The sequence below is a fragment of the Halopseudomonas formosensis genome (assembly GCF_900115905.1).
GTDB classification, from domain to species: Bacteria; Pseudomonadota; Gammaproteobacteria; order Pseudomonadales; family Pseudomonadaceae; genus Halopseudomonas; species Halopseudomonas formosensis.
Map to the genome: position 1 here is coordinate 183,021 of NZ_FOYD01000005.1, position 57,671 is coordinate 240,691.

47 protein-coding genes, 1 pseudogene and 1 CRISPR repeat array (1 of these 49 only partly in view) are annotated in these 57,671 nt (G+C 65.2%); of the genes and pseudogenes, 30 read left to right on the top strand and 18 right to left on the bottom strand.

The annotated features are described in order from the left end of the window. Window positions 1–4: 4 nt before the first annotated feature. Window positions 5–461: a CRISPR direct-repeat array (repeat unit 30 nt; unit sequence AGTGTTCCCCGCACCTGCGGGGATGAACCG). A 45-nt stretch (window positions 462–506) separates the two neighbouring features. From BM046_RS16605 to BM046_RS09460, 3 genes and pseudogenes are all read right to left on the bottom strand, one after another. Beyond that, window positions 507–1,259 (bottom strand): annotated as a pseudogene (locus BM046_RS16605) (M90 family metallopeptidase); the annotation flags it as partial. A 33-nt stretch (window positions 1,260–1,292) separates the two neighbouring features. Then, a complete protein-coding gene (locus tag BM046_RS09455; protein ID WP_090538855.1) occupies window positions 1,293–2,558 on the bottom strand; it encodes an NAD(P)/FAD-dependent oxidoreductase in 1,266 nt (421 codons plus the stop codon). Window positions 2,559–2,650: 92 nt separating this feature from the next. Beyond that, a complete protein-coding gene (locus BM046_RS09460; protein WP_090538856.1) occupies window positions 2,651–4,090 on the bottom strand; it encodes a glutamine synthetase family protein in 1,440 nt (479 codons plus the stop codon). 247 nt (window positions 4,091–4,337) lie between these two features. On the opposite strand from BM046_RS09460, the gene BM046_RS09465 reads away from it, so the two are divergent. The 10 genes from BM046_RS09465 (at window position 4,338) to BM046_RS09510 (ending at window position 14,635) form a co-directional block, all read left to right on the top strand. After that, complete coding sequence (locus tag BM046_RS09465; RefSeq protein WP_090538857.1) at window positions 4,338–5,108, top strand: gamma-glutamyl-gamma-aminobutyrate hydrolase family protein; 771 nt, start codon at window positions 4,338–4,340, stop codon at window positions 5,106–5,108. Further along, window positions 5,105–6,451, top strand: a complete 1,347-nt coding sequence (locus tag BM046_RS09470; protein ID WP_090538858.1) for a glutamine synthetase family protein — start codon at window positions 5,105–5,107, stop codon at window positions 6,449–6,451. Before BM046_RS09465 ends, BM046_RS09470 begins: the two co-directional genes overlap by 4 nt. Before the next feature lie 39 nt (window positions 6,452–6,490). Beyond that, window positions 6,491–7,858 carry an aspartate aminotransferase family protein gene (locus tag BM046_RS09475; protein WP_090538859.1) on the top strand — a complete coding sequence of 456 codons (1,368 nt, stop codon included), beginning with the start codon at window positions 6,491–6,493 and terminating at the stop codon, window positions 7,856–7,858. Between the two features lie 195 nt (window positions 7,859–8,053). After that, entirely contained in the window at window positions 8,054–9,151 is a 1,098-nt protein-coding gene (locus tag BM046_RS09480) for a polyamine ABC transporter substrate-binding protein (RefSeq protein WP_090538860.1), read from the top strand. Window positions 9,152–9,200: 49 nt separating this feature from the next. After that, the gene (locus tag BM046_RS09485; protein ID WP_090538861.1) at window positions 9,201–10,337 is read left to right on the top strand and encodes an ABC transporter ATP-binding protein; all 1,137 of its coding nucleotides are present in this window, start codon (window positions 9,201–9,203) and stop codon (window positions 10,335–10,337) included. Next, window positions 10,334–11,230, top strand: coding sequence for an ABC transporter permease subunit (locus tag BM046_RS09490; protein WP_090538862.1), 897 nt, complete (start codon window positions 10,334–10,336; stop codon window positions 11,228–11,230). Before BM046_RS09485 ends, BM046_RS09490 begins: the two co-directional genes overlap by 4 nt. Further along, complete coding sequence (locus BM046_RS09495) at window positions 11,230–12,087, top strand: ABC transporter permease subunit (protein WP_090538863.1); 858 nt, start codon at window positions 11,230–11,232, stop codon at window positions 12,085–12,087. The genes BM046_RS09490 and BM046_RS09495 overlap by 1 nt, the downstream gene beginning before the upstream one ends. 159 nt (window positions 12,088–12,246) lie before the next feature. After that, entirely contained in the window at window positions 12,247–12,876 is a 630-nt protein-coding gene (locus BM046_RS09500) for a TetR/AcrR family transcriptional regulator (protein WP_090538864.1), read from the top strand. Between the two features lie 38 nt (window positions 12,877–12,914). Further along, complete coding sequence (locus BM046_RS09505) at window positions 12,915–13,415, top strand: DUF4334 domain-containing protein (RefSeq protein ID WP_177197833.1); 501 nt, start codon at window positions 12,915–12,917, stop codon at window positions 13,413–13,415. An 89-nt stretch (window positions 13,416–13,504) separates the two neighbouring features. Continuing rightward, window positions 13,505–14,635: an aminotransferase class V-fold PLP-dependent enzyme gene (locus tag BM046_RS09510; RefSeq protein WP_090538866.1), complete on the top strand. Its 1,131-nt coding sequence runs from the start codon at window positions 13,505–13,507 to the stop codon at window positions 14,633–14,635. Window positions 14,636–14,659: 24 nt separating this feature from the next. Here the strand turns inward: BM046_RS09510 and BM046_RS09515 are convergent, their stop codons facing one another. Continuing rightward, the gene (locus BM046_RS09515; protein ID WP_090538867.1) at window positions 14,660–15,379 is read right to left on the bottom strand and encodes a VC0807 family protein; all 720 of its coding nucleotides are present in this window, start codon (window positions 15,377–15,379) and stop codon (window positions 14,660–14,662) included. Between the two features lie 176 nt (window positions 15,380–15,555). Further along, complete coding sequence (locus tag BM046_RS09520) at window positions 15,556–17,916, bottom strand: tetratricopeptide repeat protein (RefSeq protein WP_090538868.1); 2,361 nt, start codon at window positions 17,914–17,916, stop codon at window positions 15,556–15,558. Between the two features lie 268 nt (window positions 17,917–18,184). Here BM046_RS09520 and BM046_RS09525 point away from each other — a divergent pair, with 268 nt between their 5' ends. Both BM046_RS09525 and BM046_RS09530 read left to right on the top strand, forming a co-directional pair. After that, the gene (locus tag BM046_RS09525; RefSeq protein ID WP_090538869.1) at window positions 18,185–19,597 is read left to right on the top strand and encodes an alginate export family protein; all 1,413 of its coding nucleotides are present in this window, start codon (window positions 18,185–18,187) and stop codon (window positions 19,595–19,597) included. A gap of 61 nt (window positions 19,598–19,658) precedes the next feature. Next, complete coding sequence (locus BM046_RS09530) at window positions 19,659–21,329, top strand: arylsulfatase (RefSeq protein WP_090538870.1); 1,671 nt, start codon at window positions 19,659–19,661, stop codon at window positions 21,327–21,329. 198 nt (window positions 21,330–21,527) lie between these two features. Here BM046_RS09530 and BM046_RS09535 read toward each other — a convergent pair whose 3' ends face one another. Beyond that, window positions 21,528–22,508, bottom strand: a complete 981-nt coding sequence (locus tag BM046_RS09535; RefSeq protein ID WP_090538871.1) for a helix-turn-helix transcriptional regulator — start codon at window positions 22,506–22,508, stop codon at window positions 21,528–21,530. 128 nt (window positions 22,509–22,636) lie between these two features. Next, window positions 22,637–24,331, bottom strand: a complete 1,695-nt coding sequence (locus tag BM046_RS09540) for a long-chain-fatty-acid--CoA ligase (RefSeq protein WP_090538872.1) — start codon at window positions 24,329–24,331, stop codon at window positions 22,637–22,639. Between the two features lie 249 nt (window positions 24,332–24,580). Between BM046_RS09540 and BM046_RS09545 the strand changes: the two genes are divergently transcribed. Continuing rightward, the gene (locus tag BM046_RS09545) at window positions 24,581–25,069 is read left to right on the top strand and encodes a DUF3015 domain-containing protein (RefSeq protein WP_090538873.1); all 489 of its coding nucleotides are present in this window, start codon (window positions 24,581–24,583) and stop codon (window positions 25,067–25,069) included. 91 nt (window positions 25,070–25,160) lie between these two features. Continuing rightward, window positions 25,161–27,017, top strand: a complete 1,857-nt coding sequence (locus BM046_RS09550) for an Lnb N-terminal periplasmic domain-containing protein (protein WP_090538875.1) — start codon at window positions 25,161–25,163, stop codon at window positions 27,015–27,017. A gap of 148 nt (window positions 27,018–27,165) precedes the next feature. Here BM046_RS09550 and BM046_RS09555 read toward each other — a convergent pair whose 3' ends face one another. From BM046_RS09555 to BM046_RS09565, 3 genes are all read right to left on the bottom strand, one after another. Next, window positions 27,166–28,257, bottom strand: coding sequence for a 3-deoxy-7-phosphoheptulonate synthase (locus tag BM046_RS09555; protein ID WP_090538877.1), 1,092 nt, complete (start codon window positions 28,255–28,257; stop codon window positions 27,166–27,168). 485 nt (window positions 28,258–28,742) lie between these two features. Next, a complete protein-coding gene (locus BM046_RS09560; protein WP_090538879.1) occupies window positions 28,743–29,663 on the bottom strand; it encodes an SPFH domain-containing protein in 921 nt (306 codons plus the stop codon). Between the two features lie 32 nt (window positions 29,664–29,695). After that, window positions 29,696–30,172, bottom strand: a complete 477-nt coding sequence (locus BM046_RS09565) for an NfeD family protein (RefSeq protein WP_090538881.1) — start codon at window positions 30,170–30,172, stop codon at window positions 29,696–29,698. Window positions 30,173–30,501: 329 nt separating this feature from the next. On the opposite strand from BM046_RS09565, the gene BM046_RS09570 reads away from it, so the two are divergent. Continuing rightward, on the top strand, window positions 30,502–31,431 hold the full coding sequence (locus BM046_RS09570; RefSeq protein ID WP_407046198.1) for a triacylglycerol lipase: 930 nt from the start codon (window positions 30,502–30,504) through the stop codon (window positions 31,429–31,431). A gap of 54 nt (window positions 31,432–31,485) precedes the next feature. Continuing rightward, the gene (locus tag BM046_RS09575; protein ID WP_090538885.1) at window positions 31,486–32,469 is read left to right on the top strand and encodes a lipase secretion chaperone; all 984 of its coding nucleotides are present in this window, start codon (window positions 31,486–31,488) and stop codon (window positions 32,467–32,469) included. 3 nt (window positions 32,470–32,472) lie between these two features. On the opposite strand, the gene BM046_RS09580 is transcribed toward BM046_RS09575, so the two are convergent. From BM046_RS09580 to BM046_RS09590, 3 genes are read right to left on the bottom strand one after another with little or no spacing between them, the layout of a single operon-like run. Beyond that, window positions 32,473–32,817 (bottom strand): YdbL family probable chaperone protein, encoded by a 345-nt coding sequence (locus BM046_RS09580; RefSeq protein WP_090538887.1) that lies wholly within the window; start codon window positions 32,815–32,817, stop codon window positions 32,473–32,475. Window positions 32,818–32,827: 10 nt separating this feature from the next. Further along, window positions 32,828–33,013, bottom strand: coding sequence for a YnbE family lipoprotein (locus tag BM046_RS09585; protein WP_090538889.1), 186 nt, complete (start codon window positions 33,011–33,013; stop codon window positions 32,828–32,830). Between the two features lie 12 nt (window positions 33,014–33,025). Next, window positions 33,026–35,320 (bottom strand): intermembrane phospholipid transport YdbH family protein, encoded by a 2,295-nt coding sequence (locus BM046_RS09590; protein WP_090538891.1) that lies wholly within the window; start codon window positions 35,318–35,320, stop codon window positions 33,026–33,028. Window positions 35,321–35,397: 77 nt separating this feature from the next. On the opposite strand from BM046_RS09590, the gene BM046_RS09595 reads away from it, so the two are divergent. Then, window positions 35,398–36,825, top strand: coding sequence for a phospholipase D family protein (locus BM046_RS09595; RefSeq protein ID WP_090538892.1), 1,428 nt, complete (start codon window positions 35,398–35,400; stop codon window positions 36,823–36,825). Between the two features lie 49 nt (window positions 36,826–36,874). On the opposite strand, the gene gabT is transcribed toward BM046_RS09595, so the two are convergent. From gabT to BM046_RS09610, 3 genes are all read right to left on the bottom strand, one after another. Next, window positions 36,875–38,146 (bottom strand): 4-aminobutyrate--2-oxoglutarate transaminase, encoded by a 1,272-nt coding sequence (gabT, locus tag BM046_RS09600; protein WP_090538894.1) that lies wholly within the window; start codon window positions 38,144–38,146, stop codon window positions 36,875–36,877. 24 nt (window positions 38,147–38,170) lie between these two features. Then, complete coding sequence (gabD, locus tag BM046_RS09605; RefSeq protein WP_090538895.1) at window positions 38,171–39,631, bottom strand: NADP-dependent succinate-semialdehyde dehydrogenase; 1,461 nt, start codon at window positions 39,629–39,631, stop codon at window positions 38,171–38,173. Between the two features lie 213 nt (window positions 39,632–39,844). Then, window positions 39,845–40,306 (bottom strand): MarR family winged helix-turn-helix transcriptional regulator, encoded by a 462-nt coding sequence (locus BM046_RS09610; RefSeq protein ID WP_090538896.1) that lies wholly within the window; start codon window positions 40,304–40,306, stop codon window positions 39,845–39,847. A 279-nt stretch (window positions 40,307–40,585) separates the two neighbouring features. On the opposite strand from BM046_RS09610, the gene BM046_RS09615 reads away from it, so the two are divergent. The 4 genes from BM046_RS09615 to BM046_RS09630 all read left to right on the top strand — a co-directional run bounded on the left by BM046_RS09615 (window position 40,586) and on the right by BM046_RS09630 (window position 47,479). Further along, window positions 40,586–42,364, top strand: a complete 1,779-nt coding sequence (locus BM046_RS09615) for an N-acetylglutaminylglutamine amidotransferase (protein WP_090538898.1) — start codon at window positions 40,586–40,588, stop codon at window positions 42,362–42,364. Then, window positions 42,364–44,112: an N-acetylglutaminylglutamine synthetase gene (ngg, locus tag BM046_RS09620; RefSeq protein ID WP_090538900.1), complete on the top strand. Its 1,749-nt coding sequence runs from the start codon at window positions 42,364–42,366 to the stop codon at window positions 44,110–44,112. Before BM046_RS09615 ends, ngg begins: the two co-directional genes overlap by 1 nt. Before the next feature lie 20 nt (window positions 44,113–44,132). Further along, window positions 44,133–45,320, top strand: a complete 1,188-nt coding sequence (locus BM046_RS09625) for an osmoprotectant NAGGN system M42 family peptidase (RefSeq protein ID WP_090538902.1) — start codon at window positions 44,133–44,135, stop codon at window positions 45,318–45,320. Window positions 45,321–45,406: 86 nt separating this feature from the next. Beyond that, the gene (locus BM046_RS09630) at window positions 45,407–47,479 is read left to right on the top strand and encodes a TonB-dependent receptor family protein (RefSeq protein ID WP_090538904.1); all 2,073 of its coding nucleotides are present in this window, start codon (window positions 45,407–45,409) and stop codon (window positions 47,477–47,479) included. 24 nt (window positions 47,480–47,503) lie between these two features. Here BM046_RS09630 and BM046_RS09635 read toward each other — a convergent pair whose 3' ends face one another. Next, entirely contained in the window at window positions 47,504–48,658 is a 1,155-nt protein-coding gene (locus BM046_RS09635; RefSeq protein WP_090538906.1) for an MFS transporter, read from the bottom strand. A gap of 246 nt (window positions 48,659–48,904) precedes the next feature. Here BM046_RS09635 and BM046_RS09640 point away from each other — a divergent pair, with 246 nt between their 5' ends. Continuing rightward, on the top strand, window positions 48,905–50,242 hold the full coding sequence (locus tag BM046_RS09640) for an omega-aminotransferase AptA (RefSeq protein ID WP_090538907.1): 1,338 nt from the start codon (window positions 48,905–48,907) through the stop codon (window positions 50,240–50,242). 185 nt (window positions 50,243–50,427) lie between these two features. Further along, window positions 50,428–52,332, top strand: coding sequence for a beta-ketoacyl synthase (locus BM046_RS09645; RefSeq protein WP_090538909.1), 1,905 nt, complete (start codon window positions 50,428–50,430; stop codon window positions 52,330–52,332). Window positions 52,333–52,386: 54 nt separating this feature from the next. Here the strand turns inward: BM046_RS09645 and BM046_RS09650 are convergent, their stop codons facing one another. Further along, window positions 52,387–53,052, bottom strand: coding sequence for a glutathione S-transferase family protein (locus BM046_RS09650; RefSeq protein WP_090538911.1), 666 nt, complete (start codon window positions 53,050–53,052; stop codon window positions 52,387–52,389). Window positions 53,053–53,230: 178 nt separating this feature from the next. Between BM046_RS09650 and BM046_RS09655 the strand changes: the two genes are divergently transcribed. The 7 genes from BM046_RS09655 to BM046_RS09685 all read left to right on the top strand — a co-directional run. Continuing rightward, window positions 53,231–53,470 (top strand): TIGR02647 family protein, encoded by a 240-nt coding sequence (locus tag BM046_RS09655; protein WP_090538913.1) that lies wholly within the window; start codon window positions 53,231–53,233, stop codon window positions 53,468–53,470. 154 nt (window positions 53,471–53,624) lie between these two features. Beyond that, window positions 53,625–53,771: an LPS translocon maturation chaperone LptM gene (gene lptM, locus BM046_RS09660; RefSeq protein ID WP_090538914.1), complete on the top strand. Its 147-nt coding sequence runs from the start codon at window positions 53,625–53,627 to the stop codon at window positions 53,769–53,771. Window positions 53,772–53,779: 8 nt separating this feature from the next. Beyond that, complete coding sequence (gene lysA, locus BM046_RS09665; RefSeq protein WP_090538917.1) at window positions 53,780–55,033, top strand: diaminopimelate decarboxylase; 1,254 nt, start codon at window positions 53,780–53,782, stop codon at window positions 55,031–55,033. A 1-nt stretch (window position 55,034) separates the two neighbouring features. After that, on the top strand, window positions 55,035–55,865 hold the full coding sequence (gene dapF, locus BM046_RS09670) for a diaminopimelate epimerase (RefSeq protein WP_090538919.1): 831 nt from the start codon (window positions 55,035–55,037) through the stop codon (window positions 55,863–55,865). Beyond that, window positions 55,862–56,557 carry a DUF484 family protein gene (locus BM046_RS09675; RefSeq protein WP_090538921.1) on the top strand — a complete coding sequence of 232 codons (696 nt, stop codon included), beginning with the start codon at window positions 55,862–55,864 and terminating at the stop codon, window positions 56,555–56,557. Before dapF ends, BM046_RS09675 begins: the two co-directional genes overlap by 4 nt. A gap of 14 nt (window positions 56,558–56,571) precedes the next feature. Next, entirely contained in the window at window positions 56,572–57,465 is an 894-nt protein-coding gene (gene xerC, locus BM046_RS09680) for a tyrosine recombinase XerC (protein WP_090538963.1), read from the top strand. Between the two features lie 8 nt (window positions 57,466–57,473). Continuing rightward, window positions 57,474–57,671 carry the beginning of an HAD family hydrolase gene (locus tag BM046_RS09685; protein WP_090538923.1) on the top strand. 501 nt of this gene lie beyond the right edge of the window, so only the first 198 of its 699 coding nucleotides appear in the window; it begins with the start codon at window positions 57,474–57,476; its stop codon lies off the right edge, out of view.

The window sequence follows — 57,671 nt, forward strand, 5'->3', positions numbered from 1 at the left end:
CACGGGTGTTCCCCGCACCTGCGGGGATGAACCGTCGGGCGGCCTGCGCATTGTCGTGTTCCAGGAGTGTTCCCCGCACCTGCGGGGATGAACCGTCGCTGGAGGTGGAGTGATGAGCATCGTGATAGTGTTCCCCGCACCTGCGGGGATGAACCGCTCGCCCTGCTGTATGCGGGCCTGTACGATCAGTGTTCCCCGCACCTGCGGGGATGAACCGTTGTAGGCCTGTTCCACCCGCAGGCTGAACGCGTGTTCCCCGCACCTGCGGGGATGAACCGCGCACGATGTCGCAAGAGGACTACGACAACATGTGTTCCCCGCACCTGCGGGGATGAACCGCACTATTAGCCCCGCCACGTTCGGCGCTGGCTGTGTTCCCCGCACCTGCGGGGATGAACCGCGAGTGCGCAGTTCCTGGCCGTGTTCCGGCACGTGTTCCCCGCACCTGCGGGGATCTACTTGTCGCGCGGATCAGATTGCCCCTCGGGATCCTGGCGATAGAACGCAGTCAGATGCCCGTACACCGCTGGCCAGGCTTCACGCAGCGGCGCGGGTCGCTCGAAGAAGGTTTCCGAGAGCACGGCGAAGAACTCGGCGGGGTCCTCCAGAGCATAGTCGTCCACCGGCAGTGGCAGGCTCTTTTCGGTGCGTTCGGCCAGGTCGTCCCAGGCGGCCTGCATGTCCCGCTGCCAGGCCTGCGGATCCATGTCCGGGTGCAGCGGTGGTGCGCCGTTCGCGCTGGCATCGCGCATGTCCAGGGTATGGGCCAGCTCATGAATAACCACGTTGTAGCCGTCGCCCTGGCCGGAGTGCCAGACGTCCTCCAGAGACAGCACTACAGGACCGCGTTCCCAGGCCTCGCCGCTGCGTTCACTGACCTCCTGGTGGACTATGCCGAATTCGTCTTCCCAGCTGTGCTCGGCGACAAAGGGGCCGTCGTAGAGGATCAGGGTTTGCCAGCGGTCGTACCAGTGCAGCCCCAGTTCCAGCACCGGCACCACCGCCATGCCGGCGATGCGCAGCCGCAGCCGGTCGTCCAGCTCGGCACCATTGACCGCCACCAGATGCTTGCGCAGCAGCAAGCGCAACGCCAGATCCCGGATCCGGCGCTGCTGCGCAGGCGGGTAGCGCTGATACACCGCCCAGTCGCCGAGGGCCTCCTGCCATTGCCCGGGGCTGACCTTCAGCTGCCGCAGCTGGCGGTCCTCCCGCCAATGGCGCAGGCGCTGCCACCAGGACGGCCTGCGGCCCGACGTCATTCGCTCGTTGATGCTCCTGCCTCCTGTGAGTATTCAACCGCGCCGGTCAAGCAGCGCATACCAGCCCAGCGCCAGTGCCCGGATTGCCGTCTGCACTCCCGTGCCCGGCGGCACCGGCAGGTGACGCAGGCGGGCGAACAGATCAAAGCCCTCGCTGCGCCCGAGCACCGCTTCGGCCATCAGCCTGCCGGCCAGTCCGGCCAGTGCCACGCCCTGACCTGAATAACCCTGAGCATAGAGTACCCGGTTGCCGAGGCGGCCGAAGTGCGGGGCGCGGCTGGCAGTCATGGCCACCTGCCCGCCCCAGAGATAGTCGAAATCCTCGTCCGCCAATTGTGGAAACACCCCGGCCATGCGCTGGCGCAGGGTCTGGCGCAGTTTCGTCAGTCTGGCCGCGCCGGCGGTCGCACGGCCACCGAACAGCAGGCGGTTGTCCGGGGTCAGCCGGTAGTAGTCGATCAGGTTGTTCATGTCGCAGACCGCGGCGCGTGAGGGTATCAGCTGCCCAGCCAGGTCACCCAGGGGTCGGGTGGCGCCGATATAGCTGCCGATCGGCAGGAAACGCCGCTGCTGCCAGGGAAGCAGCCCTGCGCTGTAGGCATTGCCGCCGATGATCAACTGATCCGCGCGCACCTGGCCGAGGGCCGTGCTGACGCTGACGCCGGTGGCATCCTGAGCGATGGAGCCGGCCCGGGACTGACCGTGAATCAGCACGCCGGCCTGCGCCGCTGCCCGGGCCAGTCCCGCGGCATATTTCAGCGGGTGCAGGCTGCCGCCACCGCTGTCCATGACTCCGGCCTGATAGTCTGCACGCAGCAGCTGGTTCAGCTCTCCCCGGTCATGGAAGCTGAGCCGGTCATAGCCCAGCGCTTCGAGCTGCTGTTGCCAGGCACGCAGTTCGGGAAGCTGCCGGGGCCGGTTGGCCACCAGCAGGATGCCGGACCGCAGGTCGCAATCGATCCGGTAGCGCTCGGCCCGCTGTTGAATAAGCCGCACACCCGCGAGCGACAGCTGCCAGACCCGCAGCGCATCGGCCCTGCCCAGCTGCTGTTCGAGCAAGCCGTGATCACAGGCCAGCCCCGGATTGATCTGGCCGCCGTTACGCCCGGAACAACCCCAGCCCGGCTGTTCTGCCTCCAGCAGTATGACCCGGCGCCCGGCTTCAGCCAGCTCCAGCGCAGCGGACAGGCCGGTATAACCGCCGCCGATCACGCATACATCGGCCTGCTGCCGGCCGCGCAACGGGGGATAGACGGGGGTTTCAGTGCTGGCGCGGTACCAGGAGTCGGTCAGCGGCATGATGGAGAAAGACTCTCAGGGGTGAAACGATCCGGCGGTGTCGAGCGGGCGCTCGACACCGCCCGGGTGCAGCGCAGGGCGCTGCACCCCGATCAAACGGTGTGCAGATACCACATATACTCCAGATCGGAGATGGTGCGCTCGAACTCCTCCAGTTCGCTTTCCTTGCACAGCACGAAGACGTCCAGATACTCCTCGCCGATGTAGTCCTTCATCATCTCCGACCCTTCCAGCTGACGCAGGGCGTCGCGCAGGTTGGTAGGCAGCGATGGCTCGTGCTGTTCATAGGCATTGCCCTCGGTCATCGGCGGCGGCTCGATGCGGTTGGTGATGCCGTAATGGATGGCCGACAGCAGTGCTGCCATCAGCAGGTAGGGGTTGGCGTCGGCGCCAGCCAGCCGGTGTTCGATCCGCATGTTCTCGGCATCGCCCCCGGGTACCCGCACCGCCACCGTGCGGTTGTCGATACCCCAGGTCGGAGAACAGGGAACATAGAAGTTGGGACTGAACCGGCGGTAGGAGTTGACGTTGGGACAGAGGAAGGCCATGTACTGGGGCAGCACCTCCAGCAGCCCGCCGATGGCCCAGCGCAGGTGGTCCGACAGATTACCCTGTTCATCCGGGGCGAAGGCGTTGTGCCCATCGCGCTCCAGACTGATATGCACATGCATGCCGTTGCCGGCCTGATCGTGGTAGGGCTTGGCCATGAAGGTGGTGTCCATCTCATGGTCATAGGCCACGTTCTTGATCACCCGCTTGAGCAGCACCGCATAGTCGCAGGCCTTGACCGGGTCCTCCACGTGATGAAGGTTGACCTCGAACTGGCCGGGGGCGGATTCGGCGACGATGGCGTCAGCGGGGATGCCCTGCTCGTGGGCAGCTTCGATGACGTCCTCGAGAAACTCGGCGTATTCGTCCAGATCATCCATCGAGTAGACCTGAACCGAGGCCGGCCGCTTGCCGGAAATCGGCGAGCGCGGCGGCTGCGGGCGACCGGTGATGTTTTCCTGGTCGATCAGGAAGAACTCCAGCTCGAAGGCCGAGACCGGCTTGAGGCCCAGTTCGCGGAAACGCTCGACCACCCGCTGCAGGACATAGCGCGGGTCGGCGAAGAAGGGGGTCTTGCGATCCAGCTCGTACATGGTCATCAGCAGCTGCCCGGTAGGGCGCTTCTGCCAGGGTTCCAGGCACAGGGTGCCGGGGATCGGCAGGCAGATGCGGTCGGCATCGCCGATTTCCATCCCCAGACCGGTCTCTTCCACTGTGGTGCCCTGGATATTGAGGGCGAAGAGCGATGCCGGCAGTGCGATGCCCCTCTCGAAGGCACGGGTCAGCGCCGAACGGTCGATGCGCTTGCCCCGGACGATGCCGTTCATATCAGCAATCAGCAGGTCGATGAAGTGAACGTCGGGATAGGTTGCTAGGAAGCTCTCCGGCTCATGCAGAGGATGGGGAGCGGTCACGTCGGCGTCAAGGTTCACCACCTTGGCGGGTTCGCTACCGACGCTCGGAACATCGGCTGGGGAGTGCATGTTCTTCACCTGTTATTTGTAAAATATATCAACCATCACTCTCACGATTGAGAGTAAATCCCGAAAGGCCCCGGCGAGTCAATAGAGCCCGGAAGCCCGGCAGCACTGGCCCGACGAAGGCTCTGCTTACCGGCTCCGGAATTCCCCCTGCGGCTCAGCGGGGCGGCAGTTGGTGATAGGGTTTTTTTGCTGCTATTGTATGAAAAATTGAACAAGACCCTGCAGCTGTGACCGCACAGACGAGACCATGTCCCAGACCCGTCAGCCGTTGATCGGCATCTCCTGCTGTACCACCAGCGTTGGCCCGCACCCTTTCCATATGGCCGGCGAGAAATACATTCTTGGCGCCCTGCAAGGGGCCGGGGGCATCCCCCTGCTGATCCCCGCCGTGGGCGCTCATATCCCCATGGACGCCCTGCTGGAGCAGCTCGACGGACTGCTGCTGACCGGCTCACCCTCCAACGTGGAACCCCATCACTACACCGGCCCGGCCAGTGCACCCGGCACCCAGCATGATCCCGGCCGCGACGCCACCACCCTGCCGCTGATCCGCCGCGCCGTGGAGCTGGGGGTACCCCTGCTGGGGATCTGCCGCGGCTTCCAGGAAATGAACGTGGCCTTCGGCGGCACCCTGCACCAGCGCCTGAACGAGGTGCCCGGACTGCTCGAGCACCGGGAGGACACCAGTCAGCCGTTGCCGGTGCAGTACGGGCCAGCCCATGAGGTACGCATCGAACCGGGAGGCCTGCTTGATCGGGCCATCGGCTGCAGCTCGGCAATGGTCAACTCCCTGCACAATCAGGGCGTGGACCGTCTGGCCCCCGGACTGCAGCCGGAAGCCGTGGCGCCCGACGGACTGATCGAGGCGTTTTCCGTGTCGGCAGCGAGCACCTTCGCCCTCGGCGTGCAGTGGCACCCGGAATGGAAGGTGATGGAAAACCCGTTCTACCTGAGTATATTCAAGGCGTTTGGTGACGCCTGCCGGGCACGCGCTGCCCGGCCCAAGAGGACCTTATGAACAAGATTGAAGCCTTTCTGAAGGAACACAGGATCACCGAGGTCGAGTGCATGGTCAGCGACCTCACCGGTATTGCCCGCGGCAAGATCGCGCCCACCGCCAAGTTCATGTCGGAAAAGGGCATGCGCCTGCCCGAGAGCATCCTGCTGCAGTCGGTAACCGGCGACTATGTCGATGATGATGTCTACTACGACCTGCTGGACCCGGCGGACATCGACATGATCTGCAAGCCCGATGATGACGGCATCTACCTGGTGCCCTGGGCCATCGAGCCCACCGCCCAGATCATCCACGACTGCTACGACAAGCACGGCGTGCCGATCGAGATGTCACCGCGCAATCTGCTGAAGAAGGTGCTGCGGCTGTACGCCGAAAAGGGCTGGAAGCCCCTGGTGGCACCGGAGATGGAGTTCTACCTGACCAAGCGCAACGACGACCCCGACCTGCCGCTGCAGCCGCCGATCGGTCGCTCCGGGCGCCAGGAGACCGGCCGCCAGTCCTTCTCCATCGACGCGGCCAACGAGTTCGATCCGCTGTTCGAGGATATGTACGACTGGAGCGAGGCCCAGGGACTGGATCTGGATACCCTGATCCACGAGGAAGGCACTGCGCAGATGGAGATCAACTTCCGTCACGGTGATCCGCTGCACCTGGCCGATCAGGTACTGGTATTCAAGCGCACCATGCGCGAAGCCGCGCTCAAGCACGACGTGACCGCCACCTTCATGGCCAAGCCCATCACCAACGAGCCGGGCAGCGCCATGCACCTGCACCAGAGCATCGTCGATGCCAAAACCGGCGAAAACATCTTTTCCAATCCCGACGGCAGCATGAGCGAGCTGTTCCTCAACCATATCGGCGGGCTGCAGCGCTATATCCCGGAAGTGCTGCCGATGTTCGCGCCCAACGTGAATTCCTTCCGCCGCTTCCTGCCTGACACCTCGGCACCGGTCAACGTCGAATGGGGCGTGGAGAACCGCACAGCCGGACTGCGGGTACCCGACTCGACGCCACAGAACATGCGCCTGGAGAACCGTCTGCCGGGCGCCGATGCCAACCCCTACATCGCCATTGCCGCCAGTCTGATGTGCGGCTATCTGGGAATGGTCAAGCGCATCGCCCCCTCCGCCCCGGTGCAGGGTCGCGCCTACGAGCGCCGCAACCTGCGCCTGCCCTTCTCCCTCGAGTCGGCGCTGGAGCGGATGGAACAGTGCCGGGATATCCAGGAGGTGCTGGGCGAGAAATTCTGCCGCGGCTATATCGCGGTCAAGCGGGTGGAGAACGAGAACTACAAGCGGGTAATCAGTTCCTGGGAGCGGGAGTTCCTTTTGCTCACCGTCTAGGCATCGCCCCCGGGGGCGCGGATCATGGGAGTACCGAGCATGACAGCAGGCAAACGCAACACGGCCCAACTGCAGGCGCTGGACGCAGCCCACCACCTGCACCCCTTCACCGATCACCGGGACCTGGGGGGACGCGGCACCCGCATCATCGAACGCGCCTCCGGCGTCTACCTGTGGGACAGTGAGGGCAACAGGCTGCTCGACGGCATGGCCGGGCTCTGGTGCGTGAATATCGGCTACGGCCGGCGCGAGCTGGCCGACGCGGCCCATCGGCAGATGCTCGAGCTGCCCTACTACAACAGCTTCTTCCAGTGCACCCATCCCCCGGCGGTGGAGCTGGCCAGCGCCATCGCCGAACAGGCGCCGGCACACATGAACCGGGTGTTCTTCACCGGCTCCGGCTCCGAAGCCAACGATACCGTGCTGCGCATGGTGCGCCGCTACTGGGACCTGCAGGGTCAGCCCCAGCGCAAGACGGTGATCAGCCGCATCAACGGCTACCATGGTTCCACCGTCGCCGGGGCCAGCCTCGGCGGCATGAGCGCCATGCACGAGCAGGGCGACCTGCCGATTCCCGGCATCGTCCATATCCCCCAGCCCTACTGGTACGGCGAGGGCGGCGACATGGACGAGGGCGAGTTCGGCCTCTGGGCCGCGCGCCAGCTGGAGCAGAAGATCCTCGAACTGGGTGTGGACAGGGTTGCGGCCTTTATCGCCGAACCCATCCAGGGTGCCGGCGGCGTGATAGTGCCCCCGGCCACCTACTGGCCGGAGATCCAGCGCATCGTTGATCAGTACGGCATCCTGCTGGTGGTCGACGAGGTGATCTGCGGCTTCGGCCGTACCGGCGAATGGTTCGGCAGCCAGTACTACGGCATCCGCCCGGACCTGATGCCCATCGCCAAGGGCATGACCTCCGGCTACCTGCCGATGGGCGGGGTGATCGTCGGCGACAGGGTCGCCTCCTGCCTGATCGATCAGGGCGGCGAATTCTTCCACGGCTATACCTATTCCGGCCACCCGGTCGCCGCCGCCGTGGGGCTGGAGAACCTGCGCATCCTGCGCGAGGAAGGTATCGTCGACTACGCCCGGGAACAGGCCGCGCCCTATCTGCAGCAGAAGATCGCCGCCCTGGCCGAGCACCCGCTGGTGGGTCAGGTCCGCGGCGTCGGCATGCTCGGCGCCCTGGAGCTGGTGCGGGACAAGCGCACCCGCGAGCGTTTTCCCGGCAAGGGCGCCGCCGGCACCCTGTGCCGCGACCTGTGCATCCGCAACGGTCTGGTCATGCGAGCAGTGGGTGACACCCTGATCATGTCACCGCCGCTGGTCATTCAACCGCAGGAAATCGATGAGCTGTTCGACAAGGCCTGGCGCACCCTGAACATGGCCGCCGAAGAGCTGCGCTGATTGGGGTCTGTACCCCTATCCGCGCGAACACAGCTTGAATACACTAGGCGCTGGCGAACCAGCGTCTGCAAGGAAGGTTCCCAGTGATGTGCCGGATATTTCCGGAAGTTGTTTGATCCACCGATAACGGCCGGTCCGATCGGCCCGATTGAGAACTGACCGGTCCACCCTGGACGGTGTTCGTAAGGAGAACGCATGAAACCGACATTGCACAAGACTCTGCTGGCTTTGGCCGTTACCGGACTGTTCGCTGGAGCTGCCCATGCAGCGGGCGAGCTGAAAATCTACAACTGGTCCGACTACATCGCCGAGGACACCATTGCCAATTTCGAGAAGGAAACCGGCATCAAGGTGACCTATGACGTCTACGATTCCAACGAGGTACTGGACGCCAAGCTGCTGACCGGCCGCTCCGGCTTCGACATCGTGGTGCCGTCCAACCACTACCTGACCAAGCAGATCGAGGCAGGCGTCTATCAGCGGCTGGATCACAGCAAGCTGCCGAACATGAAGAACCTCAACCCGGACCTGATGGACGACATGGAGAGTATCGATCCGGGCAGCCAGTACTCCATTCCCTACATGTGGGGCACCAACGGCATCGGCTACAACATCGACAAGGTCAAGGCGATCCTCGGCGATGACGCCCCGCTGGACTCCTGGGACCTGATGTTCAATCCGGAGATTGCCGCCAAACTGGCCAGCTGCGGTATCACCATGCTCGACTCCGGTGACGAGATGCTGACCTCGGCCCTGCGCTATCTGGGCCTGGACCCCAACAGCAACGATGCCGATGACCTGAAGAAGGCCGAGGAACTGCTGATGAGCGTGCGCGGCCACGTGGCCTACTTCCACTCCTCGCGCTACATCTCCGACCTGGCCAACGGCGAGATCTGCGTGGCCGCAGGTTACTCCGGCGACATCTTCCAGGCCGCTGCCCGCGCCGAGGAAGCCGAGAACGGCGTGAACATCGGCTACACCATTCCCAAGGAAGGTACCGCCCTGTGGTTTGACATGATGGCCATCCCCAAGGATGCGCCGAACCCGGACAACGCCCACGCCTTCATCAACTACATCCTGCGTCCGGAAGTCGTGGCCCCGATCACCGACTACGTGGCCTATGCCAACCCCAACCTGGCGGCCAACGAGTTTGTTGACCCCGAGGTGCTGAACGACCCGGCGATCTACCCCACCGACGAGGTCATGGCCAAGCTGTATGTGGCCAAACCCCGCCCGCTGGCATCTCAACGGATCATCACCCGCGCCTGGAACAGGATCAAGTCGGGCCGTTGAACCTTACCGGGGGCTGCACTGCAGCCCCTCTTTTGCTGGGGAGTGAATTATGGTGGGTGCAGCAGGGGCCATGAAGCAGGCCATGGCCAAGAAGGAGCAGGTGGAGTTCGTCAAGATCGAGCGCGTCAGCAAGCAGTTTGATGATGCGGTCGCCGTGGATGACGTCACCCTCACCATCAACCGGGGCGAGATCTTTGCCCTGCTCGGCGGGTCCGGCTCGGGTAAGTCCACCCTGCTGCGGATCCTCGCCGGTTTCGAGAAACCCACCGAGGGTCGGGTCCTGCTGGATGGGCAGAACATTACCGACCTGCCGCCGCACAAGCGGCCGATCAACATGATGTTCCAGTCCTACGCCCTGTTCCCGCACATGACGGTGGAACAGAACATTGCTTTCGGACTGAAACAGGACAAGCTCAGCAAGCAGGAAATCACCGAGCGCGTTGCCGAGATGCTCAAGCTGGTGCACATGAGCAAGTTTGCCAAGCGCAAGCCGCACCAGCTGTCCGGTGGCCAGCGGCAGCGCGTGGCCCTGGCCCGCTCCCTGGCCAAGCGGCCCAAGCTGCTGCTGCTCGACGAGCCCATGGGCGCCCTGGACAAGAAGCTGCGCTCGCAGATGCAGCTGGAGCTGGTGGAGATCATCGAGCGGGTCGGCGTGACCTGCATCATGGTCACCCACGACCAGGAAGAGGCCATGACCATGGCCCAGCGCATCGCCATCATGGACCAGGGCTGGATCGTCCAGGTCGGCACGCCGATGGACATCTACGAGAGCCCGGTCAACCGCCACGTCGCCGAGTTCGTCGGCAGCGTGAACATCTTCGAGGGCCAGATCATCACCGACATGGAAGACCACGTGATCATCGAGTGCCCGCAGCTGGGTCGGCATATCTACATCGGCCACGGGGTCTCTACCCGCGCCGAGGACAAGAGCGCCATCTACGCCCTGCGCCCCGAAAAGGTCTTCGTCACCACCGAACAGCCGGAACAGGAATACAACTGGGCCCACGGCGTGGTGCACGACATCGCCTACCTGGGCGGCCATTCGATGTATTACATCAAGCTGGACAGCGGCAAGATAGTCCAGGCCTTCTTCGCCAACTCGGAACGTCGTCTGCCCCGCCCGACCTGGGAAGATCAGGTCTACATCAGCTGGGATGACGACGGGGGCGTGGTACTGCCGACATGAGAAGACGCCTGCCCCTGCCCAACGGCAAGACACTGGTCATCAGCATCCCCTACCTGTGGATGTTCCTGTTCTTCCTGTTGCCCTTCGTCATCGTCCTGAAGATCAGCTTCTCCCAGGCGGCCATTGCCATCCCGCCCTACGAGCGGCTGTTCGAGTACAGCAACCAGGCACTGACCATAGTGCTGAACATGGGCAACTACATCTTCCTGACCCAGGACAGCCTCTACTACGCTGCCTACCTCGGGTCGCTGAAGATCGCCCTGATCACCACCCTGGTGTGCCTGCTGCTGGGCTACCCCATGGCCTACGCCATCGCCCGTGCGCCGCGGGACCGCCAGCTGATCTATCTGCTGCTGATCATGATGCCGACCTGGACGGCGATCCTCATCCGCGTCTACGCCTGGATGGGCATTCTCAGCGCCAACGGCCTGCTCAACTCGACGCTGATGTCACTCGGACTGATCAGCACGCCGCTGCAGATTCTCAACACCAATACCGCGGTCTATATCGGCCTGGTCTACGCCTACCTGCCCTTCATGGTGCTGCCGCTGTACGCCAACCTGGTCAAGCATGATCCGACCCTGCTGGAAGCGGCGCAGGATCTCGGCGCCGGCCGCATCAAGGCGTTCTGGAAAGTGACGGTACCACTGTCGCGTGCCGGTATCGTCGCCGGCTCCATGCTGGTGTTCATTCCCGTTGTCGGCGAGTTCGTCGTGCCCGAACTGCTCGGCGGCCCGGAAACCCTGATGATCGGCAAGGTGCTGTGGCAGGAGTTCTTCAACAACCGCGACTGGCCGGTGGCCTCGGCGCTGGCAATCGTGATGCTGGCCATACTGCTGATCCCCATCACGCTGTTCCACTACAACCAGGCTCGCGAGATGGAGAAGAAGTGATGAGACGTCCCGATTTCTCCAGCGTCGTCCTGTGGCTGGGCCTGCTGTTCATCTACCTGCCGATGGTCATCCTGGTCATCTACTCCTTCAATGCCTCGCGGCTGGTGACGGTATGGGGTGGCTGGTCGATCCACTGGTATCTGGGTCTGCTGGACAACACCCAGCTGATGAATGCGGTCAAACGCAGTCTGCAGATCGCCTTCTACACCGCCACCGCGGCGGTGGCGCTGGGCACCCTGGCGGCCTTTGCCATGACCCGCATCCAGCAGTTCCGCGGTCGCACCCTGTTCTCGGGGATGGTCACCGCGCCGCTGGTGATGCCCGAGGTGATCACCGGCCTGTCGCTGCTGCTGCTGTTCGTGGCGCTGGCCCAGGTACTGGAGTTCTTCCTCGGCGTTACCTTCGACCGCGGCATGCTGACCATCTGGATTGCCCACACCACCTTCTCGGTGGCCTATGTGGCGATCGTTGTCAGCAGCCGCCTGGGCGAGCTGGATCAGTCCATCGAAGAGGCGGCGATGGATCTGGGTGCCCCGCCGTGGAAGACTTTCCTGCTGATCACCGTGCCCATGATAGCGCCCTCGATCGTGGCGGGCTGGCTGCTGTCCTTTACCCTGTCGCTGGATGACCTGGTACTGGCCAGCTTTGTCTCCGGGCCCGGCTCGACCACCCTGCCGATGGAGATCTTCTCGGCGGTGCGTCTGGGCGTGAAGCCCGAGATCAACGCCATCGCCAGTGTCATCCTGTTCGCCGTGTCCGTGTTTACCCTGCTGATGTGGTTCATCTTCCGGCGCGCCGACAAGCGCAGTCAGCTGCCGCCACCGGAAGAGACCAGCCGCCGGCGCACACCGGCCTGAACTCGCGGCCCCCCTCGGGGTGCCGTATTTCATTGCACTTTTCCCCCCAACCCTTGGCAAGCCGCCCACTTGCCGCTATGCTGAAAAATGAATGAACGTTCATTCAATGATGTTTCATAAACCTGTTAAACGAAGGGTCACAGCGGCTAGAATGCGGCAATGAACAATCATTCCCCTACCGCCAACTCCCCGCAATCCGCCTCCGCCGAGGGTAACCGGCCACGGGTCAGGGACAAGCGCAGCGCCATACTCCGTGCCGCCCTCGAGCTGTTCGCCGAAGGCGGGGTCAACGGAATACCCATGCCCCTGGTAGCCGAGCAGGCCGGGGTCGGCACCGGTACCATCTACCGGTATTTCGCGAGCAAGGAGTTGCTGGTCAACGAGCTGTTCCGCGAACTCAAGGTACTGGTCAACCGACGTCTGTATGCCGATCTGGACCTGCATCGACAGCCCCGGGAGGTGTTCGACGAGCTGTGGCAGCGCATGGTCCGCTACACCCGGGAGGAGCCGGATATCTACCGCTTTCTCGAACTGCAGGACCACCGGCCCTACCTCGATGAACAGAGCCGGGCAGTCGAGCGCGAGGCGCTGAGCCCCATCGTGGGCCAGTACCGCGCGCTGCAGAAGCGCGGCGTGTTCCGCAAGGACATCCGCGCCGAGGTGCTGATGACCCTGGTCTGGGGCGCCTTCGTCAATCTGATCCGGGCCGAGCGCGATGGCCACATCAGTCTGCACGAAGACGACATCAGGGCAGCGCGGGATGCATGCTGGGAGCTGTGTACGGGCTGATCGACCCTTCGTATGACGCACTCCGAGAGAGGAACGACATGCGAGCGATAACAACAACACTGGCCGCACTGGGATTGGGTGCCCTCTTCAGCACCGCCGCATCGGCCGACGATCTGCAGCAGCAGTGGCTGGACATGATTGCCAGCGGTGATGCCTATTCGGCGGACACCCTGATGCCGCTGTACCGTCAGCTGGAGCCGGTGGATACCGACTTCATGATAGGTACCTGGAAAGGCGGCAAGTTCGATGGCGGTCAGGAACCCGACCCGATCAACTGGTATGGCAAGCGTTTCACTTCCCTTACCGATGTCGAACCCCTGCTGGTGACCAACGCCGCCGGCGAGGTGGTCACCTACGACCGGCTGGGCGGGGCGCAGATGCGCATGGTGGAGTTCGACGGCAAGGTCTCGGCGGCGCTGATCTACGACAACCAGCCGATCATGGACTACTTCCGCCGGGTCAATGACGACCTGGTGATCGGGCTCGGCGACATCAAGGGCAAACCCACCGATTTCTTCTTCTACCTGCAGCGCCAGTGAGAGTAACTTGCTTTCCCGGGGAATTGGGATAGGGTTCTATAAGATCGCCGGCTCGCCCGGCGATGCCCTTTTCTGCCGAGGAGTTGCCCGTGTCCCGCCTGGTTCCCAGTATCGATCCCGAAGGTCTGTATGAATATTCGGTGGTGTTCACCGACCGCTCGCTGAACCATATGTCCGCCGAATTCCAGCAGGTCATGCGGGATATCTCCGCCACCCTGCGCCAGGTCTACCATGCCGACGGCGTGGCCCTGGTACCCGGCGGCGGCACCTACGGCATGGAGGCGGTGGCTCGGCAGTTCGCGCGGGATCAGCGCTGTCTGGTACTGCGCAACGGCTGGTTCAGCTACCGCTGGTCACAGATCTTCGAGATGGCAGAGCTGCCGAGCGAGGAGCTGGTGCTCAAGGCCCGTCCGACCGGCCCCGGCGCCCAGGCACCCTACACCCCCGCGCCCATCGAGGAGGTGGTCGCCAGCATACGCACGCAGAAGCCGGCCGTGGTCTTCGCTCCCCATGTGGAAACCGCCTCCGGCATCCTGCTGCCCGACGACTATCTGCGCGCGGTGGCCGATGCGGTGCACGGGGTGGGCGGTCTCTTCGTTCTCGACTGTGTCGCCTCCGGCGCGCTCTGGGTCGACATGCAGGCCTGCGGCGTGGATGTGCTCATCAGCGCGCCGCAGAAGGGCTGGAGCGCCTCACCCGGGTGCGCCCTGGTGATGTTCAGCACCCTGGCCCTGGAGCGCATCGAACATACCCGCAGCAACAGCTTCGCCTGCGACCTCAGGAAGTGGCTGCAGATCATGCGCGCCTACGAAGACGGCGGCCACGCCTACCATGCCACCCTGCCCACCGACTCGCTCAAGCGCTTCCGCGACACCATGCGGGAAACCGCGGATTACGGCTTCGAACGCCTGCGCCAGCAGCAGCTGGCACTGGGTCAGGCGGTGCGCAACCTGCTGCAGGAGCGTGGCTTCGCCAGCGTGGCGGCGCCCGGCTTCCAGGCCCCCGGCGTGGTCGTCAGCTATACCGCCGATGATGGCATCCACAGCGGCCGCGCCTTCGCCGCACAGGGGCTGCAGACCGCCAGCGGTGTGCCGCTGATGTGCGACGAGCCGGATGGTTTCAAGACCTTCAGGATCGGCCTGTTCGGCCTGGACAAGCTGATGGACGTGGAGGGCGCAGTACAGCGGCTGCGTGACGCACTGCAGACACTGCCCGCCTGAACCGCTGCCCGGCCGGGCAGCACCTCAGTCCTGTTTCGGCGGCTGGGCGACTATCTCTTCCATCTTCAGCCCGGTCAGACCATGGATGGTCCGCCACAGATAGAAGAGTATGCCCATCATCATGATCATCGAGGGGATGGCGATCATCGGGTAGCTGACCAGGGTCATGCGCCCGAGCTCCGCATTGAAGGCCTCGGTACCGGCGGGACTGACCACTATCCACTTGGCGATGATGTAGTTCATGAAGGAAGAAAAGAAGAAGGTTCCGGCCAGGAAATAGGTGGCCTTGAGCAGCCGCTGTTCGAACACCTCGCTGACACCCCGCTCCTTCAGCCGCTCGTCGATGCGCTTCACGTTAAGCACCTTCTCGTTGTACAGCAGGGTGCGGATCAGCGGAAAGCGCGTGCGGGTGGAAAACAGCACCGCCAGCCCTATCACCCCCGGCACCGCTGCCTCCTTGACCGCCAGCCACTGCGGGTCCAGCTGCAGCAGACCGATGCCGCCGGTGAGGAAGACGCTGACCACGCCCAGCACTGCGATGAAGTTGTACTTGCGGTAGCGGATCAGCTCGAACAGCCCCCAGCCCAGCGGGAAGGCCAGCGCCATGATCAGCGCCTGATGCGGCCCCAGGTGGGCCTCGCCGCTGAACTTCATCAGGATGACCGAGGGGATCACGATACTGACCAGCAGGTCGACGAAGGGGCGGGGCTTGTGCTGCGGGGTCTGGGACAGAGCGTCGTTCATGGTGTTCGGATGATCTCCTGGACTGGTGTCTGCAGTAGCGAATCTGATCAGGTCGCACAGTATGGGTGAAAGTCATTTCCGGAGCCAGATGCCGGCGGACGCTGAAGCGGCAAAATCACCGCGCCAGCGCAGGCGATCGACAGGCGGCTCGGTGCACCGCCTGCGGCCGTTGCGGATCAGCGGACCGCCTGGCCGAGCTGTTCATGCAGCTGCCGCGCTTCCCGGTCTCCGGGATCCCGGCGCAGCAGCGCATCGACAAACTCCGTGGCCAGCTCAAGCTGGCCGTGACGGATGGCGAAGCTGGCGCCGGCCCACAGCAGATCCCGATCCTGGGGGTGCAGGTCCATGCCGCTGCGCAGTATCTCCAGGGCCTGCTGCGGTGCGCTCGGCTCCAACGCCACGGCCAGTACATAGCCGGTGCGGGGGTTCTCCGGTTGCAACTCCCAGGCTCGACGCAGGTGCTCCATTGCAGCGTCGCGCTGCTGCTGCCTGATCAGCGACAGGCCCAGCGCGTGATGCAGCATGCCGTCGCCGGGCATCAGCTCCAGCGCATCACGCAGCAACCGTTCGGCGGCCTTCTCTCGTCCCTGCAGGCGGTACAGATCGGCCAGATTGAGATAGTTGCCGGAGGCCCGAGGTTCCGCACGGATGGCCCTGTCCCAGGCCTGTTCGGCTTCCCCGACCCGTCCCTGGCGCAGCCGCAGCAGTCCCAGCTGACCCAGATGACTGGCACGGTCGGCATGCAGCGCCAGCTCCGCTTCGTATTCCTCCAGAGCACGCTGGAAGGCCGGCTGCCACTCGGCCGGCAGGGTTACATCCGCCAGCTGACTGGCCGCCATGCTGCGGATGCTGCGCAGGGGGTCCTTCAGCAGGGGGGGCAGGAAACGGGCACGCAGCTCAGGTGCGGCGTCCTCGAAGGCGCGCAGGCTGCCCAGACGCACCAGCGGATCCTTGTCAGCCAGTCCCTGCACCAGTGCGCGCAACTGGTCCGGCCCGAGCGCCGGGTTCAGTCGCTGTGCCGCGCTGCCACGCACGATGGCCGCCAGCTCAGGTTGCGCCAGCAGCTTGACCAGATCCTGCTGCGCCGCCGGCTGGCCCTGATCAGCTGCGGCGATGACACTCGCGTGGGAGGGCTGGCGCCAGCGGCCCTGGGGAAACCAGTCCGCGACCTGCTGCGCCGCCCAGTCGGCACTCCGGTCGCTGTGACAGCTGCTGCAGGCATCGGGTATGCCCAGCGCCTGCCCCAGATCGGGACGGGGAATGCTGATGCCGTGGTCCCGCCGGGGGTCGATCACCATGTAGGTGCGCTCCGGCATGTGGCAGTTGACGCACTGGGCGCCGCTGGAGCCTGCCGGATGCTGATGGTGTTCCGGGCGATCGAAGTTGCTGGGCAGATGGCAGCTGCCACACAGGGCGTTACCTTCGCCCCGCAGGGCCTGACTGTGCGGTTCATGGCAGTCGCTGCAGGTGACCCCGGCCGCATGCATGCGGCTCTGGGCGAAGTTGCCGGTGATGAAGACCTCCTCGCGCTGCTGACCATCGGCGAAGTACAGCGGGTCGCTGAGCAGCTCGGGACGGTAGAAGTCCAGCAGCGGCAGCCCGGCGTGATAACCCTCGGCAGCGGCGCTGCGCAGGGAATGGCACTGGGCACAGACCTGCTGTTCCCGGTCACTGAGCAGCGGCTCGCTGCGCCGGGCAGTAACCCGCTCCAGCTCGTGCAGCCAGTGCATGCCGCGGCGCTCATCGAGCAACACCGTCAGGCCCCTGTCTGCCAGACCGTGCTCACCCTCGGCCCAGGCCAGATGCTGGCTGCCGGGGCCGTGGCAGGCCTCGCAGCCGACGCCCAGCTCCGACCAGGCCGGGGAGAAGCTGCCCTTGTCTGCATCAAAACCCTTGCGGTAGTCGGTCACATGGCAGTCGGCGCACATGAAGTTCCAGTTCTGCGCCGCGCCCGTCCAGTGCAGGGGGTCGCCATGGCCGATCTCGTCATCCGGGTACAGATGGAACCAGCGCTGGCCACCCTGCTCCGCCGGGCGGGTATCCCAGACGATCGACAGCGCCTGCAGCCGGCCCTGGCCCAGATCCACCAGATACTGCTGCATGGGATCCAGCCCGAAGGTGTAGAGCACCTCGAATTCCTCGAGTTCGCCGTCCGGGCCATCGGTGGTGACGAAATAGCGCTCGCCGCGCCGGGTAAAGAGGGTGGTCACGCCAGCGTAGTCGAAGCGGGCGTCCTCGAAGTCGCCGAGCACGGTATCCGGGCCGGCATGGGCCATGGCGTGATGGTGCTGGGACTGGCGCCAGGCGCTGTGCTGCTCGCTGTGGCAGCCGGCACAACTGTCACTGCCGACAAACTCGGCGGTCACCGGCGCTGCCGGTCGTGCCGGCGTCGATATCTGGGGGGTGGGCGCAGGAGCCGCCGGCGGCCCCGGGGGCTGTTGGCTGATCAGCAGGCCGACCACCGCAGCCAGCAGCAACACGACGGCAAGCGCAAACCAGCGCCAGCGTCTGCGGGGGGCATTTCCGGGTACCGCCATGTTCAGATCCAGTTATTGTCGGGGTAGGGACGCAGCGCCAGGCTACAAGGTTATCGGCGACTTTAAGGCCCGATCCCGGCAGAAGCAACGCTGCGCTGCTCGGGAAATATTCCCGCCCCTACCGCATTTCGTCGGCTGACACCGCGGTTTCGACCCCGGGCGCAGAAAAATCTGCGCTGTCACACAAGCCCCTGCGCTATACCGATACCGGTCGCTGCATTGGTCTGCGGATACTGGCGTGCCAATAACAACAACCTCGGTTTGTCCCATGCGCACACTGATCACAGCCCTGACACTGCCCGCCCTGCTGATCACCTCTGCCCTCAGCCCGGCCAGTCACGCCCATATTCCGTCCGCCAACCCGATGGAGCACAGCAGGCCCTTCCCTGCCGGCCCCTCGCGGCAACTGGAGGATTACCGCTTCCTCGACGACCCGGCCCGACGTACCGACCCGCTCGACGGGCTGCGTTATCACCGTCTTGGCGACAGCGCCTGGTTGCAGCTGGGGGGTGAACTGCGTTACGCCTTTACCCATGCGGACAACGTCGCCTTCGACCTCAACGGCCAGGGCGACGACAATTACATCCAGCAGCGTGCCCAGGCCCATGCCAGCCTGCACCTGTGGGACAACCGGGTGCGCACCTTCGTCCAGCTGCAGAACACCCGCAGCTGGAATCAGCAGTTCCCCCTGCCCCGCGACGGCAGCCGCAACGATGTGGCCCAGGCCTTCATCGACACCCGCTTCGACCTCGGCCGGCTGCAGGCGACCACCCGCATCGGTCGTCAGGAGATCCAGTACGGCCAGGGCGCGCTGCTCAATATCGGCGAGCAGCCGAACATCCGTCAGGCCTTCGACGGCGCAGTATTGCGTCTGACCACGCCGGGCAAGCACCAGCTCGACCTGCTGGCCCTGCGACCGATCCTCTACGACAGAGACAATTTCGATGACAGCAGCGACAACAGCACCCGCCTGCTCGGCCTCTATGCCAGCCTGAATCTCGCCCCGCAGCGCGGCGTGGATCTCTATGCCTTCGCCCGGGACATGGACGAGCGCAACTTCCAGGGCTTCGTCGGCCGGGAGGAGCGTTACACCCTCGGCACCCGTCTGTTCGGCCGCCAGCAGCAGCTGGACTGGAACTGGGACCTGATGCTGCAGGGCGGCGAACATGCCGGTCGGGATATCCGCGCCTGGGCTATCCGCAGCGACAGCGGCTATACCTTTGATAACCGCCTGCGCCTGCGGCTCGGCCTGCATCTGGATGTGGCCAGCGGCGGCGATCCGCTGACCGCCTCGCAGAGCCGCACCTTCGATGCCCTCTACCCGCGCAACGGCACCTATGGGGAGGCCAACCTGACCACCATGTCGAACCTGATCCTGGCCGGCCCCTCATTCAACTTCAAGCCGGCGCGGACCATAGAGGTGTACTCCTCGATCCTGCAGACCTGGCGGCATGCCACCGATGATTACGTCTATCTCCCCGGTGTGCGTCCGCTGGCCGGCACCCTGAACAATTCGGCGCGGGAAATCGGTACCACCTACCAGTTCACCGGCCGCTGGCAGCCGACCGCCAACTTCAACATCGACCTGCATGCCATGCACCTGGCAGCAGGACGGGCGATCACCCGCGCCGGCGGGCATGACAACAACACCCTGGTAGTGCGCACCGCGATGCGCTTCTGAACAACAACAGCCACCGGCGGCCATGTACCGCCGATCTGATACAGCAACTGAGGAAACAACCATGAACATCAGACGACTCAGCTGGGCCCTGTGCCTCTCTGCCCTGGTCGGCACCGCCGTCCAGGCCGAGGACAAACAGCCCAACTTCCTGATCATCCTGGCCGACGACCTGGGCTACAGCGACATCACCAGCTTCGGCGGTGAGATCAACACCCCGAACATCGACAGCCTGGCCAGCGAGGGCGTACGGCTGACCAACTTCCACGCGGCACCGACCTGCTCGCCGACCCGCTCCATGCTGATGTCCGGTACCGACAGCCACATGGCCGGTCTGGGCAACATGGGTGAACTGATCCAGCCCTTCCAGCGCAACCAGCCGGGCTACGAAGGCTACCTCAACGAGCGCGTGGCCTCCGTGGCCGAGGTCCTGCGGGACGGTGGCTACAACACCTATACCGTGGGCAAGTGGCATCTGGGCCGCACCGAGGAAACCAGCCCCGCCGCCCGTGGCTTCGACCGCTCCTACATCCTGGTTCAGGGCGGCGCCAGCCACTTCGACGACCAGTTCGCCATCATCGGCAACGATCCCAAGGCGATCTACCGCGAGAACGGCAAGCAGGTCAGCGCACCCGAGGGCTTCTTCTCCAGCCAGTTCTACACCGACACCATGCTCGAATACATCGAACAGGGTCGCAGCAACGGCAAGCCCTTCTTCGCCCTGCTGTCCTACACCGCTCCCCACTGGCCGCTGCATGTGCCGGACGAGTGGCTGGACAAGTACGAAGGCCGCTACGCCGCCGGCTACGAGGCCATCCGCCAGGAGCGTCTGGCGCGCATGAAGGAAATGGGCCTGCTGCCGGCCAATGTCGAGGCCAACGTACCGATGGACGGCGCCCTGCCCAGCTGGGATCAGCTGACCGACGAACAGAAGCGTCGTGAAGCACGCAGCATGGAGCTCTACGCTTCCATGGTCGATAACATGGACCACCATATCGGTCGGGTCATCGACTACCTGAAGAAGACCGGCGAATACGACAACACCTTCATCCTGTTCTTCTCCGACAACGGCGCCGACGGCAACAACCCCGAGGACCTGCCCGGCAACGATGTGTGGATGAAGGAAAACTTCGACAACAGCCTGGAGAACATGGGCCGCCGCGGCTCCTACATCGCCTACGGTCCCCAGTGGGCCCAGGTCAGCACCGCGCCCTTCCCGTTCTTCAAGGGCCTGACCAGCCAGGGTGGTATCCAGGTACCGGCGATCATCCGCGCTCCGCAGGTCAGCCAGCCCGGCACCATCACCCATGAAGTGGCCCACGTCATGGACGTGATGCCGACCTTCCTCGAACTGGCCGGCATCGAGCAGCCCTCCGGCACCTACAACGGCCGGGAAGTGGCCTCCATCGAGGGCATCTCGATGCGCCCGATCCTCGAGGGCAAGGCCATGCCCGAACGCGCCATCGGCTGGGAACTGTTCGGCCGCAAGGCTCTGCGCAAGGGTGATTGGAAGATCACCAACATGAACCCGCCCTACGGCACCGCCCAGTGGCAGCTGTACAACCTGGCCGAGGATCCGACCGAGAGCCGCGACCTGGCTGCCAGGCATCCGGAGAAGCTGGCCGAGCTGCTCAAGGACTGGGAAGCCTACGTGGCACGCAACAACGTGCTGATGGGCGAGTTCGATCTGCGCTACGGCTTCGACACCTGCCTGTACGACCGCTGCTTCAAGTAAGACGTCCGGAGCGTGGTAACCAGAAAGGGCTGTCCGGGTAACCGGCCAGCCCTTTTCTTTTGCCCGTTTATTGCAAAGCGCTGCTGGTGTGTCAGTTATGTTGAGAGACCGGGGAGGGCTTGCTGGGGTGCAGAGGCCTGCACTGAACCGGCCGAAACGAAGAGGCTTTTTTGTCCTACCGGCACGCTCAGGACGGTATCACCAGCGCGCCAGGGTTTCCGAGGGCAGTTCGCCGAAGGCCTGCTTGTAGGCGGTGGTGAAATGACTGGGCTGGGCAAAGCCCAGGCGGTGCGCCAGATCCACCAGCTGCAGGTCACCCGGGCGGGCGCGGCGCAGACAGTCGCGTGCCAGCTCCAGACGGCACTGCTGCAGATAGCGCAGCGGACTGGTCTGCAGATTGTCGCGGAAGGCCTGCTCCAGACTGCGGCGACTCACGCCGCTGGCCCGCACCAGCTCCTCCATCGACCAGGGCTGTTCCAGATGCTCGTGGATGTATTCCAGTGCCCGCTTCAGGGCGCGGGGCAGCAGACGACGCTCGTTCAGCCGATGATGCACCGGCAGCAGCTGCAGGAGGTTCTCGCAGAACAGCGACTGCAACTGCTGCTGCGCCACCGGCAGGCCGAACAGACCACCGCCCTGGCGAAATTCCGCATCGGTCAGACGCAGCAGGTTGGCCATGCTCACCAGCGCCGGATGCTCCTGCTCGATGCGCAGTACCCGCTCCGGCAGGGTCGGCATGCTCATGTCATAGGCGGACTCGACGTGATTACGCAGCAACTGGTCTTCCAGCGAGGCAACAATGGCCTTGGTGCCGGGTGCCCAGACGATGTCGATCTCGTGACCGGGGGTGAACAGGATCATCTCGCCGGCCTTGACCTGCTGCCCGCTGTGCAGATCGCGGATGCCGCCGGCCAGCGGCAGTATGCCGTGCCAGGAACTCAGCGGTGTCGAGCTGACGGCCACCGCCTCCTCGCCCCAGTAGGCGCCGAACAGCTTGATGTTCGGCAGGTGGCGCAGGGTGAAGCGGATATCCGCATGGGCGCCACGGCGCTGCGGACGCACGGTACGTGACTCCGAAAGGTTGCCGTTGAGCGTGGCCGCCGCTTCCTCGAAGCTTCGGGAAATGAGCAGGGGGCCGGGCGCAAAGGGTATGTGTTGTACCGACTGCTGGGCGAGCATGGGTGATTCCTGACTCTGTTGCTGCCTGTCGCCCGGACCGGGAGGGCGATCAGTTGCGACATTATACCGCAGCTGATCGCATTTACCGATACGCCGGATCAGCGGTCAAGCCCGCCCCACCCCCACGCTCAGCTGGCCTTGGCGCGGGCCCGCTCTTCCTCCACCAGATCCTTCTTCGACAGCTTGCCCACCGGCGTGCGTGGCAGCGCATCGCGCAGCTCCATGGCCGACAGGCGCTCATGCTTGCCCAGACGCCCTTCGAGGAAACGCTGCAGCTCCTCGAAGCTCAGCCGGGGCGCACCGCTGCGCAGCTTGATGAAGGCCTTGGGCGACTGGCCGCGCCAGGGATCATCCACCCCGATGACCGCCACCTCCTCCACCGAGGGGTGCTCGTAGATGGCTTCCTCGATGACCCGCGGATACACGTTGTAGCCACTGCACAGGATCATGTCCTTGGTGCGGTCGACGATATAGACCCAGCCCTTCTCGTCCATGTAGCCGACGTCACCGGTGCGCAGGAAACCGTCCTCGGTCATGGCCTCGGCGGTGGCATCCGGCCGTTTCCAGTAGCCGGGAGTAACGTTGGGGCCGGCGATGCAGACCTCGCCGCACTCCCCCGGCGGCAGGCTGCCGGGGGAGCCGTCCAACGGCGCGATGCGGATGATCGCGCCGGGGATCGGCAGGCCGCAGGAGCCGGGGCGCGGTTCGCCATCGCGCGGGGTGAAGGTTCCCGCTGTGGTGGTCTCGGTCATGCCCCAGCCCTCGCGCAGTGCGCAACCGGCCATCTGTGAGTAGCGCTGCTGCACTTCCAGCGGCAGGGGCGCGCCACCCGAGTTGCACAGCTTCAGCGAGGTCAGGTCCAGCTGCTCGGTGAGCGGATGCGCCGCCAGCCCGATGAACATGGTCGGCACCCCGGGGAAGGTGGTGATGCGGTTGTCATGGATCTCGCGCAGCACGCTTTCCGCATCGAAACGCGGATGCAGGTAAACCTCCGATCCCATGCGTACGCCGAAGATCATGTTCACCATAAGCGCGTAGATATGGAAAGGTGGCAGCACTGCCAGAACCCGCTCGCGCCCCGGCTCCAGTGCATCACGCAGAATGGCTTCCAGCTGCGAGCAGGAGGCGGTGATGTTGGCGTGGGTCAGCATGGCGCCCTTGGGCACACCGGTGGTGCCACCGGTGTACTGCAGCACGGCCAGGCTGGAGGCCGGATCCCCCTGGGGATGCGCCCGGTAATCACCGTCATTGTCCAACAGGCTGGCAAAGGACAGGGTCTGCGCATCCAGGGCCACCGGCACCGACGGGCCGAGCTGACCGGCCGCCGCCGCACTGACCGGCCCGCAGAACTCGGTCAGCTGGCCGACCACCAGATGCCGCAGGCGGCTGTTGCCCAGCATGCCGGCCATCCGCGGATACAGCGATTCCAGATCCAGCGTCAGCATGATGTCGGTTTCGCTGTCCTCGATCTTGTGCGCCAGGGTGCGCTCGGCGTCCAGCGGGGAATAGTTGACCACGGTGCCGCCGGCGCGCAGAACGCCGAAAAAGCCGATGAAATAGTGCGGGGAATTGGGCAGGAACAGACCCACGTGCACCCCCGGCCCGACGCCCAGCCGCTGCAGGCCGGCAGCGGCGCGGCTGACCAGTCGGTCCAGCTCGCGGTAGCTGATCTTGTGGCCCAGAAAATCGATCGCGGGGTTATCGGCGAAGCGCTGGGCGCTCTGGTCCAGCAGTTCGTTCACCGGCCCCGTGGCCAGTTCGGTATCCCAGCGCAGGCTCTCGGGGTAGGAGTCCAGCCAGGGTAGATGAGCAGTCTCGGCCATACCACGCCTCCAGGTGATTCATTGTTGTTATTGATAGCCTGACCCTAACTCTCCCAACGCGATCAGCAAAGCGCAATCCAGTAGACGTATGCGTCGTCATAGACAAGTCGCAGGGTGGCAATGCGTGATGCATTTCACAGAAGCCGGGGGTGCTGCCGACCGCCCTGTCACATACGACGGCAATCAAATTGCAATAAGCGAAGCGCGTTGCTAGATTCTGGACTTCTTCCCTACAGATGGATAACTGTCATGAAACGCCTTCTCATTGGATCTCTGCTGGCTGCCGCTTCCCTCAACGCCTTCGCTACCGCCCCCGGCGGCCCGGGTTGCGGCTGGGGTAACATGCTGTTCGAAGGTCAGAGCGGCCTGCCCTCCCACCTGGTGGCTTCCATCACCAACGGTACCTCCGGTAACGCCACCTTCGGCATGACCTCCGGTACCAACGGCTGTGACACCAGCGGCAAGCTGGCCTACCACGGCAAGTCCATGCTGGTACTGAGCAGCATCATGAACGAGCTGTCCGAAGACATGGCCCGCGGTGAGGGTGAAGCCCTGACCACCTACGCGGTTGTCATGGGCGTAGCCGCCGAGGATCGTGCCCGCTTTGCCACAGTGACCAGCGAGCACTTCAACGAGATCTTCAGCTCCGCCGACGTCACCGCCGAGCAGGTTTACACTGCCACTCTGGCCGTGATGAAGCGTGACGAGGTTCTGGCCAAGTACGCCGACCAGGCCTGATCCGGCCTGCCTGCGCCCTGCCCGCCTGCAGTACGGGCAGGGCCGTCCGGGGCCCTGATCGCCCCTCAAGTCTTTCCCCCCAGCGGTGCGCATGTTCAGAGCCCTGTTTTCCCTGTTGCTGGCCCTCGGCAGTCTCATCGCACAGGCCAACTCCCATCCCGATCCGGCCACGCTGCGGTCCCTTGCCGAACACCCCTACTGGATTGCCCTGGGGCACTATGAGAAGCCCCTGATCGGCGGCTGGCGCAGCTATGTGGATGACCCCGACTTCTTCCTTTCTGACCAGGGCGAACATTCTCCACTGGCGGAGCTCGAGGCCACGCTGGAGGCGCTTCATGCCGACCCTGGCCTGGCTGACCAGCATGCCCAGTGCCGTTACCCATCGCGCACCCGCTGGCTGCGCGAACAACTGGCACTGACCGAGCTGCCCGCGGTGACCTGCGCCGAGTATGCGGCCTGGTATGCCGATATCGACCCGCACAGTACCGTGCTGGTGTTTCCCGACGCCTATCTGAACAGCCCCTCCTCCATGTTCGGGCATACCCTGCTGCGTATCGACTCGCCCGACATGCAGGACAACGGCACCGCACTGCTGAGCTATGCGCTGAATTTCGGCGCCATGGTCGAGCAGATGGACAACAGCATGCTGTACGCCTGGAAGGGACTGGCCGGCGGCTATCCCGGCCAGTTCTCGCTGCTGCCGTACCGGGACAAGATCAGCGAATACAGCAGCCTGGAGAACCGCGACCTCTGGGAATACCGGCTCGATCTCACCCCGGAGGAGACCGGCCGCCTGGTCGAGCATGTCTGGGAACTGCGGCAGATCCGCTTCGACTATTTCTTCTTCGACGAGAACTGCTCCTACCGGCTGCTGGAGCTGCTGGAAATCGCCCGGCCGGGGCTGCGGCTAATCGATCAGTTCCCGCTCACTGCCATTCCCGCCGACACGGTACGCGCAGTGAAGGACGCCGGCATGATCAGCAGCGTGAACTACCGTCCCTCCCGGGAAAAGGAACTACTGGCCCGGGCCCAGCCGCTGTCATCCCGCGAGCTGGTACTGGCCCGGGAGCTGGCGGCGGATACCGCACTGCTGGAGGACCCGGCCTTTCAGCAACTGCCCGCCGAGCGGCAGGCGCTGATTCAGGAAACCAGCTACCGGCTGCTGCGCTATCAGGCGGTCAACCGCGAGCGCGACCCGGATAACGCGGCGCGCAGCTACCAGCTGCTGCAGGCGATCAACCGCAACCCGCCGCCGCGACTGGAGATCCCCACCCCACCCCTGCCCGAGGACGGTCACGAGTCACGCACCTGGCAACTGGCTCTGGGCAATCTGGATGGCCGGGACTTTGCCGAGTACGGCCTGCGCATGGCCTACCATGATCTCAACGACAATCTGGATGGCTTCCCGCTGGGCGCCCAGATCGAGCTGGGCAAACTGCGGGTACGCCAGTACGAGGGCAACCACTGGCAACTGCAGGAGCTCGGGCTGATCAGCATCCGCTCCCTGACCCCGCGCCACGCCCTGCTCAAGCCCTGGTCATGGCAGGTGGAAACCGGGCTCGAGCGGGTAGCCGGCAAGGACGGCAGGCAGCGTCTGGTGGGGCATCTCAATGGTGGCGGAGGCTTCAGCTGGAGGCTGAACGACGAGCTGCTGGCCTACAGCCTGGCCACCCTGCGGGTCGAGCATCATCCGGATTTTGCCGCCGCCCTGAGCCCGGCCGCCGGCTTTGACGCGGGACTCTTGTGGCGCAATGGCGCTGGCAACCTGCTGCTCGAAGCCAGCGCCGACTACTTTCACAACGGCGAGATCCGCCGCCATATCGGCCTGACCCAGCAGCTGGAGCTGGACCGCAATCTGGGCCTGCGCCTGAGCGCCCGGCGCCAGTTCAGCCAGCTGGATACGCCGCGCAACGAGGTGATGCTGCAGCTGCGCTGGTATCACTACTGAGGGAGCCTGCCGGCTGGCAGGCTCTGGCGTGGGGGCTGGTATTTTTTTCCCGCCAAGGCACTCGCACAGTGAATGTGCTCCATGGCTCGGTTTTGTAGGAGCGCCGCCCCCGGCGCGAAGGACTCGAGCCGGAGCACGGCGCCCCAGCTCAGCCCCGCAACCGCTGCGCTGCCTCCAGCAACAGCTGCTCGGTCCCGGCCCAGCCCAGGCAACCATCGGTAATGGAAACCCCATACCGCAACTCGCCGGACAACGGCTGATTGCCATCGAACAGGTGACTCTCGAGCATTACCGCCCGCAGGCGATCATCCCCGGCCAGGCGCTGGTCGATCACCTCGTGCAGCACCGCCGGCTGGCGCAGCGGGTCCTTGCCGCTGTTGGCGTGGCTGCAGTCGACCATGATGGCCGCATCCACCCCGGCCTGATCCAGCGCTGACCGCGCGGCGGCCACGCTGGCGGCGTCGAAGTTCGGCCCCTGGTTGCCGCCACGCAGCACCAGGTGGGTGTCCGGGTTGCCCCGGGTCTCGACCAGCGCCGGACGGCCCAGCTCGTCCATGCCGAAATGCTGATGGGCGGCGGCCGCCGAGCGCATGGCATCGATGGCGATGCCCATGCTGCCGTCGGTGCCGTTCTTGAACCCCACCGCCATGCCCAGGCCGCTGACCAGTTCCCGGTGGATCTGCGATTCGCTGGTGCGGGCACCTATGGCGGCCCAGCCCAGCAGGTCGTCCACATAACCGGCCACCAGCGGTTGCAGCAGTTCGCTGGCCAGCGGCAGGCCGAGCTCGATCATCTGCAGCATCAGCCGGCGCGACAATTCCAGCCCCCGGGCCATGTCGCCACTGCCATCCAGCTGCGGGTCATAGACCAGCCCCTTCCAGCCGACCGTGGTGCGCGGCTTCTCGATGTAGGCTCGCATCACCAGCAGCATCTGGTCTGCCACCTCGGGGGCCAGATCCGCCAGGCGGCGGGCATAGTCCAGGGCCGCGTCGGCATCATGGATGGAACAGGGGCCCACCACCACCAGCAGGCGGGGGTCATCGCCATGCAGTATGTCGCGAACGGCCTGGCGCTGGGCGGACACCTGTTGTGCCAACAGGTCACTCAGGGGCAGGCGCTGGCGAAGTACAGCCGGGGTTGGCAGCGGGCGCGTGTGACGAACGTTGTCCTGAACAGGACTGGAGGCCTGGGCCATATTGGACACCAGGGAGAGCGGCAGGGCGGATACGGAAGAATTCATCATGTTTCCTCAGCCACGCGGTTCATTCCGCGTGGCGTTCTATCGTGTCAGTCGTTGCAATGTTCGTGGGTTCTGGGCGCGACCACTAAATCGCCAGCTGCAGTAACGGTAACCCTGGTAGTCATTGCGCATGTCTCTTTCCTCTCGATTCATTGGCTCTGGGCCTGAAAAAACAAAACCCCCGGTCGGGTGGCCGACCGGGGGTTTCTTGATTCTTGCGGTGGGCGGCCGGTGCTGAGTGGGCCGCCTGACGGGATCAGGCCAGCCCTTGGCTAAACCAATACCCGTAAAAATAAGCGGAAACACCAGCTTCCGGCATGCACGCAGACGCGGCCACGGTGCAAACCGGGCTGAGCAGATGTGACATGGATGTCGGGTGAGTCATGGTGTTCTCCGTTGATCTGGCATTTACCTTACTGCTTTCCCCGGTTCCGATCAACCTGTTGCTGCAGACTGCCAGCAACAGGTTACCGGGCGATGACAGCTCAGCTCTTCGCCGTCTCCAGGGTCTTGGTAATGGCCGCGACCGCGGCCCCGACATTGCTCAGCTCCGCCGGCAGTATCATGGTGTTGTTGGTCTTGGCCAGCTTGCCGAACTCGGTCACGTACTGCTCGGCTACCCGCAGGGCCACGGCATCCTTGCCGCCGGCGGTGTTGATCGCCTCGGCCACCATGCGCAGACCATCGGCCGTGGCCTTGGCCACCAGCTCGATCTGCCGCGCCTTGCCTTCAGCCTCGTTGATCTGCCGTTCCTTGTCGGCGATCGACAGGTTGATGGTCTCCTGCTTGATACCCTCGGAGACGTTGATCTTGGCCTCCCGCTCCCCTTCGGACTGGGCGACCACAGCGCGGCGCTCACGCTCGGCGCGCATCTGCTTCTCCAGGGCGTCGAGGATAGTCGCCGGCAGCTCGATATCGGCAATCTCGTAGCGCATGACCTTGACGCCCCAGGGCCGGGCCGCCTCGTCCAGCGCATCGACGACGTGGGTGTTGATCGCCTCGCGCTCCTCGAAGGTCTTGTCCAGATCGATCTTGCCGATCACCGAACGCAGGGTGGTCTGCGCCAGCTGGGTAGCGGCGTAGCGGTAGTCGGCAATGCCGTAGCTGGCGGCCTTGGGGTCCACCACCTGCAGGTAGATCACGCCATTGACCACCACCTGGATATTGTCCTTGGTCACGCAGGCCTGGCGGTCCACGTCGATGGCCTCTTCCTTCATGGTGTGGCGATAGGCAATGCGGTCGACGAAGGGAATCAGCAGGTGAAAGCCCGCCTCCAGGGTCTTGACGTACTTGCCCAGCCGCTCGACCACGTAGGCCGAGCGCTGCGGCACAATCTGTGCGGTCTTGGCGATGGTGATGATGATCAGCACCAGGAACGCCAGGGCGATGATGGTTGCGGTTTCCATGTTTGCTCCCCTTAAAGTCGAATCGATTGTTGTTATTGCGCCCGGCTGCTGCCCGGCCGGCTGCTGACCCTGAGCACAATCCCGCTGAAGCCGGTCACCCAGGCGGTATCGCCGGCACGCAGCGGCTCGCTGGCCTCGGCATCCCATTTGGCCCCGTTGAGCAGGACATCGCCGACGCCGTCAACAAAATCGGTCAGTACGGTGACGCGCTGATCCAGCAGCCCGGCGCTGTCCAGATCCTGCTGCGCCTGCCCGCCGACCTTCCCCCTGAGCCAGCGCGTGCAGTGCCGACGCAGGCCAAACAGGGCTATCAGGCTGATCAGGGAAAACCACAGCAGCTGTACTGGCAGGCTCTCGATGGCCCCGGCCAGGGTCAGCAGGCCCACCGCGAGGGCGCCGATGCCAAAGAACACGGCGACCACCCCGGGTACGAAGAACTCGGAAATCAGTAATGCCAGGCCGAGCAGCAACCAGAAGGCATAGCCACTCAGAAAACTGCCAACCAACATAGGTAATCCCTCTCTCTGCATCCCACCAGATCCCGTCTGCAGACTACCAGATAGCAGGGCCGAAAGCGGCACGACTGGCTCCATTTGTGAAGGCAGGCGCATTTGCTCGCCCACCACTGGAGAGGGTCCGGGAGCCGTTCGTCGGATTGATTGCATGAATGGCCGCGAGCCAGAGCGGACGACCCATCGGTCAGCTCCCGGCCCCGGGGTCCCGCTCGCGGCAATGCCGACCGCTGTATAAGCTGCACAGGGCTCTGTTTGCGATCGGAGCGATAACAATGACAAGAAACCGAAGGTGGATCCGAATGAAGAAATCACGCCTCACGCTGATGACAGCGGGACTGCTGGTGGCTGCGGGACTGTCCGCAGAGGCTCAGGCTTCCTGGTTCAGCAGCTCCTCCAACTACACCCAGACACGCTACCCCATAGTACTGAGCCACGGCATGCTCGGCTGGGACAGCATGCTCGGCATCGACTACTGGTACGGCATTCCCCAGGCCCTGCGCAAGGACGGCGCCACCGTCTATGTCACCCAGGTCAGCCAGCTGGACACCTCCCAGGCCCGGGGCGAGCAGTTGCTGGAGCAGGTGGAGGAGATTGTCGCGATCTCCGGCAAGGGCAAGGTCAATCTGTTCGGTCACAGCCACGGCGGGCCGACCATACGTTATGTAGCGGCGGTGCGTCCGGATCTGGTCGCCTCGGTCACCAGCATAGGGGCGCCGCACAAGGGCTCGGCCCTGGCCGACTTCCTGCGCAGGATCCCCGAAGGCTCGACCGGTGAGAAGGTCCTGTCCGAGCTGGTGAACGCCGTGGGCCGCATGATCAACTTCCTCTCGCGCAGCCCGATCAACAGCCCGATGAATTCCCTGGGCTCCCTGGAGTCGCTGAATTCCGAGGGCGCAGCCCGGTTCAATGCCCTGTATCCCCAGGGTCTGCCCACCACCGCCTGTGGCGAGGGGGCCTATCAGGTCAATGGCGTGCGCTACTACTCCTGGAGCGGCACCAGTCCTTCAACCAACCTGCTGGATCCATCGGACCTGATGATGGCAGTGGCCTCAAAGACCTTTCCCAAGGGCGAGGCCAATGACGGCATGGTCGGCCGCTGCAGCTCGCGCCTGGGCATGGTGATCCGCGACAACTACCGGATGAACCACCTGGATGAGGTCAACCAGTTCTTCGGTCTGACCAGCATTCTGGAAACCGATCCGGTGACCGTCTACCGGCAGCAGGCCAACCGTCTGAAGAATGCCGGTCTGTGATGTGCGGGCGGGCCCGGCACCGGGTCCGCCGCTCGTTATCCAGGGAGGATCCCCATGAAATTCATCATCTATCTCCCGCTGCTGACCAGCGCCCTGCTGCTGGGCTGGTACCTGTCTTCCGGCAATGAGGCGCCCACTCCTGCCCCGGCGCCCGCCGTGACCGCACAGGACAGCAGGATCAGCGCACCGCCGTCGCTGCCGCCGCCGAGCGCTCCTGCCCGGCTGACGCCGGCTGCGCAGGAGCCGACCAGTCTGCGCGGCACCCAGGTAGACGGCGAGCTGCTGGTGGATGCCCGGGGCAATCTGGTGCTCACCAGCCAGGTGCGCCATCTGTTCGATTATTTCCTCAGCCTGATCGGTGAGGAATCCAGCCAGCAGGCCCGACAGCGCATCCGCGATCATCTGACCGCCCAGCTCGACGAGCCCGCCCGCGGCCAGGCGCTGGAACTGCTGGAAACCTATCTGGACTATCAGTACCAACTGGTGGATCTGGAAGCACGTTTCCCCGTCGCCGAGCATCTGGAGGACCTGCTGGCCCGCGAGCAGGCAGTACAGCAGCTGCGTGCCCGCCTGTTCAGCCGCGAGGCCCACGAGGCGTTCTTTGCCGGCGAGGAGATCTACAACAATTTCACCCTTGAGCGCCTGACGATCCAGCAGGACCCGTCCCTAAGCGACAGGGAAAAGGGGCTGGCCATAGAGGCCCTGCGCGAAAATCTGCCCGAGGAGATGCAGCAGCTGCTGGTGCCGCAGATCCACAACGACCTGCGCGAGCAGACCCTGGCCCTGCGCGCCGCCGGGGCCGACGAAGGCCGGATACGGCAGTTGCGCATGGGGATGCTGGGCCCGGAGGCGACCGAGCGGCTGGAGGAGCTGGATCGCAGCCGCGCCGAGTGGCGTGAGCGGGTCGCGGCCTTCCAGCAGGAGCGCGAACGCATTCTGAGTCAGCCGGGGCTGGCCGAGAGTGACCGCCGGGCGGCGGTGAACGCCCTGCTGGAGGAGCAGTTCACCGCCAACGAACGGCTGCGGTTGATCAACTGAGGATCACTTCTTCATCCACACGCCGTTGAGCATGATGTACTGGCCCGAGGGCGTCTTCTCCAGCGCCTTCTTGCCGGCCATGGACTCCACATCCCGCAGCTGGATGTTGTTCTCCCGGGCCAGGCGCTGGTACTCCTGGCGCCGGGCCTCGTTGATCTGCCGGGCAATCTCCTGTGCATTGCCACCCGGGCTGACCACACCCAGATAGCCATCAGGCTGCTCCCCCAACAGCCCTGCCGCCTTGGCCGCCGGCAAAGCTGACATGGCCTCGTTCAGGTTCATTGCCAGCACCGGAGCGCTCAGCAGCAGGGCCAGCAGCAGACCGAATATTCGAACGGGTGTACGCATGATATCTCTCCTAGAACAGTCCGCTGGATTCGCTGAACAGCGAGTCCAGCTCCTTGTCGACCTTGATGTAGATCTCGTGCTGAATCTTCACATTCAGGTTGATGTTGATGGGGTCGCTGGGGGCGGCCAGCTGCACTGTCGGCGTGCAGGCGCTGATCACCGCCACGGCCACCGCTATGATTGTCAGACGCCACATGGTCTTCTCCTGTCATGGACTGCGCTGCAGATACCGCTGCTCGATCCGTTTCCTGATGATCTCGTTCACTTGCCCGCTCAGCTGCAAACTGGTCAGCAGTGCGGGAATATCCTCTTCCAGCTGTATGTTCAGATTGACCTGACGGCCCTGCTGGAATGTCGGGTTGCTGCCCTCCAGATGCAGCCCGAGCAGGAGCTTGCCCTGCTCATCATAGGACACATCGCTGGCCAGCACCCGGTAGCGGAAGTCGTCCAGCGCCGCGGCCAGCTGTTCCAGCCCGGGGTTGCCGGCCGCCATGTCGCTCAGCTGGGCGGCACGGTAGCGCAGCACGCCACCCGGTTCCCGGGCCTGCAGGCGCCCGCCGTCGACCAGCAGTTTGCCATCCACCAGGCTGACCGGGAAGCGCCCGTCCAGTGTGCCGCGACCGCTCAGGCCTTCGGCGGGATAGACCTCGAACAGCCGCGCCAGTTCGACGCCCTCCACCAGGGCCACCAGACTCTGGCGTGACTGGCTCAGGTCCACCCGCGCCGGCTCCAGTCGAACCTGTCCCTCCAGCGCGCCGATACTGGCCGCCTCCAGCTGCAGAACCCCCCTGTCCAGATGCGCCAGATCGGCCGTGTAACTGCCGCGCAGACGCAGGGGCCCCAGGGGCAGACCGGGATCCACCGTCTCCAGAACCAGCCCTTCGGTAGCCAGCTGCAGGCGGTCATTGCGCAGACCCAGCTCCAGGGGGGCCGACAGCCCGGAGAAACTGGCGCGATCATAGATACCCTGACCTCCGCTCAGCTGCAGTCGACCGCTCAGCTGTTCCAGACCATCACTGCCACGGGCCTGCAGCTGCCCGCTGAGCCGGCCGCTGGAAAAGCTCAGCAGCTCCGGCCAGTCGGCAAAGGTCGCCGCCAGCGGGTTGGCCGCCCGCAGGAACATCTCACCCAGGGTCAGCTGCAGGCGCCAGTCGGCCTGCGCGGGCCAATCCAGGCTCAGATCCGCGCTCAGGCCGCCCTGACCGGCAAGCCGCCCGCTCAACCCCAGCACACCGGAAGAGTGCTGCAGCTCGCCATTCAGCGTCCAGCCCTGGGGAATCAGCGCCGGATGCTGCAACTGCTGCATGCCCAGCTGCAGCGCACTGTGCAGTACGAGCTGGTCGGGGTGTTCCAGCGGCACGGCCAGACGGGCTCCACCCATCCGGGCGTCGAGGCCGGTCACCGCGAGTTCCGCGGCCGCCAGCGTCACTTTGCTGGCAGCCAGGCTGGCCTGTTCACCGAGGGCCAGGGTCAGCTGCCCTTCGGCAACGCGCCCCTGCAGCGGCCAGTCCAGCGCCAGACCACGGACTTCGAGGTCCGGCAGCCGGAGGCGGTCAGAGGCCAGCTGCAGCCGCGCCCCATCCAGTTCCGCCTCCCAGCCGGTGGCCGCGCTGGCCAACAGCAGACGCCCCTCCAGACCGCCTTCGAGGACCCCCTCAAGCCGCGCCCCGACCGCCAGTTCAAGGCGCTGCTGCCAGTCGGCAATACTGCCGGGATCAGGGGTGATTTCCAGTGACAGAACCCGGGGGCGCCAGTCCTCGGGGAGGGCCGTCAGGGTATCGGAGAAGGGCTGCTCCAAGCGCCATTGGGCCTGCCCCTCGTTCAGTATCCATAGCGCTCCCCGGTTCTCCAGGTCCAGCGTCATCGCCCCGCTGAGCAGCCCGATGCCGGGCAGAGGCAGGGGTTCGGGCACCCTCAGCTCAGCCCGGGTCAGATAGCTGTCCTGCTGTTGCTGCAACTGCATCCGGCCCTGCAGCCACTGCTCCTGCTGGAGCAGGTCCAGGCGGGCATCCAGTGCCAGCGGCTGTGGCTGGCTGCGCAGCTGAAGACTGCCCTGCAGATCGCAGAAGGCCTCATCACAGGGCAGCTGCACCAGCAACCGATCTACCTGCAACGCCCCCGGCAGCCAGCCCAGGGGCGCGGCCAGGTCCTCCAGCGCCGGCAGGCTCCAGGCCTCATCCGGCGCGCTGGCCGGCAGCTGCGCGGCGGGCTGCCACACCAGCTGTACCAGCTCTGCCCGTACCTGCTGCAGACGTGGGCCGCCGTCCCATATCGGTCGCAGCACCAGCCCCTCGACCCGAAAGCCGAGCCGGCCCTGCTCACCGGCGTGCACACCGCTGAGTCCGCCAATCTGCAGGCTGCCCTCGGCCCAGCGCCAGTGTTCCCAGTCCAGCTGCTGCACGCCGGCCCCATGCAGGCTGCGCTGCAGCCACTGCCCGGTCAGCAGCGTCAGCAACAGCAATATCAGCACCACCAGCGTGATCAGGCCCGCCACTCTGCGCATCGGCCAAGGTCCCCCTGCAGACAAGCATCCGGCATCAAGGGTAGCATGCAGGCTCCACCATCTGACGGGGCAGAAGTATGGACATTCTCCGCCGTATCAATAGCCTGGTTACGCTGCTGTTGCTTGCCTGGTTCGGTATGGCCCTGTACCAGGCCGGTCGTGCCCTGCCCGATCAACTGTCCCTGAGCCTGCCCTGGCGACCTGCACAGAACCTGCAATGGCTCTCCGATCAGACCTGGCAGACGGCATCGGGGGAGCGTCTGAGCCGACAGCAGATCTTCGATCAGGTGCTGGAGATCATCGACCAGGCCCGCAGGCTGGTGGTCCTGGACATGTTCCTGTTCAACGAGTTCGCCGGGCAGCACGGCTACCGGCCCCTGTCGTCCGAGCTGGCTGGCGCGCTGATCCGCGCCCGCGAGAATCACCCGGATCTCGAGGTGGTGCTGATTACCGACCCGTTCAACACCCTCTATGGCGGGGTGCGCAACCCGCATCTGGATGCCCTGCAGGCGGCGGGTATCACGGTAGTGATGACGCCCCTGGAGCGCCTGCCGGCGTCCAATCCGCTGTGGACCGGGTTATGGGCGCTGTGCTGCCAGCTCCTCGGCAACAGCACCGAGGGCGGCTGGCTGCCCAACCCGGTGGGACCGGGCAAGGTTACCCTGCGCAGCTATCTGCACCTGATCAACTTCCGCGCCAATCACCGCAAGACCCTGATTGCCGATGCCGGCGACAGCTGGACCGCGCTGGTGACCTCGGGCAATCCCCACGACGCCAGCAGCCGGCACAGCAACCAGGCGCTGCGTTTCGACGGCCCGGCGGCGCTGGATCTGCTGTACAGCGAACAGGCGGTTACCCGCATGGCCTCTCTGGACACCCGTCACTGGCCGACACCATCGGCTGAGGAATCGGTCACCGGCCCGCGCCTGCGCATCCTCACCGAGGGCGCCATCAAGCGGGCACTGCTGGAGACGGTCAATGACGCCCGGTCCGGCGACCGGCTGGATCTGGAGGTGTTCTATCTGTCGCACCGTCCGCTGCTCAAGGCGCTGATCAGCGCCCGGGAGCGGGGTGTGGAACTGCGCGTGCTGCTGGACCCCAACCGCGACGCCTTCGGTCGGGAGAAGAACGGCATCCCCAACCGCCAGGCCGCCTGGGACCTGCACCGCGCCGGCATCCCGGTGCGCTGGTGCAATACCAGTGGTGAACAGTGCCATCGCAAATGGCTGAGGCTGGACCGCGCCGACGGCAGCAGCGAGCTGATCAGCGGCTCGGCCAACTTCACCCGGCGCAATCTGGATGATCTGAATCTGGAAACCGATGTGCAGCTGCACGCGCCCGGGGACTATCACCCCATGGCTCAGGCCAGAGAAGAGTTCGAACGCCTGTGGAGCAACGCCGAGGGGGTGTCCTACAGCCTCGACTACGAGGTCTTTGCCGATCACAGCCGGTTGCGCTACGGCCTGTATCGGGTGATGGAGGCCAGCGGCCTGTCCACCTTCTGAGGCAGAGGCTGGCGCGAGCGGAGCCTGGCCCCGCTCGACCCGCAGAGTGTTACAGCTCGGCCAGACAGGCCTCGATGATCTTCATGCCCTCGTCCACCTCGACATCGGAGGCGGTCAGAGGCACCAGGATGCGGATGACGTTGGCATACTGGCCGCAGGACAGCAGCAACAGACCGCGCTCCCGGGCGCTGATCACCAGCCGGCTGGCCAGCTCGGGGTCGGGATGGCCGTCCGCGGTGAACAGTTCGAAGGCGACCATGGCGCCCAGACCCCGTACCTCGGCGATGCGCGCATCCTTCTCCGCCAGATTCTGCAGCCGCTCCATCAGCATATCTCCCAGGGTACGTGCCCGGGTCAGCAGGTTTTCTTCCTCGAAGACCTCCAGCACCGCCAGTGCCGCGGCACAGGACACCGGGTTGCCGGCGTAGGTACCGCCCAGGCCGCCGGGGGCGATGGCGTCCATGACCTCGGCCCGGCCGCATACCCCGGCCAGCGGGAAGCCGCCGGCCACCGACTTGGCGAAGGTGGTCAGGTCGGCGGTAACGCCCATCTGCTCCATGGCGAAGAAGCTGCCGGTACGACCGGCGCCGGTCTGCACCTCGTCGGCGATCAGCAGGATACCGTGCAGATCACAGAGTGCCCGCAGGCGCTGCATGAATTGCGGCGAGGCGACGCGGAAGCCACCCTCGCCCTGCACCGGCTCGACCACCAGGGCGGCGATATCCCTGGGTTCGGCGTCGGTCTTGAAGATCTGCTCGATGCTGGCGATGGCGTCATCCTCGCTGACCCCGTGCAGGGCATCGGGGAAGCGGGCGCGGAACACGTTGCCGGGCATCAGTCCCATGCCCGAGGAATAGGGCATGACCTTGCCGGTCATGGCCAGGGTCATCATGGTGCGGCCGTGGTATCCGCCGGCAAAGGCGATCACCCCCGCCCGTCCGGTGGCGGCGCGGGCGATCTTCACCGCGTTCTCCACCGCCTCGGAGCCGGTGGTCACCAGCAGGGTCTTCTTCGGAAAGTCCCCCGGCACCAGACTGTTGATCTTCTCGCACAGGGCCACATAGGGTTCGTAGGCCACAACCTGGAAGCAGGTGTGGGTATACAGATCCAGCTGACGCTTGACCGCTTCGATCACCTTCGGATGCCGGTGCCCGGTATTGAGCACCGCGATGCCACCGGCAAAGTCGATGAACAGGTTGCCTTCCACATCACAGATCACCGCATTGTCGGCCCGCTTGATGAAGACCGGATGGATCTGCCCGACACCCCTGGGCACCGCTCGCTCCCGGCGCAACATCATGGAGGCGTTGTTCTCGGTCATGGCAATACTCCTTGCGTTCAGCGGTCAGATGCCGCCCAGACACAGATATTTGATTTCCAGATACTCTTCGATGCCGTATCTGGAGCCTTCCCGGCCCAGCCCGGAGGACTTCATGCCGCCGAAGGGCGCCACCTCGGTGGAGATCAGCCCGGTGTTGATGCCGACCATGCCGTACTCCAGCGCCTCGGCGACACGGAACACCCGTCCCAGATCCCGGGCGTAGAAGTAGGCAGCCAGGCCATACTCGGTATCGTTGGCCTGACGGATCACGTCCGCCTCGTCGGTGAAGCGGAACAGCGGCGCAACCGGGCCGAAGGTTTCCTCCCGTGCCACCAGCATGCTGGCGTTCACATCGGTGAGTATGGTCGGCTCGAAGAACAGGCCGCCCAGGGCGTGGGGCTTGCCGCCGGCGAGCAGGGTGGCGCCGCCGGCGACCGCATCGCTGATGTGCCGCTCGACCTTCTGCACCGCCTCGGCATTGATCAGCGGTCCTGTGGTCACGCCCTCGCGCATGCCGTCCCCAACCTCCAGATGACGCACAGCCGCCGCCAGCTTCTCGGCGAAGGCGTCGTAGACGGCATCCTGCACATAGATGCGGTTGGCGCAGACGCAGGTCTGCCCGGCATTGCGGTACTTGGAGATCATCGCTCCCTCCACCGCCGCATCCAGATCAGCATCCTCGAAAACGATGAAGGGTGCGTTGCCGCCCAGCTCCAGGGACAGCTTCTTGATGCTCGGCGCACACTGCTCCATCAGCTTGACGCCCACCGCGGTGGAGCCGGTGAAGGACAGCTTGCGCACCACGGGATTGGCACACAGCTCGGCGCCGACCTCCCGGGAGCTGTCCACATCCGCCGTGATCACGCTCAGCAGCCCGGCGGGCAGACCCGCCTGCTCGGCCAGATGGGCCAGCGCCAGCGCGGAGAACGGCGTCTGCGGCGCAGGCTTGAGCACCATGGCGCAGCCGGCGGCCAGTGCCGGACCGGCCTTGCGGGTGATCATCGCCGAGGGGAAGTTCCAGGGGGTGATGGCGGCAGTCACACCGACGGGCTCCTTCTGCACCAGGATGCGCTTGTCACCCTGATGCCCCGGGATGATATCGCCGTAGACCCGTTTGGCTTCCTCGGCGAACCATTCGATGAAGGAGGCCGCATAGGCGATCTCCCCCCGGGCTTCGGCCAGCGGCTTGCCCTGCTCGGCAGTCATGATCTTCGCCAGATCCTCCTGGTGACGCATGATCAGCTCGAACCAGCGGCGCAGTATGGCGGCGCGCTCCTTGGCGGTACGTTTGCGCCAGGCCGGTTGCGCGGCCTGGGCCGCCTCGATGGCGCGGCGGGTTTCCTCCGCTCCCATGTCCGGCACGCTGCCCAGTTTCTCGCCGGTAGCGGGGTTGAAGATATCGGTTCTCCGGCCCTGGTCGGCCTCGCACCAGATACCGTCGATAAAGGCCTGCTGGCGGAACAGTTCGGGGGCTTGCAGTTCCATGGGATCCTCCTGCTGTGCGGTGGCGTCACGCATTTGCCACGGCCGCGTTTGATATTTCGAACATGCTATGCCGAGCGGCATGGACAGACAAGCGGAGGGGAGAAAAAAGCCCGCGGGGAGCTATCGTGCAGCTCGCCCTGCCTGTGCCAGGCTCTGCACGGTTCTACTCGACCGGCGATTGCGAGCAACGCATTGATTGATGGAAAGCAGCGCTCAGACCAGCGGCTCGTCGTCCATCAGAATACTGGCCGGCTGCTCGCCCTCTTCGAACAGGCCGGCCACCCGCTGCAGGCTGGCCAGCAGCATCAGCTGCTCCCAGTCGGCCAGCCGGCCGAAGCGCTCGAGGAAGGCAGCAGGCAGCAGCGCCGGCTCGGCCTGGATGACCGCTTCGCCCTTCTCGGTGAGCGCCAGGTGTACCTTGCGCTTGTCACTCTGGCTGCGTACACGGCGCAGCAGTTCGCGGCTTTCCAGACGGTCGATGATGGTACTCAGGGTCGCCTGGGACACGCTGACCTGTTTGGCCAGGGTACCCAAGGTACCCTCGCCGGTCGCCTGAATGCTGTGCAGAATCAGCAGCTGAATGGGCGTCAGGCCGCTGTGGCGTCCGAGCCGCTTGGCATGAATTTCGGTGGCTCGCTGCAGACGCCGCAAGGCCAGATACAGGTCGTGCATCATGAATGTAGTGCTCCCGCAAACCAGCTGAATGCCAGGCATTCTGCCACAAACAGAGCAGATCAGGGCCTGTTACCAGCGTGCTGGCTGGCCCCCGTGCCCTTGCACCAGCGTTTCGTTACAGCAGAAAGAACCGTCGATCGAGCGAAACGCAAAAAATCCCTAAACCAAACAGCCCTGCTGCCCTCCAAGGGAGATAGCAGGGTGCCCGTGCAGCCTGCAACCTTAGATGTGAAATCAATCGTTTGGAAACAGGCGCGCAGGCGCCCGAGGGAGAAGTAGATGTGTGGACTGGCAGGGGAATTGCGCTTCGATGGACAACTGGCCGATCTGGAGGCCCTGAGCCGTATCAGCGGACAGATGGTCAACCGCGGCCCTGACGCCGCCGGGCTCTGGGCCAGCGGGCCGGTGGCCCTGGCCCACCGCCGCCTGAAGATCATGGACCTGGCCGAGGCCTCGGGTCAGCCCATGGTCGACAATCAGCTGGGGCTGACCCTGGTGTTCAACGGGGCCATCTACAACTACCCCGCGCTGCGCGGCGAGCTGGAAATCCTCGGCTATCAGTTCTTCTCCGATGGCGATACCGAGGTGATACTCAAGGCCTACCATGCCTGGGGCGAGCAGATGCTCGAACGCCTGAACGGCATGTTCGCCCTGGCGATCTGGGAACGGGACAGCCGCCGTCTGTTCCTGGCCCGGGACCGACTGGGCATCAAGCCCCTGTACCTGTCCCACACGCCCCAGCGCCTGCGCTTTGCTTCCAGCCTGCCGGCGCTGCTGCGGGGCGGAGATCTGGATACCTCACTCAACCCGGCGGCGCTGAACCAGTACCTGTCCTTCCATTCGGTGGTGCCCGCGCCCCAGACCCTGATCAACGGCGTGACCAAACTGCCCCCGGGGCATTGGATGCGCGAGGAAGCCAATGGCGAGCGCCAGCTGCAGCGCTGGTGGACGCTGAACTACGGCCCGGCCGAGGGCGAGCAGGATCTGCCCCTTTCGCACTGGCAGGAGGCGGTGCTGGATGCCCTGCGCAATTCCGTCAAGCGACGCAATCTGGCGGCGGTCGACGTTGGCGTTCTGCTCTCCGGCGGGGTGGATTCCAGTCTGCTGGTGGCCCTGCTGGACGAGGCTGGCGCACGAAATCTCAAGACCTTCACCATCGGCTTTGCCGATGTCGGTGGCGAGGCCGGCAACGAATTCCCCTATTCCGACCTGATCGCCCGTCAGTACGGTACCGATCATCACCAGCTGATGATTCCCGAGCAGGACATCCTGCGCCACCTGCCCGACGCACTGGCCGCCATGAGCGAGCCCATGGTCAGCCATGACTGCATCGCCTTCTATCTGCTGTCCCGCGAGGTGTCCCGCCACTGCAAGGTGGTGCAGAGCGGCCAGGGCGCGGACGAGATCTTCGCCGGCTACCACTGGTATCCGACCGTGGCCGAGGCCAGCGATCCGCTGGCCGCCTACCAGCAGGCCTTCATGGATCAGGATTTCGATACCTACCGGAGCATGGTGCAGCCGGCCTGGGTACGTGAGGATTACGCCGGCGATTTCATCCGCGAGCACTTCGCCCGCCCCGGCGCAGAGGCCGGACTGGACAAGGCCCTGCGCCTGGACGCCACCGTGATGCTGGTGGAGGACCCGGTCAAGCGCGTGGACAACATGACCATGGCCTGGGGCCTGGAGGCACGGGTGCCCTTCCTCGACCACGAGCTGGTGGAACTGGCCGCGCGGATTCCCGGGCGCTTCAAGCTGCCGGAACAGGGCAAGTACGTGCTCAAGCAGGCCGCGCGCAGCATGCTGCCGGCGGAGGTCATCGACCGGCCCAAGGGCTACTTCCCGGTCCCCGGCCTCAAGTACCTGCAGGGCCAGACCCTGGAATGGGTGCGCGACAGCCTCACCGGCAGCAATGCCCGGGCCCGCGGCCTGTTCAATCCCGACTATGTCGATCGGCTGTTGCAGGACCCCGCCGCCCATATCACGCCGCTGCGGGGCTCGCGACTGTGGCAGCTGGCCGTTCTCGAACTCTGGCTGGATACCCACGGAGTCACCCCCTGATGAGCCGAATTCTTCCCCCCGATCAGCAACGCCTGCGCCGCGGCCAGACCCCCACCTGGGAACGTCTGCAGGCCGGCCATGCCCAGCAGGGCCAGCAGCCGCAGGACAGCCTGACCGAGGTCACCCTCGACTGCGGCTGGGGGCGGCTGCTGATCGGCCACACCTTCCGCGACCCGCAGCGGCTGGCCGACAGTCTGCTGCAGGAAACCCCCGGCGAGCGCGACATCGCCCTCTACGTGGCCGACCCCCATGTGGTGCTGTCCTTCGCCCCGCAGCAGCTGTTTCTCGACCCGTCGGACACCATGCGTCTGTGGTTCACCGACTACCGACCGGCCCACGACCCCATGCGCGGCTTTCATATCCGCCGTCCGCAGTGCGAGGAGGACTGGCAGGCAATCAACAACCTGTATCTGGCCGCCGGCATGGTGCAGGTCAACCCCCAGCGGCTGACACCCCGGGAGGCCGGCGGTCCGGAGTTCTGGCTGGCCGAGGATGCCGACAGCGGTCAGGTCATAGGCACCGTGATGGGCCTCCACCATGCCCGGGCCTACGATGATCCGGACAAGGGCTCCAGTCTCTGGTGCCTGGCGGCAGACGGCCAGACCCAGCGGTTCGGCGTGGGCGAGATGCTGGTACGCCATCTTGTGGAGTATTTCATGAGCCGCGGCAGCAGTTACCTCGACCTGTCGGTACTGCACGACAACCGCCAGGCCAAAACCCTGTATCGCAAGCTCGGCTTCCGCCAGCTGCGCACCTTCACCATCAAGCGCAAGAACAGCATCAACCAGGCGCTGTTCCTCGGGCCCGAGCAGGACAAGGGGCTCAATCCCTATGCCCGCATCATCACCCGCGCGGCCCGGCGCAAGGGGATTGAGGTCACCATCAATGACGCCGAGGCCGGCCTCTTCACCCTGACCCAGGGCGGGCGCAGCATCCGCTGCCGCGAATCCCTGAGCGATCTGACCAGTGCCGTGAGCATGACCCTGTGCCAGCAGAAGCAGCTGACCCACCGGCTGCTGCAGCGCCAGGGCCTGAACACGCCCCACTGGCGGCTGGCGGGTACCCCGGAGGAGAACGCCGCCTTCCTCGCCGAACACGGCGCCCTGGTAGTCAAGCCGGACAACGGCGAGCAGGGCAACGGCGTTGCGGTCAATCTGCGTGATGCCGACAGCCTGGAGCGGGCCATCGCCGAGGCGCGGCAATACGACAGTCAGGTGCTGCTGGAAAGCTATCACCCCGGCCAGGACCTGCGGGTGGTGGTGATCAACTATCAGGTCGTGGCAGCGGCCATCCGCCAGCCGGCGCAGATCTGCGGCGACGGACGCAAGACCGTACGGCAGCTGATCGAGAAGCAGAGTCGCCGACGGCAGGCCAGCACTCACGGCGAAAGCCGCATCCCGCTGGACGAGGAAACCCGCCGCACCGTCGAGGAGGCCGGCTACGACTTCGAGTCGGTGCTGCCGGCCAATGAAACCCTGCAGGTACGCCGCACCGCCAACCTGCATACCGGCGGGGTACTGGTGGATGTCACCTCAGAGCTGCACCCTAACCTGGCCGAGGCGGCAATCCAGGCCGCACGGGCGCTGGAGATCCCGGTGGTCGGTATGGATCTGCTGGTGCCTGCAGCGGACCAGCCGGACTACGTCATCATCGAGGCCAACGAGCGCCCCGGCCTGGCCAACCACGAGCCCCAACCCACCGCCGAATGCTTTATCGATCTGCTGTTTCCACTCAGCCAGGCAGTCTGAGCTACCCAGGGAGGTTAATCATGCCCAATGAACACGGCCCCGACATGCAGTACCTGCGTCAGGTACTGCTGGAAATGCTCGCCATCCCCTGCCCCACCGGCTTCACCGACGGCATAGTGCGCTATGTCGCCGAACATCTGGACACCCTCGGCGTACCCTATGAACTGACCCGCCGCGGCACCATTCGCGCCACCCTGGCCGGTCGCCAGAACAGCCCGGACCGGGCCATTGCCAGTCATCTGGACACCGTCGGCGCCATGGTCAGCGAGGTCAAGGACAACGGCCGTCTCAAACTGGCCCCGGTGGGCTGCTGGTCGAGCCGTTTCGCCGAGGGCAGCCGGGTCAGCGTGTTCAGCGAGAGCGGCTGCTGGCGAGGCAGCGTGCTGCCGCTGATGGCCTCCGGGCACGCCTTCAACACCGAGGTCGACAGCCTGCCGGTGAGCTGGGATACGGTCGAGCTGCGGCTGGACATCCTCAGCAACAGCCGGGCCGAGACCGAAGCCCAGGGCATAGGCGTGGGGGACTTCGTCGCCTTTGATCCACTGCCGGAGTTCACCGACAACGGCTACATCAGCGCCCGCCATCTGGACAACAAGGCCGGGGCGGCGGCCATGCTCACCGCCATCAAATATGTGGTCGACAGCGGCCGCACCCTGCCCATGGACTGCCATCCGCTGTTCACCATTACCGAGGAAACCGGCTCCGGCGCCGCCGGCGCCCTGCCCTGGGATGTCAGCGAGTTCGTCGGCGTGGACATCGCCCCGGTTGCACCCGGCCAGTCCTCGACCGAGCATGCGGTGACCCTGTGCATGCAGGATTCCAGCGGACCCTATGACTACCACCTGAGCCGCCACCTGCTGCACCTGTGCCAGCGTGAGCAGATACCGGTACGCCGGGACCTGTTCCGCTACTACCACAGCGATGCCGAATCCGCGGTGCGCGCCGGTAACGACACCCGTGTGGCATTGATTGCCTTCGGTACCGACGCCACCCACGGCTACGAACGCACCCACAGGGACAGCCTCGAGGCCCTGACCCGACTGCTGATCTCCTACGTGTTCAGCCCGCCGGTGTTCGAACAGGACGACCGGGACAACGCCCCGCTGGAACATTTCCAGCTGCAGACCGACGCTGACATGCCGCTGTCCAGCGAGACGCCGCTGCCGCCGCTGGAGCAGATATTTGCCTGCAGCAGGGACGAAAACTAAGCTCTTGCCACCATGGCTGTCCCGTCCGTTCAGGGCGGGGCAGCCCCGAATCCCGCCGATCATCCTCGGCATGCTGAGAGAGTGCCATGCCCCGGCTGTACCATACCCTGTCCACCGCCAGCCTCAGTCTGCTGAGCGGTCTTCTCCATGCGGCCGGGCCCCTGAGCCTGCCCGCCCAGACCATACTCGGCGGCGGTAACGACGGCCGGGACCTGCGTTTGCCGCTGGCCCGGCATACCATCGACAGCGAGCGCATCCACGCCGCCAATGCCGGGGCCAACCTGTCGGAACCGCTGCAGCGGGTGCCCGGACTGGTTGCCCTGAATCGTCAGAATTACGCCCAGGACCTGCAGATCTCCTCCCGCGGCTTCGGCGCCCGCTCCCAGTTTGGGGTGCGCGGCGTGCGCCTGGTGCAGGACGGCATCCCGCTGACCATGCCTGACGGTCAGGGCCAGCCTGCGCTGTTCGATCTGGACGGCCCGCAGCGCATCGAGGTACTGCGCGGCCCGCTCACCACCCTGTACGGCAATGCCTCGGGCGGCATCATCCAGGGCTACACCGGCGAGGCGCCCTTTCACCCCACCCTGGATACCCGCACCCTGATCGGCAGCGACGGCCTGTGGCGCTCCCGCCTGCGCTATGGCGGGCAGCATGGCGATCTGAACATCAGCGCCAATGTGTCGCGGCTGGAGACCGACGGTTATCGCGATCACAGCGAGACCCGCCGTGACATAGCCAACCTGCGCCTGGGCTGGGATCTGGACGATGCCTCCAGCCTGACCCTGCTGATCAACAGCCTGCACCAGCCCGGCACCCAGGACCCCCTCGGACTGACCCGGGACCAGCTGCGTCAGGACCGGCGCCAGGCACCGCCGCAGACAGAGACCTTCGACACCCGCAAATCCGTCACCCATAACCAGGCGGGTATCAACTACCAGCGGCGCCTGGGCAATGACGACCTGCTCACGCTGATGGTCTACGGCGGCGAGCGGGACATGCAGCAGTTCCTCGGCTTCTCCGGCGGCAACCCCGGCGCCGGCGGCGGCGTGATCGAGCTGGACCGGCGTTTCGGTGGAGGTGAACTGGGCTGGACCCGGGATACCCGGCTGTTCGACCTGCCAGTGAGCCTGGCCGCGGGACTGGCCTATAACTATCAGGGCGAGGAGCGCAAGGGCTTCGTCAACGCCAACGGCAGCAAGGGCCGCCTGATGCGCGACGAGTTCAACGCCGTGGACAGCCAGGAAGCCTATCTGATCAGCACCTGGCAACTGGCGCCGCGCTGGGAGCTGGTTGCCGGGCTGCGCCACACCCGGGTCGAGTTCGACTCCGACGATGACTTTCTGGCCGACGGTCAGGATGACAGCGGCCACACCCGCAGTCAGAGGGCCAACCCGGCGATCGGCCTGAACTGGAACTGGACCCCGCAGCTGAGCCTGTACGCGGCACTGGGTCAGGGGTTCGAGACGCCGACCTTTCAGGAGCTGGCCTATCGGGAAGACGGTGCCGGCATGAACCCGGCCCTCAAGCCCAGCGTCTCGCGGGATGGCGAACTGGGTCTGAAATGGCGCGACGACCAGACCCGGCTGGACCTCGCCCTGTTCCACAGCCGGGTCCGGGATGAAATCGTCACCGGTCCCAACCAGGTATTCACCGGCCGCTCCACCTACACCAACGCCGGACGTTCGACCCGCCGGGGCATCGAGTTCAGCATCGAGCAGGACTTCGCCCATGGCGTCAGCGGGTATCTGGCCTATACCTGGCTCGACGCCAGTTATGACAGCTACGAAAATGCCGACGGCACCCGCTACGATGGCAACCGCTTACCCGGCGTTCCCCGCCACAGCGCCTACGCCGAGCTGCTCTGGCAGCCGGCCGGGACGGGCTTTCATACCGCCATCGAAGCCCAGGGCATGAGCCGGCGTTACGCCACTGATGACAACCTGCACAGCGCCTCGGGCTACGGCGTCGTGCACTGGCGCGCCGGCTATCGGCACCAGCTGGGCAATCTCACCCTGGAGCCCTTCGCCCGACTGGAGAACCTGACCGACCGGGAGTACGTCGGCTCGCTGATCGTCAACGGCGCCGGCGCCCGCTACTACGAGCCGGCACCCGGGCGCAGCTGGCTGGCGGGGCTGGGTGTGCAGTATCAGTGGCGCTGAAGCACCAGGCGTAGCGCAGGCGCGCTACACCCCCTGATCGCGCACCACCACCGCCTCGAAGGCGCCCCGGCGCAGCGCCAGCAGCAGGAACACGGCAGCCATGCCCGCCATCAGCAGGGGCAGTGCGTGGCTGCTCAGCCAGCGACTGGCCGCCCCGGTGGTGAAGGGTCCGAACAGGCAGCCGGCGCCCCACAGCAGGGCGATGTGGGCATTGGCACGTACCAGCGCATCATCCCGGAAGCGCTGACCGACCAGGATCAGTGACAGGGTATAGAGCCCCCCGGCCCCGGCGCCGAACAGCACCAGTGCCGGCCAGATGAAGGGCGTCTGCAGCAACGGCGGAATGGCCAGACTGCTGAGCAGCAGCACCACACCGCAGCTGCGGTACAGGGTGGTGCGGGGTATTCGGTCGGCCAGCCAGCCGATCGGCAGCTGCAGCACAGCATCGCCCACCACCACGGTGCTGACCATCAGCAGGGCCAGACGCTGATCGAAGCCCTCGCGGATCAGGTAGACCGGCAGCAGGGTCAGCGCCATGGCCTCGAAACAGGCAAACAGAATCACCGCCCAGGCCACCGCCGGCATCCGCCGGATGAAACCCGTCACCCCGCGGCCGGAGGCGCTGGCGCCATCCACCTGCGGCGCGCCCCGGGCAGGCCAGATGATCAGGGTACCGAGCAGCAGCAGGCCGATGGAGACCCAGAAACCCGCATCGGTGGTGGTACCCAGCGCGCCGAGCAGCAGCGGGCCGCACAGCTGGCTCAGGGCGAAGGAGCTGCCATACACCGCCACCAGCCGCCCGCGCAGGCGGTCGACCACCAGCTGATTGATCCAGCTTTCGCCGAGAATGAAGATGATGGTCAGACTGCCGCCCAGCAGCAATCGCAGAATCAGCCAGACCCAGTAGTTGGGCAGCACCGTCAGCAGGCCGATGGAAAAGGCCGCCATCACCAGCATCATCCGCATGCAGCGCTCGGAGCCCAGTCGTCCGGCCAGGCGCCCGGCCAGCCGCGCCCCGAGCAGGATGCCAATGGCCGGCATCGCGGCCATCACCCCGATGGCGAAGGCATCGTAACCCCAGTGGTCCAGACGCAGGGACACCAGCGGCAAGGTCACGCCCATCGCCAGGCCGACCACCACCACCGCCAGGGTCACAATCCAGTAGGTACTCCAACGCATCGATCGTCTTCCGTTCACCGAGGGCGGAAAAACATACGCCGGCCCGGAAAAACATTCAATATATTTTACAGCTGCAAACCCTGGCACCGGCGCCCCACCGGCCGCCAGGATGCGAGTCTGCTCATGCTGCACCTACCGGACTGCGGATACGCCGACGGGAGGCATGTACCCCGCTTTCCTGTTTGTTTTATTTGACATAGACTGCCAGTCAAACATAACAAACACAGACCGCAGGACGGTGTCATCATGAATAGCCCGCTGGCCACCCAACCCCTGTCCCAGGCTGCCGATCTCGACAGCTTCTGGATGCCCTTCACCGCCAACCGCCAGTTCAAGGCCCGTCCGCGCATGCTGCAGAGCGCCGAAGGACTCTACTACACGGATATGCAGGGACGGCAGATACTCGATGGCACGGCCGGGCTGTGGTGCTGCAACGCAGGTCATGGACGGCGGGAAATCGCCGAGGCGGTAAGCCGCCAGATCAGTCAGATGGATTTTGCCCCGACCTTCCAGATGGGCCACCCGCTGCCCTTCGAGCTGGCCGAACGCCTGGCGGAAATAGCCCCGGCCGGACTGAACCGGGTGTTCTTCACCAATTCCGGATCGGAGTCGGTGGACACCGCATTGAAGATCGCCCTGGCCTATCATCGCGCCCGGGGCGAGGGCACAAGGCGCATGTTCATCGGCCGGGAGCTGGCCTACCACGGCGTCGGCTTCGGCGGCATCTCGGTCGGCGGCATTCCCAACAACCGCCGCGCCTACACCACCCTGCCCCATGTGGACCACCTGCCGCATACCCTTGATGTACAGAACAATGCCTTCACCCGGGGACTGCCGGCACAGGGTGCGGAGCTGGCGGATCAGCTCGAACGGCTGGTGACCCTGCATGGTGCCGAGAACATCGCTGCGGTTATCGTCGAGCCCATGTCCGGCTCGGCCGGTGTCATCCTGCCGCCGGTCGGCTACCTGCAACGGCTGCGGGAGATCACCCGCAAACATGGCATCCTGCTGATCTTCGACGAGGTGATCACCGGCTTCGGTCGTGTCGGCGCGCCCTTTGCTTCCCAGCGCTGGGGCGTGACGCCGGACCTCATGACCGTCGCCAAGGGTCTGACCAACGGCGCCATTCCCATGGGCGCCGTGCTGCTCGACGGGGAGCTGCAGGAAGCGCTGATGCAGGGCCCGGAGGGTCAGATCGAATTCTTCCACGGCTACACCTACTCCGGTCACCCGGTGGCCGCCGCCGCCGCGCTGGCGACCCTCGACATCTATGCCCGGGAGGGCCTGCTGACCCGCGCCGCAGAGCTGGAAACCTACTGGCAGGAGGCACTGCACAGCCTGGCCGGTCATCCCAACGTGATCGATATCCGCAACACCGGCCTGGTCGGCGCCGTGCATCTGGCCAGCCGGGACAATGCCCCGGGCAGCCGTGGCTACGAGGTGTTCGAGCGCAGCTTCTGGGATGGCCTCATGGTGCGCTGCACCGGCGACATCATTGCCCTGTCCCCGCCCCTGACCATAGAGCGCGAGCAGATCGACCGGCTGGTGGATATCCTCGGCAACGCCCTGCGCCAGACCGCATAATCACTGGCACTGCCTGCTGTCACCGATAAAAAATCACGGTGACAGCATGGTCTACATGTGACCGGTCGGTTACATTCCTCGTCAGCTAAGCTAATTTGGATAACGTCCGGCGGGCCCGAGGGCCCGCTCTGGTCATGGCGGGCCATGGAGCACCGCCATGCGGACCCAGCGAGGAGTCTTGCGAGATGTCGCGTTTGCCGGTCATCGTCGGTTTCGGCGGCTACAATGCCGCCGGCCGCAGTTCGTTCCACCATGCCTTCCGCCGCACGGTGATCGAATCCCTTTCCCCAGAGGAGCGTCAGCAGACCCTGACCAGTCTGGCTGTGCTGATGAAGCTGGTACGGGTCGAGAACGGACGCTATGTGGATGACGCCGGTGTCAGCCTGACCCCGGCCGACATCGAGCAGCGTTTCGGCCAGCAGATCCTCGACAGCACCCTGGTGCGGCGTATCGAAAAGCGCCACCTGGACGTGGATGCCGCCCACTGGCACAAGGTGCTTCCGGTCGATCCGGGCGCAGCGCCGATGACCTTCACCACCCTGGCCAGGCAGCTGCCCGAACCCCTGCCCGAGGGCTGGAGCGTCGAGCCGCTGGAGGGCAACGAGGTGCGGGTGAGCATCGCCGCCCACTGTGAAATCAAGGTCGACAGCTACCGCGAACTGGCGGTCAAGTCCGCCGGCCAGCTGCCCAGCGGCTTCGAGCCGGGCGAGCACTACAACTCGCGTTTTCACCCCCGGGGCCTGCAACTGACGATCGTCGCCGCCGCCGACGCCCTGCATTCCAGCGGCCTGTCCTGGCAGCAGATCATGGAGCGGGTGCAGCCCGACGAGGTGGCGGTGTTCTCCAGCAGCATCATGAGCCAGCTGGACGAATTCAGCTTCGGCGGCATGATGCAGTCCCGGCTCAAGGGCCACAGGGTCAGCGCCAAGCAGCTGGCGCTGGGTCTGAACAGCATGCCGGCCGACTTCATCAACGCCTATGTACTGGGCAGCGTCGGCACCACGGGCGCGGTCACCGGCGCCTGCGCCAGCTTCCTGTACAACCTGCAGAAGGGTATCGAAATGATCGGCAGCGGCCGCGCCAGGGTAGCCCTGGTCGGCAGCAGTGAAGCGCCCATCACCCAGGAATGCATCGAGGGCTACGGCGCCATGAGCGCCCTGGCCACCGAGGAGGGTCTGCGCCTGATCGAAGGTCGGGATGAGGTGGACTTCCGCCGGGCCAGCCGCCCCTTCAGTCAGAACTGCGGCTTCACCCTGGCCGAGTCGGGCCAGTTCGTGCTGCTGATGGACGATGAACTGGCGCTGGAACTGGGTGCCGACATCCATGGCGCCGTGCCGGACGTCTTCGTCTCCGCCGACGGCTTCAAGAAATCCATCTCCGCCCCCGGTCCGGGCAACTACCTGACCATGGCCCGTGCGGTACACAGCGCCATGCAGATCCTCGGACCCGATGCGGTACGCCGGGGCAGCTTCGTGCATGCCCACGGCTCCAGTACCCCGGCCAACCGGGTGACCGAGTCGCAGCTGCTGGATGAGGTAGCCGACGCCTTCGGCATCGAGGATCTGCCGGTGGTCGCGGTCAAGGCCTTCGTCGGTCACTCGCTGGCCAGCGCCAGCGCCGACCAGCTGATCTCGGCCCTGGGCAGCTTCCGCTACCAGCTGCTGCCGGGAATCAAGACCATCGACCGCATTGCCGATGACGTCTACCAGCAGCACCTGCGCTTCAGCACCACCGACGTTTCCCGCGCGGACAACCCGGTGCAGGTGTGCTTCATCAACTCCAAGGGCTTCGGCGGCAACAACGCCAGCGCCGTGGTACTGGGACCGCAGCCGGTGGAGCGCATGCTGCGCCGCCGCTACGGGGAAGAACGTTTCGCCGATTATCAGCGGCGCCGCGAGCATACCCGCGAGGTGGCCGCCGCCTACGAGCAGCGGGCGATGTTTGGAGAGCTGGACGTGATCTACAACTTCGGCAACGACATGATCGACGACAGTCAGATCCGCATCACCCCGGAGCAGATCAGCATTCCCGGCTTCACCCAGCCGCTGGTGTTCCGCAAGGACGAGCGCTTCGGCGACATGCTCGACTGATGATCACCCGGGGGCTGGGCGGCGCGCTCTGCCCGCCCGGCCCCGGTACCGGGATCAGCCCCTGGCCTTGTCTCCCATCGCGGCGATGAAGGCTGCCATTTCCGCCTTCTTGTCCGCTTCGATACGCTGTACATGGGGATTCTGCGCCAGCAGGTCCAGCAGCGCCTTGGCCTCCGGCCAGTCACCCAGCAGATCCACGCCGAACAGCTTCTTGCCGACCGCCCGGGCCAGGTCGATGCTGTAGAGGAACATCAGATCGGCAATGGTCATCTCGCTGCCGGCCACATAGGGCGCGAAGCTGCCGTGACGGCGCAGGGCGGCGACGCCGGCCAGCAGTTCCTCCCGGGCCTTTTCCCGGATGGCGGGGTCGACCTTGCCACCGAAGAACACCTCGGGGTAGCAGGTGCGTGCCGGCAGCTCGATGTACAGCTCGATTTCCTTGGTCAGCGCCCGGACCCGCGCCCGCTCGTAGGGATCGCTCGGCAGCAGCGGCTTGCCACCCTGGGTTTCCTCGATGTATTCCAGAATGACGTTGGTTTCGTTGATGAAACCCTGCTCGGTTTCCAGGCAGGGCACCTTGCCCCGGGGGCTGATGGCCAGGAACTCGGGGCTCTGGTTGCCGCGCACCGTATTGATCTCGAAGGGGATGCCCTTTTCCAGCAGCGCCAGCTTGACCATGTTGAAGTAGTTGCTCACCGCAAAGCCGTGAAGTCGCAGCATGGGATGGATTCCTTGTTCTGTCGTTGTCATGGGCCTGCCAGTGTCACCCGGCGGGACGCCCCATTTCCAGTCCATCACACTGATGAATATGCCACCGTGCGACAAGCTGTCATTTGCCCCTTCGCTGTGGTTTGCGGCTAGACTGCCAGCAGGACTTCCACCACAGCGAGGCGCCTCCATGACCCTGACTGCCGATGATGTTGACGATATCAACCTGCTGGCCCAGTTCAATCTGGCCAATACCCACGAGGGCCTGAAGATCCACCAGAGCAGCGCTGCGCCCGAGGTGCTGGCCGCCGCCGAGCGCCTGTTCCAGCGCGGCCTGATCACCATGGAGGATGGTGGCTACCTGACCAGCCTGGGGCTGGAGGCCGCCGGGCACGCCCAGTCGCTGCTGACCATACTGCGCACCACCTGAATCCGCTCCGGGGCGCCAGGGCACAGACCCGCGCCCCACCGCTTCCCGGGTGGCCTGCGACACCAGGCCGCCATCCCCTGTCCGCGGCAGATGCGCCGGGCAGTCAGGCTCGGTATACTGCCTGCATCTTCCGCTCATCTTCCGGAGTTCCATCATGAAACGATCCCTCGGAGCGTTCCTTGTGCTGCTGTTGCTGGCTGGCTGTGGTCAGAAAGGCCCCCTCTACCTGCCCGAAGAAACAGACGGCCAGCCGGTTGATCCCGCGCGCGAAGCCCTGATTCAGCAACCCACGGAAAACTGAAAGCCTGCATGAGTGAATTCCAATACCGCAACGGCGAGCTGCACGCCGAAAACGTTGCCCTGTCCAGCATCGCCGCGCAATACGGCACTCCCTGCTACGTCTACTCCCGCCGCGCCATAGAGCAGGCCTACCTGGCCTGGGACCAGGCGCTGGACGGCGTACCCCATCTGGTGTGCTTTGCGGTCAAGGCCAACTCCAACCTGGGTGTGCTGAACGTACTCGCCCGCCTGGGCGCCGGCTTCGATATCGTCTCCGGGGGCGAGCTGGAACGGGTACTGGCGGCCGGTGGCCGGGCCGATCGGGTGGTGTTCTCCGGCCTGGGCAAGACCGAGGAGGAGATGCGCCGGGCGCTGCAGGTGGGCATCAAGTGCTTCAACGTGGAATCCGCTGCCGAGCTCAAGCGGCTGCAGAAGGTGGCTGCCGAGCTGGGCGTGAAGGCGCCGGTGTCCCTGCGCGTCAACCCCGACGTGGACGCCATGACCCACCCCTACATCTCCACCGGGCTCAAGGAAAACAAGTTCGGCATCGACATCGCCCAGGCCGTTGCCATCTATCGCCGCGCTGCCAGCCTGCCCAACCTGGACATCCAGGGCGTGGACTGCCACATCGGCTCGCAGCTGACCGATGACACCCCGCTGCTCGACGCCCTGGACCGCATGCTGGCGCTGATCGATCAGCTGGCCGAGGAAGGCATTCAGGTACGCCATCTGGATCTGGGCGGCGGCCTGGGGGTGACCTATCAGAACGAGACACCGCCGACGCCCGGCGAATATCTGGGCCGTGTGCGCGAGAAGGTTGCCGGGCGCGATCTGACCCTGCTGTTCGAGCCGGGCCGATCGATCGTCGCCAATGCCGGCGTGCTGCTGACCCGGGTCAACCTGCTCAAGCCCACCGAACACAAGAATTTCGCCATCATCGACGCGGCCATGAACGACCTGATCCGCCCGGCGCTCTACAGCGCCTGGATGGGTATCGACGCAGTGCGTCCGCGGGACGATGTGCCCACCCTGAACTGGGATCTGGTCGGCCCGGTATGCGAGACCGGCGACTTCCTCGGCAAGGACCGGGAACTGGCCCTGGCCGAGGGCGATCTGCTGGCGGTACGCTCGGCCGGCGCCTACGGCTTCGTGATGAGTTCCAACTACAACTCCCGCCCCCGCGCCGCCGAAGTGATGGTCGAGGATTCCGTCACCCATCTGGTGCGCCGTCGGGAGACAGTCGCGGAACTGTTTGCCGGCGAGTCCCTGCTGCCCGAGGCCTGAGATGCTGCTGCGCTTCACCAAGATGCACGGGCTGGGCAACGACTTCATGGTCATCGACCTGGTGACCCAGCACGCCCAGCTGAGTCCGAAACTGATACGTCAGTGGAGTGACCGGCACTTCGGCGTGGGCTTCGACCAGTTGCTGGTGGTCGAGCCGCCGGGCGATCCGGATGTGGACTTCCGTTATCGCATCTTCAATGCCGATGGCAGCGAAGTGGAGCAGTGCGGCAACGGTGCCCGCTGCTTCGCCCGTTTCGTCCAGGACAAGCGCCTGACCGCCAAGTCGCGCATCGAGGTGGAGACCGCCGCCGGGCGCATCACCCTGCATGTGCGCCGGGATGGTCAGGTCACGGTGAACATGGGCGTGCCGCGGCTCAGACCGGCGGAGATCCCCTTCCAGGCCGAGGTTCAGGCCCTGACCTACTCGCTGGAAGTGGACGGCCGCACTCTGGAGGTGGCCGCCATCTCCATGGGCAACCCGCACTGCGTCACCCTGGTCGATGATGTGGACAGTTTCCCGGTGCCGGAGCTCGGCCCGCTGATCGAGAACCACCCGCGCTTCCCCCAGCGGGTCAACGCGGGCTTCCTGCAGGTGGTCGACGCCCACACCGCACGGCTGCGTGTGCATGAGCGCGGGGCCGGCGAGACCCTGGCCTGTGGTACCGGCGCCTGCGCCGCCGCAGTGGCCGGCATTCGTCAGGGCCTGCTGCGCTCTCCGGTCAACATCCGCCTGCCCGGTGGCACCCTGAAAATCGAATGGGCTGGGGAGGGTCAGCCGGTGATGATGACCGGCCCCGCCAGCCGGGTCTACGAAGGACAGATACGCGTATGAGCAAAGCCTCCCCATCGCAACTGAGCGCCGCCGAGGTCGCCGAATACCTGCGACAGAACCCGGCATTCTTCGTTGAGCATGACGACCTGCTGGCCGACCTGCTGATCCCCCACCAATCCGGGCAGGCCGTGTCACTGGTCGAGCGTCAGGTAAAGTTGCTGCGCGAGCGCAACATCGATGTGCGCCACCGCCTGGGCGAACTGATGGATGTGGCCCGGGAGAATGACCGGCTGTTCGAGAAAAGCCGCCGCCTGATCCTGCGCCTGCTCGAGGCGCCGGACGTAGAGGAGGTGATCGCCAGCATCGAGGACAGCCTGCGCGACGACTTCCAGGTGCCCTTTGTCAGCCTGATCCTGTTCACCGAGACCCAGCGCTTCTGCAACACCCGCTGCGTTTCCCACGCCGAAGCCCGCAGCGCCATCGGTCATCTGCTGGACAGCGGCAAGACCCTGAGCGGGGTGCTGCGCGAGCATGAGCTGGCGTTCCTGTTCGGCGATCAGGGCAGCGAGGTGACCTCCTGCGCCATGGCCCCCATACAGCATCAGGGACTGCTCGGCGTGCTGGCCCTGGGCAGCCGTGACCCGCAGCAGTATCGCAGCGCCACCGGCACCCTGTTCCTCAGCTATGTCGCCGATGCCCTGGCCCGTGTCCTGATGCGCCAGCGGCCGCAACCGGCGCTGCAGGCCCGATAATGTCCACCGCTCCGCTGCAGCCGGCACTGGAGCGCTTTCTCGACCATCTGCGCAGCGAGCGCCGGCTGTCCGAGCATACCCTCGCCGCCTACCGGCGGGACCTTCTCAGCTGCTGCCGCTTTCTCCAGGAGCGGCAGATCGACGACTGGAACCGGGTGGACAACGCCCTGCTGCGCCAGTACATCGCCAGTCGGCACCAGAGCGGCCTGTCCGGACGCAGCCTGCAACGGGAGCTGAGCGCCATCCGCACCCTGTTCCAGTTCCTCATCCGCGAACGCTGCTGCCGCCACAACCCGGCGCTGGATCTGCGTGCCCCCAAGGTCGGCAAGCGCCTGCCGCGACTGCTGGATGTGGATCAGGCCAATCAGCTGCTCAGCCCGCCGGCGGAGGATGACTGGCTGGCGCTGCGCGACCACGCGATGCTGGAGCTGTTCTACTCTTCCGGCCTGCGCCTGGCCGAGCTGGCGGGCCTGGACCTGGCGCAGCTGGACCTGCGTCAGGGCGAGGTGCGGGTCATGGGCAAGGGCAGCCGGGCGCGCATTCTGCCGGTTGGTCGGCTGGCCCGCGAAGCCCTGCAACGCTGGCTGGCGGTGAGGCCGGAGACGCCGGGACCGGAGCATCCGGTGTTTGTCGGCCAGCAGGGTCGACGCCTGACCACCCGGGCCATCCAGCTGCGGGTCCGCCGCTACGGCATCGAGCAGCTCGGCCAGCACCTGCACCCGCACATGCTGCGCCACTCCTTCGCCAGTCACCTGCTGGAATCCTCCGGCGACCTGCGCGCCGTGCAGGAGCTGCTCGGCCACAGCGATATCAGCACCACCCAGGTGTACACTCACCTGAACTTCCAGCATCTGGCCGAGGTGTACGACAAGGCGCACCCCCGGGCCAGACGCCGCACCAAGGACTGATCCGCACCATGATCCAGCTGTTGACCTTCGATCTGGACAATACCCTGTGGGAAACCGAGCCGGTAGTGGCCGCCGCCGAGCAGACCCTGCTGGAGTGGCTGGTCCGCCATGCGCCCCGTTTCACCCGACAGTTCGACGCGCAGGCGCGTCGCGCCCTGCGTGGAGAGGTGCTGGCGGTCAACCCCGAATTGCGTCACCGGGTAACC

What these genes read in the sequence shown, in the direction of transcription:
- BM046_RS09455 (WP_090538855.1), bottom strand. Translation starts at nt 2,558, where the DNA reads ATGCCGCTGACCGACTCCTGGTACCGCGCCAGCACTGAAACCCCCGTC.
- BM046_RS09460 (WP_090538856.1), bottom strand. Translation starts at nt 4,090, where the DNA reads ATGCACTCCCCAGCCGATGTTCCGAGCGTCGGTAGCGAACCCGCCAAG.
- BM046_RS09465 (WP_090538857.1), top strand. Translation starts at nt 4,338, where the DNA reads ATGTCCCAGACCCGTCAGCCGTTGATCGGCATCTCCTGCTGTACCACC.
- BM046_RS09470 (WP_090538858.1), top strand. Translation starts at nt 5,105, where the DNA reads ATGAACAAGATTGAAGCCTTTCTGAAGGAACACAGGATCACCGAGGTC.
- BM046_RS09475 (WP_090538859.1), top strand. Translation starts at nt 6,491, where the DNA reads ATGACAGCAGGCAAACGCAACACGGCCCAACTGCAGGCGCTGGACGCA.
- BM046_RS09480 (WP_090538860.1), top strand. Translation starts at nt 8,054, where the DNA reads ATGAAACCGACATTGCACAAGACTCTGCTGGCTTTGGCCGTTACCGGA.
- BM046_RS09485 (WP_090538861.1), top strand. Translation starts at nt 9,201, where the DNA reads ATGGTGGGTGCAGCAGGGGCCATGAAGCAGGCCATGGCCAAGAAGGAG.
- BM046_RS09490 (WP_090538862.1), top strand. Translation starts at nt 10,334, where the DNA reads ATGAGAAGACGCCTGCCCCTGCCCAACGGCAAGACACTGGTCATCAGC.
- BM046_RS09495 (WP_090538863.1), top strand. Translation starts at nt 11,230, where the DNA reads ATGAGACGTCCCGATTTCTCCAGCGTCGTCCTGTGGCTGGGCCTGCTG.
- BM046_RS09500 (WP_090538864.1), top strand. Translation starts at nt 12,247, where the DNA reads ATGAACAATCATTCCCCTACCGCCAACTCCCCGCAATCCGCCTCCGCC.
- BM046_RS09505 (WP_177197833.1), top strand. Translation starts at nt 12,915, where the DNA reads ATGCGAGCGATAACAACAACACTGGCCGCACTGGGATTGGGTGCCCTC.
- BM046_RS09515 (WP_090538867.1), bottom strand. Translation starts at nt 15,379, where the DNA reads ATGAACGACGCTCTGTCCCAGACCCCGCAGCACAAGCCCCGCCCCTTC.
- BM046_RS09520 (WP_090538868.1), bottom strand. Translation starts at nt 17,916, where the DNA reads ATGGCGGTACCCGGAAATGCCCCCCGCAGACGCTGGCGCTGGTTTGCG.
- BM046_RS09525 (WP_090538869.1), top strand. Translation starts at nt 18,185, where the DNA reads ATGCGCACACTGATCACAGCCCTGACACTGCCCGCCCTGCTGATCACC.
- BM046_RS09530 (WP_090538870.1), top strand. Translation starts at nt 19,659, where the DNA reads ATGAACATCAGACGACTCAGCTGGGCCCTGTGCCTCTCTGCCCTGGTC.
- BM046_RS09535 (WP_090538871.1), bottom strand. Translation starts at nt 22,508, where the DNA reads ATGCTCGCCCAGCAGTCGGTACAACACATACCCTTTGCGCCCGGCCCC.
- BM046_RS09540 (WP_090538872.1), bottom strand. Translation starts at nt 24,331, where the DNA reads ATGGCCGAGACTGCTCATCTACCCTGGCTGGACTCCTACCCCGAGAGC.
- BM046_RS09545 (WP_090538873.1), top strand. Translation starts at nt 24,581, where the DNA reads ATGAAACGCCTTCTCATTGGATCTCTGCTGGCTGCCGCTTCCCTCAAC.
- BM046_RS09550 (WP_090538875.1), top strand. Translation starts at nt 25,161, where the DNA reads ATGTTCAGAGCCCTGTTTTCCCTGTTGCTGGCCCTCGGCAGTCTCATC.
- BM046_RS09555 (WP_090538877.1), bottom strand. Translation starts at nt 28,257, where the DNA reads ATGAATTCTTCCGTATCCGCCCTGCCGCTCTCCCTGGTGTCCAATATG.
- BM046_RS09560 (WP_090538879.1), bottom strand. Translation starts at nt 29,663, where the DNA reads ATGGAAACCGCAACCATCATCGCCCTGGCGTTCCTGGTGCTGATCATC.
- BM046_RS09565 (WP_090538881.1), bottom strand. Translation starts at nt 30,172, where the DNA reads ATGTTGGTTGGCAGTTTTCTGAGTGGCTATGCCTTCTGGTTGCTGCTC.
- BM046_RS09570 (WP_407046198.1), top strand. Translation starts at nt 30,502, where the DNA reads ATGACAGCGGGACTGCTGGTGGCTGCGGGACTGTCCGCAGAGGCTCAG.
- BM046_RS09575 (WP_090538885.1), top strand. Translation starts at nt 31,486, where the DNA reads ATGAAATTCATCATCTATCTCCCGCTGCTGACCAGCGCCCTGCTGCTG.
- BM046_RS09580 (WP_090538887.1), bottom strand. Translation starts at nt 32,817, where the DNA reads ATGCGTACACCCGTTCGAATATTCGGTCTGCTGCTGGCCCTGCTGCTG.
- BM046_RS09585 (WP_090538889.1), bottom strand. Translation starts at nt 33,013, where the DNA reads ATGTGGCGTCTGACAATCATAGCGGTGGCCGTGGCGGTGATCAGCGCC.
- BM046_RS09590 (WP_090538891.1), bottom strand. Translation starts at nt 35,320, where the DNA reads ATGCGCAGAGTGGCGGGCCTGATCACGCTGGTGGTGCTGATATTGCTG.
- BM046_RS09595 (WP_090538892.1), top strand. Translation starts at nt 35,398, where the DNA reads ATGGACATTCTCCGCCGTATCAATAGCCTGGTTACGCTGCTGTTGCTT.
- gabT (WP_090538894.1), bottom strand. Translation starts at nt 38,146, where the DNA reads ATGACCGAGAACAACGCCTCCATGATGTTGCGCCGGGAGCGAGCGGTG.
- gabD (WP_090538895.1), bottom strand. Translation starts at nt 39,631, where the DNA reads ATGGAACTGCAAGCCCCCGAACTGTTCCGCCAGCAGGCCTTTATCGAC.
- BM046_RS09610 (WP_090538896.1), bottom strand. Translation starts at nt 40,306, where the DNA reads ATGATGCACGACCTGTATCTGGCCTTGCGGCGTCTGCAGCGAGCCACC.
- BM046_RS09615 (WP_090538898.1), top strand. Translation starts at nt 40,586, where the DNA reads ATGTGTGGACTGGCAGGGGAATTGCGCTTCGATGGACAACTGGCCGAT.
- ngg (WP_090538900.1), top strand. Translation starts at nt 42,364, where the DNA reads ATGAGCCGAATTCTTCCCCCCGATCAGCAACGCCTGCGCCGCGGCCAG.
- BM046_RS09625 (WP_090538902.1), top strand. Translation starts at nt 44,133, where the DNA reads ATGCCCAATGAACACGGCCCCGACATGCAGTACCTGCGTCAGGTACTG.
- BM046_RS09630 (WP_090538904.1), top strand. Translation starts at nt 45,407, where the DNA reads ATGCCCCGGCTGTACCATACCCTGTCCACCGCCAGCCTCAGTCTGCTG.
- BM046_RS09635 (WP_090538906.1), bottom strand. Translation starts at nt 48,658, where the DNA reads ATGCGTTGGAGTACCTACTGGATTGTGACCCTGGCGGTGGTGGTGGTC.
- BM046_RS09640 (WP_090538907.1), top strand. Translation starts at nt 48,905, where the DNA reads ATGAATAGCCCGCTGGCCACCCAACCCCTGTCCCAGGCTGCCGATCTC.
- BM046_RS09645 (WP_090538909.1), top strand. Translation starts at nt 50,428, where the DNA reads ATGTCGCGTTTGCCGGTCATCGTCGGTTTCGGCGGCTACAATGCCGCC.
- BM046_RS09650 (WP_090538911.1), bottom strand. Translation starts at nt 53,052, where the DNA reads ATGCTGCGACTTCACGGCTTTGCGGTGAGCAACTACTTCAACATGGTC.
- BM046_RS09655 (WP_090538913.1), top strand. Translation starts at nt 53,231, where the DNA reads ATGACCCTGACTGCCGATGATGTTGACGATATCAACCTGCTGGCCCAG.
- lptM (WP_090538914.1), top strand. Translation starts at nt 53,625, where the DNA reads ATGAAACGATCCCTCGGAGCGTTCCTTGTGCTGCTGTTGCTGGCTGGC.
- lysA (WP_090538917.1), top strand. Translation starts at nt 53,780, where the DNA reads ATGAGTGAATTCCAATACCGCAACGGCGAGCTGCACGCCGAAAACGTT.
- dapF (WP_090538919.1), top strand. Translation starts at nt 55,035, where the DNA reads ATGCTGCTGCGCTTCACCAAGATGCACGGGCTGGGCAACGACTTCATG.
- BM046_RS09675 (WP_090538921.1), top strand. Translation starts at nt 55,862, where the DNA reads ATGAGCAAAGCCTCCCCATCGCAACTGAGCGCCGCCGAGGTCGCCGAA.